The sequence below is a fragment of the Neisseria weixii genome, assembly GCF_042658245.1.
Taxonomy (GTDB): Bacteria; Pseudomonadota; Gammaproteobacteria; order Burkholderiales; family Neisseriaceae; genus Neisseria; species Neisseria weixii.
This window is the reverse complement of sequence record NZ_JBHSPY010000016.1, coordinates 1-43,440: the sequence shown is the minus strand read 5'-3', so window position 1 is coordinate 43,440 and position 43,440 is coordinate 1. Positions and strand designations below refer to the sequence as shown.

The 43,440-nt window shown below is 49.2% G+C and carries 38 protein-coding genes and 2 pseudogenes; 22 read left to right on the top strand and 18 right to left on the bottom strand.

What is annotated here, in order from left to right; translation table 11 throughout:
- Positions 1 to 96: 96 nt before the first annotated feature.
- The 5 genes and pseudogenes from ACFPVS_RS08705 to ACFPVS_RS13745 form a co-directional block, all read left to right on the top strand.
- Positions 97 to 944, top strand: a pseudogene (locus tag ACFPVS_RS08705) (sulfate ABC transporter substrate-binding protein); the annotation flags it as partial.
- A 208-nt stretch (positions 945 to 1,152) separates the two neighbouring features.
- Positions 1,153 to 2,208, top strand: a complete 1,056-nt coding sequence (locus ACFPVS_RS08700) for a sulfate ABC transporter substrate-binding protein (protein ID WP_096295317.1) — start codon at positions 1,153 to 1,155, stop codon at positions 2,206 to 2,208.
- A gap of 109 nt (positions 2,209 to 2,317) precedes the next feature.
- Complete coding sequence (gene dinB, locus ACFPVS_RS08695) at positions 2,318 to 3,376, top strand: DNA polymerase IV (protein WP_096295318.1); 1,059 nt, start codon at positions 2,318 to 2,320, stop codon at positions 3,374 to 3,376.
- Positions 3,377 to 3,499: 123 nt separating this feature from the next.
- Positions 3,500 to 4,234, top strand: coding sequence for a phosphoadenylyl-sulfate reductase (locus tag ACFPVS_RS08690; RefSeq protein ID WP_096295319.1), 735 nt, complete (start codon positions 3,500 to 3,502; stop codon positions 4,232 to 4,234).
- 704 nt (positions 4,235 to 4,938) lie between these two features.
- Positions 4,939 to 5,187, top strand: a pseudogene (locus tag ACFPVS_RS13745) (transposase family protein); the annotation flags it as partial.
- Between the two features lie 169 nt (positions 5,188 to 5,356).
- Here the strand turns inward: ACFPVS_RS13745 and ACFPVS_RS08685 are convergent.
- Positions 5,357 to 5,800, bottom strand: coding sequence for a DUF4124 domain-containing protein (locus tag ACFPVS_RS08685; RefSeq protein ID WP_096295320.1), 444 nt, complete (start codon positions 5,798 to 5,800; stop codon positions 5,357 to 5,359).
- A 226-nt stretch (positions 5,801 to 6,026) separates the two neighbouring features.
- On the opposite strand from ACFPVS_RS08685, the gene guaB reads away from it, so the two are divergent.
- The 8 genes from guaB to cydX all read left to right on the top strand — a co-directional run bounded on the left by guaB (position 6,027) and on the right by cydX (position 15,937).
- Positions 6,027 to 7,490: an IMP dehydrogenase gene (gene guaB, locus ACFPVS_RS08680; protein WP_096295321.1), complete on the top strand. Its 1,464-nt coding sequence runs from the start codon at positions 6,027 to 6,029 to the stop codon at positions 7,488 to 7,490.
- A 283-nt stretch (positions 7,491 to 7,773) separates the two neighbouring features.
- Positions 7,774 to 9,060, top strand: a complete 1,287-nt coding sequence (gene eno, locus ACFPVS_RS08675; protein WP_096296123.1) for a phosphopyruvate hydratase — start codon at positions 7,774 to 7,776, stop codon at positions 9,058 to 9,060.
- Between the two features lie 18 nt (positions 9,061 to 9,078).
- Positions 9,079 to 9,357 (top strand): cell division protein FtsB, encoded by a 279-nt coding sequence (ftsB, locus tag ACFPVS_RS08670; protein WP_096295322.1) that lies wholly within the window; start codon positions 9,079 to 9,081, stop codon positions 9,355 to 9,357.
- Positions 9,358 to 9,597: 240 nt separating this feature from the next.
- Entirely contained in the window at positions 9,598 to 11,295 is a 1,698-nt protein-coding gene (gene cydD / locus ACFPVS_RS08665) for a thiol reductant ABC exporter subunit CydD (protein ID WP_123804514.1), read from the top strand.
- Positions 11,282 to 12,937 carry an amino acid ABC transporter ATP-binding/permease protein gene (locus tag ACFPVS_RS08660; protein WP_096295324.1) on the top strand — a complete coding sequence of 552 codons (1,656 nt, stop codon included), beginning with the start codon at positions 11,282 to 11,284 and terminating at the stop codon, positions 12,935 to 12,937. The genes cydD and ACFPVS_RS08660 overlap by 14 nt, the downstream gene beginning before the upstream one ends.
- Positions 12,938 to 13,045: 108 nt before the next feature.
- The gene (locus ACFPVS_RS08655; protein ID WP_096295325.1) at positions 13,046 to 14,587 is read left to right on the top strand and encodes a cytochrome ubiquinol oxidase subunit I; all 1,542 of its coding nucleotides are present in this window, start codon (positions 13,046 to 13,048) and stop codon (positions 14,585 to 14,587) included.
- Positions 14,588 to 14,597: 10 nt separating this feature from the next.
- The gene (gene cydB / locus ACFPVS_RS08650) at positions 14,598 to 15,755 is read left to right on the top strand and encodes a cytochrome d ubiquinol oxidase subunit II (RefSeq protein WP_096295326.1); all 1,158 of its coding nucleotides are present in this window, start codon (positions 14,598 to 14,600) and stop codon (positions 15,753 to 15,755) included.
- Positions 15,756 to 15,811: 56 nt separating this feature from the next.
- A complete protein-coding gene (cydX, locus tag ACFPVS_RS08645; RefSeq protein ID WP_096295327.1) occupies positions 15,812 to 15,937 on the top strand; it encodes a cytochrome bd-I oxidase subunit CydX in 126 nt (41 codons plus the stop codon).
- Positions 15,938 to 16,260: 323 nt separating this feature from the next.
- On the opposite strand, the gene argB is transcribed toward cydX, so the two are convergent.
- Positions 16,261 to 17,154 carry an acetylglutamate kinase gene (argB, locus tag ACFPVS_RS08640; protein WP_096295328.1) on the bottom strand — a complete coding sequence of 298 codons (894 nt, stop codon included), beginning with the start codon at positions 17,152 to 17,154 and terminating at the stop codon, positions 16,261 to 16,263.
- Positions 17,155 to 17,306: 152 nt separating this feature from the next.
- On the opposite strand from argB, the gene ACFPVS_RS08635 reads away from it, so the two are divergent.
- The 5 genes from ACFPVS_RS08635 (at position 17,307) to ACFPVS_RS08615 (ending at position 21,955) form a co-directional block, all read left to right on the top strand.
- Positions 17,307 to 18,437 (top strand): M14 family metallopeptidase, encoded by a 1,131-nt coding sequence (locus tag ACFPVS_RS08635; protein ID WP_096295329.1) that lies wholly within the window; start codon positions 17,307 to 17,309, stop codon positions 18,435 to 18,437.
- Between the two features lie 226 nt (positions 18,438 to 18,663).
- A complete protein-coding gene (gene lgt / locus ACFPVS_RS08630) occupies positions 18,664 to 19,527 on the top strand; it encodes a prolipoprotein diacylglyceryl transferase (protein ID WP_096295330.1) in 864 nt (287 codons plus the stop codon).
- Positions 19,528 to 19,575: 48 nt separating this feature from the next.
- Complete coding sequence (locus ACFPVS_RS08625; RefSeq protein ID WP_096295331.1) at positions 19,576 to 20,244, top strand: alpha/beta hydrolase; 669 nt, start codon at positions 19,576 to 19,578, stop codon at positions 20,242 to 20,244.
- Positions 20,245 to 20,355: 111 nt separating this feature from the next.
- Entirely contained in the window at positions 20,356 to 21,321 is a 966-nt protein-coding gene (ttcA, locus tag ACFPVS_RS08620) for a tRNA 2-thiocytidine(32) synthetase TtcA (RefSeq protein ID WP_123804529.1), read from the top strand.
- A gap of 145 nt (positions 21,322 to 21,466) precedes the next feature.
- On the top strand, positions 21,467 to 21,955 hold the full coding sequence (locus tag ACFPVS_RS08615; RefSeq protein WP_123804519.1) for a DUF456 domain-containing protein: 489 nt from the start codon (positions 21,467 to 21,469) through the stop codon (positions 21,953 to 21,955).
- Between the two features lie 65 nt (positions 21,956 to 22,020).
- Here the strand turns inward: ACFPVS_RS08615 and ACFPVS_RS08610 are convergent, their stop codons facing one another.
- The 6 genes from ACFPVS_RS08610 to ACFPVS_RS08585 form a co-directional block, all read right to left on the bottom strand.
- Positions 22,021 to 22,683: a YecA family protein gene (locus ACFPVS_RS08610; protein WP_123804520.1), complete on the bottom strand. Its 663-nt coding sequence runs from the start codon at positions 22,681 to 22,683 to the stop codon at positions 22,021 to 22,023.
- Positions 22,684 to 22,873: 190 nt separating this feature from the next.
- The gene (locus ACFPVS_RS08605; protein WP_096296124.1) at positions 22,874 to 23,659 is read right to left on the bottom strand and encodes a TrmH family RNA methyltransferase; all 786 of its coding nucleotides are present in this window, start codon (positions 23,657 to 23,659) and stop codon (positions 22,874 to 22,876) included.
- A gap of 85 nt (positions 23,660 to 23,744) precedes the next feature.
- On the bottom strand, positions 23,745 to 24,335 hold the full coding sequence (locus tag ACFPVS_RS08600) for a sigma-E factor negative regulatory protein (RefSeq protein WP_096295332.1): 591 nt from the start codon (positions 24,333 to 24,335) through the stop codon (positions 23,745 to 23,747).
- Between the two features lie 5 nt (positions 24,336 to 24,340).
- Positions 24,341 to 24,940: an RNA polymerase sigma factor RpoE gene (rpoE, locus tag ACFPVS_RS08595; protein ID WP_096295333.1), complete on the bottom strand. Its 600-nt coding sequence runs from the start codon at positions 24,938 to 24,940 to the stop codon at positions 24,341 to 24,343.
- 56 nt (positions 24,941 to 24,996) lie between these two features.
- Positions 24,997 to 26,325, bottom strand: coding sequence for a tRNA lysidine(34) synthetase TilS (gene tilS / locus ACFPVS_RS08590; RefSeq protein ID WP_096295334.1), 1,329 nt, complete (start codon positions 26,323 to 26,325; stop codon positions 24,997 to 24,999).
- 321 nt (positions 26,326 to 26,646) lie between these two features.
- Positions 26,647 to 27,606, bottom strand: coding sequence for an acetyl-CoA carboxylase carboxyltransferase subunit alpha (locus ACFPVS_RS08585; protein WP_096295336.1), 960 nt, complete (start codon positions 27,604 to 27,606; stop codon positions 26,647 to 26,649).
- A gap of 221 nt (positions 27,607 to 27,827) precedes the next feature.
- Between ACFPVS_RS08585 and ACFPVS_RS08580 the strand changes: the two genes are divergently transcribed.
- Positions 27,828 to 28,229 carry an RNA-binding S4 domain-containing protein gene (locus ACFPVS_RS08580; protein ID WP_096295337.1) on the top strand — a complete coding sequence of 134 codons (402 nt, stop codon included), beginning with the start codon at positions 27,828 to 27,830 and terminating at the stop codon, positions 28,227 to 28,229.
- Between the two features lie 98 nt (positions 28,230 to 28,327).
- Here the strand turns inward: ACFPVS_RS08580 and ACFPVS_RS08575 are convergent, their stop codons facing one another.
- The 4 genes from ACFPVS_RS08575 to ACFPVS_RS08560 all read right to left on the bottom strand — a co-directional run bounded on the left by ACFPVS_RS08575 (position 28,328) and on the right by ACFPVS_RS08560 (position 33,751).
- Positions 28,328 to 29,464, bottom strand: a complete 1,137-nt coding sequence (locus tag ACFPVS_RS08575) for a hypothetical protein (protein WP_096296125.1) — start codon at positions 29,462 to 29,464, stop codon at positions 28,328 to 28,330.
- Positions 29,465 to 29,844: 380 nt separating this feature from the next.
- Complete coding sequence (gene recD, locus ACFPVS_RS08570) at positions 29,845 to 31,584, bottom strand: exodeoxyribonuclease V subunit alpha (RefSeq protein ID WP_096295338.1); 1,740 nt, start codon at positions 31,582 to 31,584, stop codon at positions 29,845 to 29,847.
- A 243-nt stretch (positions 31,585 to 31,827) separates the two neighbouring features.
- Positions 31,828 to 32,508, bottom strand: a complete 681-nt coding sequence (gene lolD, locus ACFPVS_RS08565) for a lipoprotein-releasing ABC transporter ATP-binding protein LolD (RefSeq protein WP_123804523.1) — start codon at positions 32,506 to 32,508, stop codon at positions 31,828 to 31,830.
- Positions 32,501 to 33,751, bottom strand: a complete 1,251-nt coding sequence (locus ACFPVS_RS08560; protein ID WP_096295339.1) for a lipoprotein-releasing ABC transporter permease subunit — start codon at positions 33,749 to 33,751, stop codon at positions 32,501 to 32,503. Before ACFPVS_RS08560 ends, lolD begins: the two co-directional genes overlap by 8 nt.
- 219 nt (positions 33,752 to 33,970) lie before the next feature.
- Here ACFPVS_RS08560 and ACFPVS_RS08555 point away from each other — a divergent pair, with 219 nt between their 5' ends.
- Positions 33,971 to 34,258, top strand: a complete 288-nt coding sequence (locus tag ACFPVS_RS08555; RefSeq protein WP_123804525.1) for a hypothetical protein — start codon at positions 33,971 to 33,973, stop codon at positions 34,256 to 34,258.
- Between the two features lie 71 nt (positions 34,259 to 34,329).
- Here the strand turns inward: ACFPVS_RS08555 and recR are convergent, their stop codons facing one another.
- From recR to ACFPVS_RS08530, 5 genes are all read right to left on the bottom strand, one after another.
- Positions 34,330 to 34,935, bottom strand: coding sequence for a recombination mediator RecR (recR, locus tag ACFPVS_RS08550; protein ID WP_096295340.1), 606 nt, complete (start codon positions 34,933 to 34,935; stop codon positions 34,330 to 34,332).
- A gap of 79 nt (positions 34,936 to 35,014) precedes the next feature.
- Complete coding sequence (locus tag ACFPVS_RS08545; RefSeq protein WP_096295341.1) at positions 35,015 to 36,544, bottom strand: SurA N-terminal domain-containing protein; 1,530 nt, start codon at positions 36,542 to 36,544, stop codon at positions 35,015 to 35,017.
- Between the two features lie 108 nt (positions 36,545 to 36,652).
- Positions 36,653 to 37,237, bottom strand: coding sequence for a molybdopterin adenylyltransferase (gene mog / locus ACFPVS_RS08540; protein WP_123804530.1), 585 nt, complete (start codon positions 37,235 to 37,237; stop codon positions 36,653 to 36,655).
- A gap of 97 nt (positions 37,238 to 37,334) precedes the next feature.
- Positions 37,335 to 38,051: an S-methyl-5'-thioinosine phosphorylase gene (locus ACFPVS_RS08535; RefSeq protein ID WP_096295342.1), complete on the bottom strand. Its 717-nt coding sequence runs from the start codon at positions 38,049 to 38,051 to the stop codon at positions 37,335 to 37,337.
- A 265-nt stretch (positions 38,052 to 38,316) separates the two neighbouring features.
- Positions 38,317 to 39,387 (bottom strand): AI-2E family transporter, encoded by a 1,071-nt coding sequence (locus ACFPVS_RS08530; RefSeq protein WP_096295343.1) that lies wholly within the window; start codon positions 39,385 to 39,387, stop codon positions 38,317 to 38,319.
- 207 nt (positions 39,388 to 39,594) lie between these two features.
- Here ACFPVS_RS08530 and purM point away from each other — a divergent pair, with 207 nt between their 5' ends.
- Positions 39,595 to 40,629 carry a phosphoribosylformylglycinamidine cyclo-ligase gene (gene purM / locus ACFPVS_RS08525; protein WP_096295344.1) on the top strand — a complete coding sequence of 345 codons (1,035 nt, stop codon included), beginning with the start codon at positions 39,595 to 39,597 and terminating at the stop codon, positions 40,627 to 40,629.
- A 58-nt stretch (positions 40,630 to 40,687) separates the two neighbouring features.
- Here purM and ACFPVS_RS08520 read toward each other — a convergent pair whose 3' ends face one another.
- Positions 40,688 to 42,151, bottom strand: a complete 1,464-nt coding sequence (locus ACFPVS_RS08520) for a DUF3360 family protein (RefSeq protein WP_096295345.1) — start codon at positions 42,149 to 42,151, stop codon at positions 40,688 to 40,690.
- Between the two features lie 246 nt (positions 42,152 to 42,397).
- Between ACFPVS_RS08520 and ACFPVS_RS08515 the strand changes: the two genes are divergently transcribed.
- Positions 42,398 to 43,285, top strand: a complete 888-nt coding sequence (locus ACFPVS_RS08515) for a LysR family transcriptional regulator (RefSeq protein WP_096296126.1) — start codon at positions 42,398 to 42,400, stop codon at positions 43,283 to 43,285.
- Positions 43,286 to 43,440: the final 155 nt, after the last annotated feature.

The following is a 43,440-nucleotide window of genomic DNA, read 5'->3' as shown; positions in this document are numbered from 1 at the left end:
TTGTGCGATTAGTTCCTGAGCCTGTTGCAAAAAAGCGTGGTCCTTACAAGAAGAAAAGCGAATCACAAAAAATAAAATTTTAAAGTGAGACACTACCACGTTTCCTATGATGTATCACGCGATTTCTTCAAAGCGTATAATCCTTTGTTCATCGAACACTTCCGCAGAAGCCATCCGCACATCGACTTACATATCCAGCAATCTCATGGTAGCTCGAGCAAACAGGCTGTGTCGGTAGCCAATGGTTTGCCGATGTGGTGACCATGAACCAAACGTCCGACATCGATTTGTTGTAACAACGCGGTTTGGTTAAGTCTGATTGGGCGCAACGCTTGCCGGATAATGCCGTGCCGTTTACCAGCGTGACCGTATTTCTTGTGCGCAAAGGCAATCCACAACACATTTACGACTGGGCTGATTTGGTGCGTGATAACGTCCAAGTTGTGTTTGCCAATCCGAAAACCAGCGGTAACGGCCGCTATGCCTTCCTAGGCGCATACAGCTACGGCTTGAAAGCGAATAAAGGCAGCGAAACCAACGCGGAAAACTTCATGCGCAAACTGCTGAATAACGTGCCGATGTTTGAAAACGGCAGCCGTACCGCGACCACCAGTTTCACCCAACGCCAAATCGGCGATGTATTGATTACCTTGGAAAACGAAGCCAATATCGTCAGCCGCCACCTTGCGCCCGGCCAATTCGACATCGTTTACCCAAGCTATACCGTTGAAGCGCAAACACCCGTAGCCGTGGTAGGCAGTGTAGCCGAGAAAAAAGATTCCGAAACCGTTTCCAAAGAATATCTGGCATTTCTATGGAGCAAACCCGCGCAGGAATTGGCCGCCAAACTCTACTTCCGCCCGAGCGACAAATCTATTTTGTCCGCCAATCATGCCGATTTTCCCGATTTGGAAACCTTCCGTCCCAACGAAACCCTGGGTACATAGCCGCACATTATGCAGAAATTTTCTGCTGACGGTGGCATGTTTGACGAATTAACGACTACAGCAAAGTAAACCTTCAAGGCCGCCTGAAAGCCTTTCAGACGGCCTTGTTACTTATAACCAAAACTGATAACCACCAAATCAAACATTATTTCTCATGTTTAATCAGACGGTATAAAGTACGCCCATCAATTTAAGGAGCCGATACATGATCATCCGTAACCTGACCCTTGCCGCCTTAGCAGCTTCCGTGGCTTTAACCGCCTGCACCCCGAAAGAAGAAAAAGCTGCCGACGGCAATGCGGCCGCCCCTTCCGCCGATGGCAAAGGCATTACTTTGCTGAACGTGTCTTACGATGTGGCACGCGATTTCTATAAAGAATACAACCCGCTGTTTATCAAAGAATACCAAGCCAAACACAATGGCGCAGAAATCAATGTGCAGCAGTCGCACGGCGGCTCGAGCAAACAGGCTTTATCTGTGGCCAACGGTTTGGCGGCGGATGTGGTGACCATGAACCAAACATCCGATATCGAATTGCTGGAACAAAAAGGCTTGGTGAAAAACGGTTGGGCGAAACGCCTGCCGGATAATGCCGTGCCGTTTACCAGCACCACCGTTTTCTTGGTGCGCAAAGGCAATCCGAAGCAGATTAAAGACTGGAACGACTTAACCAAAGACGGCGTGCAAATTGTATTGGCCAATCCGAAAACCACCGGCAACGGCCGTTACGCCTTCTTGGGCGCATACGGCTATGGCTTGAAAGTGAACAACGGCGATGAAGCTAAAACCAACGAATTTGTCGCTGCTTTCCTGAAAAATGCGCCCGTATTTGAAAACGGCGGCCGCGCCGCCACTACCACCTTCAGCCAACGCAATATCGGCGACGTCTTGGTAACTTTTGAAAACGAAGCCAACCACGTCAGCAAAAAACTGACCCAAAACCAATTTGAAATCGTTTACCCGAGTTACACCATTTTGTCGGAAAGCCCGGTTGCGGTGGTGGATTCTGTGGTTGAGAAAAAAGGCACACAGGAAGCCGCCAAAGAATATTTGGAATACCTGTGGAGCGAACCGGCGCAAGAATTGGCGGCCAAACTCTACCTGCGCCCGCGTAATGCCGATGTCTTGGCCAAACACCAAGCCGATTTCCCGGCCATCGAGACCTTCACGCCAAACGAAAAATTCGGCGCGTGGGAAGACATCATGAAAAAATATTTTGCCGACGGCGGTTTGGTGGATCAACTGTCGCCTAAAAAATAAAGTTTGATGTGTTAAAAACAGGCCGTCTGAAAATGGATTTGCGTTTTCAGACGGCCTTTTGCCGCTTGTTTTCCGTTAAAATAATGTTTTCTGTTTTTTTAGAAGATAAATGTCCGACCGCAAAATCATCCATATCGATATGGACGCGTTCTACGCTTCGGTAGAATTGCGCGAACAGCCGCAGCTGAAAGGCAAGCCGGTGGTCGTGGCTTGGGATGGCGCGCGTTCGGTGATTTGCGCGGCTTCTTATGAAGCGCGGCAATTCGGCTTGCATTCTGCCATGTCGGTGGCGACGGCGAAACGGCTTTGCCCGCAGGCTGTTTATATTCCGCCGCATTTTGAACTGTATCGCCAAGTTTCTGGGCAGATTCACACCATTTTCAGACGGCATACTGATTTAATCGAACCGCTCTCGTTGGATGAAGCATATTTGGACGTGACGGCCAACAAACAAAATATCCGCTATGCCAGCGAAATTGCCGAAAAAATCCGCGCCGAAATCTTTGCCGAAACGGGGCTGACCGCTTCCGCAGGTATTGCGCCCAACAAATTCCTCGCCAAAATCGCCTCCGACTGGCGCAAGCCCAACGGTCAATTTGTGCTGCATCCGAAAAAAATCGACGCTTTTTTAGAAACGCTGCCGCTGGGCAAAATTCCCGGCGTGGGTAAAGTGACGCTGAAAAAAATGCAGGCATTGGGCATGCAGACGGCCGGTGATTTGCGCCGCTTCGAGCGGGGTGAACTGTTAAACTATTTTGGCCGCTACGGCTACCGGCTTTACGATTTGGCACGCGGGGTGGATGAACGGCCGGTGAAAGCGAGCCGCGAGCGTTTGCAGATTTCGACCGAAATTACGCTGCCGGAAGATTTATCGCTGGCGCAAACGATCGAACACTTACCGCATTTGGCCGAAGATTTATGGCAACAAATCCAGCGTAAAAATGTCGATGTCAAAGGCGTGACGCTCAAACTCAAAACCCATGATTTCCGTATCATCACCCGTTCGCTGACTTACTCTTCGGTGCTGCCCGACCGCCAAGCCTTATTGAAAGCCGCACACACCTTGGTTGAACGCGTGCCGCCACAAACGGAAGATGCTTTTCGTTTAATCGGCATCGGGGTCAGCCATTTATTACCGAAAAATCAGCAGCAATCGCTTTGGTTATAAAGAAATAGAAAAGCATTCTTTCCTTTCGGTTTACTACAGGCGGACAATGACAGCATGACAATAATGTTCAGACGGCCTGAAATCATGTGAAGGCCGTCTGAAACACAATAAGGAACACCTGCCATGACTTCATTTTTCCGCCCGAGCTTCTGGAAGATTCCGGAAGTAACCGCCGAAGAGCGCCAACGCCTGCCCCAACTAACCGCCACCTTAGAACAACGTTTGCAAGAAATTGCCGAACGCTTTCCACAGTCTGTATCCGCTTCCAGCTTAGCGGTTGAAGACATGGTGATTACCGATGCGATATGCCGTCTGAAACTGCCCATCCGCATCATTACGCTCAACACCGGCAAACTCAATCCCGAAACCGAAGCATTGATTGCCGCCACCAATGCGCGTTATCAAACCGAATTGGAAGTATTCCACCCGATTGAAGCCGAAGCACAAGCCTTTGAAGAGAAATTCGGCACCACCGCCATGTACGACAGCGTGGCATTACGCCGCCAATGCTGCCATATCCGAAAAATCGAACCGCTCAACCGCGCCTTGGGCAACGCGCCCGCATGGCTGACCGGCCAGCGCCGCAGCCAGTCGGACACGCGCAGTGAATTGAATTTTGAAGAGCATGATTCAGGCCGCAATATCGCTAAATTTAATCCGATTTTCGATTGGGAAGAATTGGACGTGTGGGCTTATGCGCAAGAATATGATGTGCCGCTGAATGATTTGTATCACCAAGGTTATCCGAGCATTGGCTGCGAACCATGCACCCGTCCGGTAAAAGAAGGTGAAAATATCCGCGCCGGGCGCTGGTGGTGGGAAAGCAAAGACAGTAAAGAATGTGGTTTGCACAAGTAATGCTTTGAATGACAAAAGAGCGAAACCCTCTTAAACCATACAACATAACCATAGTTATCAATTAAACTCCCTAAAATCAAAATCCTCCAAATCCCCCATAAGCCGGATTTAGAGGATTTTCTTCATGAGCAGCTTTCTTCAAACAAGCTGCCGAAACCATCATTACCAAACATATTGACCGGTTTGCATTGCTGATTATCTCAAACAGCAAAAAGGCCTTTATACCCGTCATAACGGCGGCCGTCCCGCCTATTCATTACTGCCCATGTTTAAAGCCGTTTTACCCGGCTAATGACACAGCCTGAGACCTTTGCAAAACTCCTTGAAAAGCCACTGCACAAAGAATCGACGTCATTCCCGCCTGCGCGGGAATCCATTTTTGAACATGGCAAACTGTTGAATAAAATAAGTTGCTGAAATTTTAAGATGGATTCCCGCCTGCGGGGGAATGACAGCTGTTTGGTTGTTTATTGATAGTTTATGAGGTTTTGCAAAGGTCTCGGCCTATCCGATCCCGAACACAGTCTCATTACCCGCATTGACTTTCATCTTCTGTGGTTTTGACGAGCTCCATATTCCCGACCACACTTGAACATGAGTGCAATTACTTTGAACCGTTGCCGCAAGACATGGCCGAAGGAACCAAGATTTACGCCGGCAAAGGTTATGGCGGCAAAGCCAATCGAATATTACTACAACGAAAAAGGCTTTCAGACGGCATTATGCGTAAGGCACACCGTGGTCGTCCGTTAACAGAAGAAGAGAGCGCAAAAAAATAAGCACATGTCAAAAACGCGCTATGTGGTGGAACAGAGTTTTGGTACGTTACACTGTCAATTCCGCTGTCACCATGCTGTTTATTTTGGCTTATTGACCGTTACAAAGTTATTTGAAGGTGATGGGTATCAAACCTGCTGAAAGCTGCCAACAGGCTTTGTGTGTCTGCCGCCTGAAAGAGTGGAAACAGGCCCCTAAGGAGGGAATTACAGGCAACCATGTGTCGTTTGGGATAATAAAAAAGCTTACTTTAGCTAAGTAAGCTTTCTTGATTTTGGTTAAGGTTTTGCAAAGCTCTCAGGCCGTCTGAAATTTCAAACGGCCTTTTTATTATGGATTACGCAATTAGTTGCAATATTTGCTGATGTCGGCATCGTAACGCTGCTTCAATGCCTCTCGGTTGTTGGCGCGCGCAGATTCGGCATAATCGCGGTTAAGGCGGGCGGCTTTGCAGTTGTCGTCTTTCATGGCCTGGTTGTCTTCGGCAATTTTTTGATTCTGCGCCTCAATCTGTTTATTGGCTTCGGTAATTCGTTGATTGAGCTGATTTTGCTGCTCAGCAATCGAGCCTTCGCTTGGTGCAGCGGCAGGGGCTTTTACCGGCTGATAAATCGTGTGCGTGCGCACATTCATGGTATTGCTGCGCGCCGGTTGCAGGCGGTGTGGCACATCGGAATAAGTGGTGGTGCCGTTGGTATTGCGCCATGTGTAGACGCTGTTGGCTGAAACGGCAGCGGCGGTAAGAGAGAAACAAACGGTCAGCAGGGTGTATGTTAGAGTCGTTTTCATAGGGTTTTCCGAGTAAAAAGAGTATTTGTGTTGTTTTCGATATTTTACTTGGTTTTTAAAGAGAATGTCATAAAAATCAGAGAAAAATTTAGTATGTATATGCTTCTTGTGCGGCGGGTTGTTGAAATTGTAAAAAATTAGCGCAAATGAGCAAGCGATTCTGTTAAGTCGATTCTTTACATGTTATAATGCCGTGCATCTTGCACAAACTGAAAGCCTGAGCATCATGCGTATCGTAGAAAAAGCCTATACTTTTGACGACGTTTTATTGGTTCCTGCACACTCAACCGTGCTGCCGCGCGACGTCAAACTTCAAACCAAACTCACCCGCGAAATCACGCTCAATATTCCTTTACTTTCCGCTGCGATGGATACCGTAACCGAAGCCAAGCTGGCTATTTCGATGGCGCAGGAAGGCGGTATCGGTATTATTCATAAAAACATGACGTCTGAGCTGCAAGCGCGTGCGGTGTCGAAAGTGAAGCGCCATGAAAGCGGCATTGTAAAAGATCCGGTTACTGTAGCGTCGGATGTATTGATTGGCGATTTGCTGAAGCAACGTGCCGAACGCAAACGCAAAATGTCAGGCTTGCCGGTGGTGGAAAACGGCAAAGTGGTCGGTATCGTGACCAACCGTGATTTGCGTTTTGAAGAGCGTTTGGATTTGCCGGTATCGGCCATTATGACTCCGCGCGAACGTTTGGTGACCGTATCTGAAGGCACAAGCATTGAAGACGCGCGTGAATTGATGCATCAGCATAAAGTCGAGCGTGTGTTGGTGCTGAACAAGCAAGACGAGCTCAAAGGCTTGATTACGGTTAAAGATATTCTGAAAAACACTGAATTTCCGAATGCCAACAAAGATTCCGAAGGCCGTCTGCGCGTCGGTGCGGCGGTGGGTACCGGCGGTGATACTGAAGCGCGTGTGAAAGCCTTGGTAGAAGCCGGTGCAGACGTGATTGTGGTCGATACTGCCCACGGTCACAGTCAGGGCGTGATTGAGCGTGTGCGCTGGGTGAAAGAAAACTATCCGCAAGTGCAGGTAATCGGCGGCAATATTGCCACTGCCCAAGCTGCTTTAGATTTGGTGGCCGCCGGTGCGGACGCGGTGAAAGTAGGTATCGGCCCCGGCTCAATTTGTACTACGCGTATTGTGGCCGGTGTCGGTGTGCCGCAATTAACTGCCGTTCACAATGTTGCCGAAGCCCTGAAAAGCACCGGCGTGCCGTTGATTGCCGACGGTGGCATCCGCTTCTCAGGCGATATTTCCAAAGCTTTAGCCGCAGGGGCGTACAGCGTGATGCTGGGCGGGATGTTTGCCGGTACCGAAGAAGCACCGGGCGAAATCGAACTTTACCAAGGTCGTTCGTATAAATCTTACCGTGGCATGGGTTCGCTGGGTGCGATGAGCCAAGGTTCAGCCGACCGCTATTTCCAAGACAAAACCGACAGCACCGACAAATACGTACCGGAAGGCATTGAAGGCCGTGTACCTTACAAAGGCCCGATTGTGAACATCATTCATCAATTGATGGGTGGTTTGCGCTCGAGTATGGGCTATTTGGGTTGCGCCAGCATTAATGAAATGCACGAAAAAGCCGAATTTGTGGAAATCACTTCCGCCGGCATGAGCGAATCACACGTTCACGATGTGCAAATTACCAAAGAAGCGCCGAATTATCATCGTTAATTTATTAATCTGAATCAAGGCCGTTTGAAAAGTTTGCTTTATAATGCTTTTCAGACGGCCTTTTGCACAATATCTGCCTTTTCCGGCTATCAGGCCGTCTGAAAAACTGTTAAACTACAGCGGTTTGATTGAGTCGGTTTCATAAAATGATTAAACCGATGTGAAAAGATTGATGAAAAGCTGCTGCTCGATTCATACGGCCTTTTATGGTGCCGTATGAAAACACCGGCAGCTTTTCAAAAGCCGATTTTTCCCTTCCCTTTATTTGATTTGGAGAATGTTCATGAGCGCAATTGTTGATATTTTTGCCCGCGAAATTTTGGACTCACGCGGTAATCCTACCGTTGAGTGTGATGTGTTGTTGGAATCAGGCGTAATGGGGCGTGCCGCTGTACCAAGCGGTGCGTCAACCGGCCAAAAAGAAGCGCTGGAATTGCGCGACGGCGATAAAAGCCGCTACTTGGGCAAAGGTGTGTTGACTGCAGTTGAACATGTCAATAATGAAATCGCCCAAGCCCTGATTGGTGTGGATGCCAACGAGCAATCTTACATCGACCAAATCATGTTGGAATTAGACGGCACCGACAACAAAGGCCGTTTGGGTGCGAATGCGACTTTGGCTGTGTCTATGGCGGCTGCCCGTGCGGCGGCCGAAGATTCAGGCTTGCCGCTGTACCGCTACTTGGGCGGCGCCGGTCCGATGGCTTTGCCTGTGCCGATGATGAACGTCATCAACGGTGGCGAACACGCTAACAACAGCTTGAATATCCAAGAATTCATGATTATGCCGGTGGGTGCGAAATCATTCCGTGAAGCCCTGCGTTGCGGTGCGGAAATTTTCCACGCACTGAAAAAATTGTGCGACAGCAAAGGCTTCCCGACTACCGTAGGTGACGAAGGCGGTTTCGCGCCTAACCTGAACAGCCATGAAGAAGCATTGCAATTGATGGTGGAAGCCACCGAAGCCGCAGGTTACAAGGCCGGTGACGATGTATTGTTTGCCTTGGATTGCGCATCAAGCGAATTCTACAAAGACGGCCAGTACCACTTGGAAGCTGAAGGCAAAGCCTACAGCAGCGAAGAATTTGCCAACTACTTGGCTGACTTGGTAGCCAAATACCCAATCATCTCTATCGAAGACGGTATGGATGAAAACGACTGGGACGGCTGGAAACTGCTGACCGAGAAATTAGGCGGCAAAGTACAATTGGTCGGCGACGATTTGTTCGTGACCAACCCGAAAATCTTGGCCGAAGGCATTGAAAAAGGTGTCGCTAATGCATTGTTGGTGAAAGTGAACCAAATCGGCACCTTGAGCGAAACCTTGCAAGCCGTTGATTTGGCGAAACGCAACCGTTATGCCAGCGTGATGAGCCACCGCTCGGGTGAAACCGAGGACAGCACCATCGCCGACTTGGCCGTGGCGACCAACTGCATGCAAATCAAAACCGGTTCATTGAGCCGCTCTGACCGCATGGCGAAATACAACCAATTGCTGCGTATCGAGGAAGAATTGGCCGAAGCCGCTTACTACCCGGGCAAAGCCGCCTTCTACCAATTGGGTAAATAAGAATAGGAAATATGTTGCATGAAGTGGGTGACCATCGTTTTATCCATCGCACTGGTGTGGTTTCAGTATAGCCTGTGGTTCGGCAAGGGCAGCTGGGGGCACTCGGATGAGTTGAAGGAACAGCTTGCGGTGCAGGAAGAAAAAAACCAAACGCTCATTTTGCGCAATAATTTTTTAGCGGCGGAAGTGGATGATTTGGCCAACGGCCAAGAAGCCATTTCCGAGATTGCCCGCGTGGAATTAGGCTATGTGCAAGACGGTGAAACTTATTACCGTTTTATCGAACGCAGCCGTTAAGAAATTCATTTCTTAAATTAAAGGCCGTCTGTATATTCAGACGGCCTTTATCTTTTTGCATAATTCATTTATAAAACAAATAAATATTTTCTATTAATATCATATCGTTTTCTCAATGCTTTTACAGTTTACTTGGTTTGATATAAATCAAATAAGGCATATAATGCCGTAAGCCTTTTGGCTTATCCTTAGCTAAACTTTAGTGATAGATGGCCGTTTGTTTTCATCTCAGGAATTTCTATGCCGCGAATGCGTTCCGACAATCTGCTGCGTAGTCTGCTTTTACCTTACCGCCGCCGCTTGTGGCTGCCGTTGGTTTTGGCGTGTGTATCGGTCGCATTGTTGATTGTGCAAAGCGCATTGTTGGCGCACTTGTTTGCCGATTGGCTGAATGCCGTGACAGCCAGTGCGGCGGTTAATCGCGACGTATTGATGCATATTTTGCCGTGGCTGTCGGTCTGTTTGCTGCTGCGGCCGCTATTGAATTTAGCTAAAGAGCGGCTGCTGCAAAACATCAGCTTGGAAGCACGCAACAGCGTGCGGGCAAAGCTATTAGATACCTTGGCAAATCTAGGCCCTGCACGGCATCGCTATGGCAACGACGGCGCATTGAGCACGCTGCTTTTAGAACAGGTCGATGCGCTTGATGGCTACATCAGCCGCTTTTATGTGCAAAGTCTGGTGGCGGTCATTACGCCGCTGGCCATTGTGGCGGCGGTGTTTTTTCACAGTAAACTGGCAGCCGTACTTTTGCTGCTGACCGCGCCGCTGGTACCGCTGTTTATGATTTTGGTCGGCAGCATGGCTGCCGATAAAAACCGCGAACAGCTAGACGTATTGGCGAAATTAGGCGGGCGTTTTTTAGATTTGGTACGCGGCATGCCGACGCTCAGGCGGTTGAGTGCGACGGATTGGGCGCAAAAGCAGGTGGCGCAATCGACTTCGCGTTACCAGCGCAAAACCATGGGTGTGCTGGCCTTGGCATTTCTATCGGGCGCAGTATTGGAATTGTTTGCTTCGCTGGCGATTGCGCTGGTGGCGGTATATCTCGGCTTGGGGCTGATCGGTGTGTTACCGTGGGCGCAGGGTGTGGTGCCGGTGCCGTATGAAAGCGCGCTGTTTATTTTATTGTTGGCACCGGAATTTTATCTGCCATTGCGCCAACTGGGCAGCGATTACCATGCCAAAGCGCAGGCGCAAGCTGCCGCGGAAGCCTTGCAACCTTTATTGGCACAGGCGAAGCCAAACGATTTTTCAGACGGCCTATTGAATGAGATCACTGCCCATCATGCGCCGGAAATTTTGTTAAACAACGTCAGTATTACCGATGGAGAACGGCAACGCTTGGCCGAGTTTTCACTGCACATTCCGTCTTCAGCACGTATCGGTATAGGTGGCGAAAGCGGTATCGGTAAATCGAGTCTGCTGCAAGCTTTACTTGGTTTTGCTGACTATCAGGGTGAAATTCTGATAAATGGTGAAAACCATAGGGAACATATTTCCCCACTAAGGCAGCAAACCGCTTATCTGGCACAATCGGCCACGCTGATGCGCGGCAGTATCCGCCATAACTTGCGCTTGGCCAAAGCTGATGCCGATGAACACGAGATGCAGTATGTTTTAAGGCAGGTCGGCTTGTGGGAAGTGGTTGACCGATTGCCGCAAGGCTTGGATACGCTTTTGGGCGAGCGCGGACGCGGTTTGTCGGGCGGGCAGCGGCAGCGGCTTTCTCTGGCCCAATTATTGCTGCACGATTGCGGTTTGTGGCTATTGGACGAGCCTTGCGCCCATTTGGATGCACAAACCGCTGCGGAGATTCACACATTGTTAGACACACTTAGCCGCGGTAAAACAGTGCTATTGGTGAGCCATGATTGGCAGGAAATCGACTGGTTGGATAAAACGGTGATTTTGGGGGTGCGGCATGGAAAAGCATAAACTCCGTCTGCGTGAACTGTGGCGGCCGCAAGCTGAAAAATGGCTGGCAGCATGGGCTTTGGGCGCAGTAACCCTATTGGCTGCGGTGGCTTTGCTAGCGGTATCCGGCTGGTTCATCAGTGCGGCAGCGGCGGCGGGTTTGGCCGCGATGGCCACGGCTTATACGTTTGACTATTTCCGCCCCGGCGCCATTATCCGCGCTTTGGCGATTATCCGCACGGCCGGCCGCTACGGCGAGCGTTTGGCTTCGCACAATGCGGTGTTGTCGCTCTTGCGGGATTTGCGTATCCGCCTGTTTGCAAACCTGACGCAAGCTTGGAATAAAACGAACGTTTCGTCACAAATCATGCACCGGCTGACGGGCGACGTTGATTTGCTCGATAATCTGCCGCTGCGTTTTTTTATGCCGTGGCTGTGGGCTTTGTTGCTTCAGACAGCCTTTTTATTGTGGCTGGTTTTGGTGTCACCGGGTTTGTCGGTTTCAGTTGCTTTACCTTTATTGCTGGCCGGAATCGTGTTACCTGCCTGGGCTGCCGTTCACGGCAAACAATTGGCGCGGGATGATGCCGACCAGGCCGAAATCCGCCGCACTTTGCTGCTCGGCCCTTTACAAATGCTGACATCCCTGCTGCTGTGGCGGCGTTGGTCAGATTGCCGCCGTGAGTTTGTCGCCGCCGATGAAGCATACGGCCAATTGAAGCGCCGCCAGCAAGCTTGGGCTTCATTGTATGGTTGGTTACAGCAGTGTTTATTGGCGGCGGTAATCGGCCTGATGATTTGGCAGGCCTTGCCTTTATTACAAACGCAGGATTTGGGCGTGCCCGTATTGTTGGCGATGGTGTTGGCGGTGTTCGGGTTGAATGAAGTGTTGTCGCCTTTAACGGCGCAATTTATGGCTTATGGTTTTGCCGCTGCCGCCCGCGACCGTTTGAATGAATTAACCGGGCCGTCTGAAACGGTTTTGAACACGCCCGGCCATGATCTTCAGACGGCCTTGAATGATATTGACCATATTAATGTCGAGAATATTTACGCCCGATACACAGGCGCACTGAATGGTGCGGAGAATGTTTCCTTTACGCTGGTAAAAGGCGAAGCGCTGATTATCCGCGGTAAATCCGGTTGCGGTAAATCGACATTATTGGACGTGTTGGCCGGAGAGCTGCCGGCGCAATCAGGCCGTCTGAACATGAGTGGGCAGTCATACGATTTTGCGACGGTGAATTATTTGGCACAGCAAATCGATATTTTCGACATGAGCTTAGCCGATAACCTGCGCTTGGGCGACGACACCATTCATGATGACGACTTGTGGCGCGTGTTGGATCAAGTGGCGCTAGCCGATTGGGCAAGGGCGCAGCCGCAGGGTTTGCAAACGTCTTTGAACGAATACGGCGCGGCAGTATCAGGTGGGCAGGCCAGACGAGTTGCCTTGGCGCGCTTACTGTTGCGGCCGAAGCCTGTTTTGCTGTTGGACGAGCCGTTTGCCGGATTAGATGAAACCGCGCGCGGGCAGATTTGGCAGATGTTGCGTGAAGCCCAAGCTGATGGCTTTTTGATTGCCGCCAGCCATCATTTGCCCAAGGATTCGGGTTATTACATTTTAGATATAAACAGCGAATCATTGTTCAGACGGCTTTAAATATGATAAGGCCGTCTGAAACCAAAACGAGAAAAACAGATAAATAATGAATACGTTACCTACACATTTTCTTATGATTAACACCGCATACTTAAAGGAGTATTTCGTATGGATGTGATTGAGCTCTCGCGACTCCAGTTTGCCGTTACGGTGCTGTATCACTTTCTCTTCGTGCCGCTCACGCTGGGCTTATCGTGGATTTTGGTGATTATGGAAGCCGTTTATGTGATGACGGGCAAGGTGATTTACCGTGACATGACCCAGTTTTGGGGCAAGTTGTTCGGTATTAACTTTGCCCTAGGCGTGACCACCGGCATTACCATGGAATTTCAGTTCGGCACCAACTGGTCGTATTATTCGCATTATGTCGGCGATATTTTCGGCGCGCCGCTGGCTTTGGAAGGCTTAACGGCTTTCTTTATGGAAGCAACTTTGGTCGGGCTGTTTTTCTTCGGCTGGAATCGCATGACCCGCCGCCAGCATTTGCTGGTGACCATGTTTATGGCGCTGGGCACCAATCTTTCTGCTTTGTGGATTCTGGTGGCCAATGGTTGGATGCAAAATCCCGTCGGCGCGGTGTTCAATCTGGAAACCATGCGTATGGAGATGACCAGCTTTGCCGATGTGTTTTTCAATCCGGAAGCACAAAACAAATTCGTGCACACCGTATCGGCAGGTTATGTCACCGGATCGATGTTTGTGCTGTCGGTATCGGGCTGGTATCTGCTGCGTAAGAAAGACATTGAGTTTGCCAAGAAAAGCTTCCGCATCGCGGCGGCCTTCGGTATGGCGTCAATTTTGTCGGTTATCGTATTGGGCGACGAATCGGGCTACAGCATCGGCCATGCCCAGAAAACCAAAATGGCGGCGTTGGAAGCTATGTGGGAAACCGAGCCTGCACCGGCTTCGTTTAACCTGATTGCCATTCCTAACGAAAAAGAGATGAAAAACGATTTTGCCGTGCACATTCCTTATGTGATGGGCATCATTGGCACGCGTTCGCCGGATAAGGAAATTCCGGGTATTAAAGACATCGTGGCAGAAAACCGCCAACGCATCGAATCGGGGCAGCAAGCCGTGACCGCTTTGGACATGCTGCGCCAAAACCGCGATGATGCCGCCGCTCGTGATGTGTTTGAGCGGCACCAAGACAATCTCGGCTTCGGTTTGCTGTTGAAACAATACACCGACGATGTGGCCGCCGCCACGCCGGAAATGAAAGACCGTGCGGCGCGTGAGACCATTCCGAAAGTGGCGCCGCTGTTTTGGAGCTTCCGCGTGATGGTGTTCAGCGGTGTGGTAATGCTGCTGGTGTTCGGCTTAAGTTTCTGGCATTCGGTGAAAAACACCTTCGCCCACAAAAAATGGCTGTTGCGCCTGGCGGTGGTTTCGTTGCCGCTGCCGTGGATTGCGATTGAAGCAGGCTGGCTGCTGGCCGAATACGGCCGCCAACCGTGGACGATTTACGGCGTATTACCGACGCATTTGTCCGCTTCTTCATTATCGGTGACATCATTGTATGGTTCGCTGGCGGGCTTTATCGCGTTTTACACCGTATTGCTGGTGGTAGAAGTGTATTTGATGCGCAAATACATCAGCCAAGGGCCGGGTTCGCTCGGCACAGGCCGCTACGACAACGAAGCGCATTAGGAGACAGAGAATGGATATTGTCAATTTCTTTGATTACGCCAGCCTGAAATTTGTTTGGTGGCTGCTAATTGGTTTTCTGATTGCCGGTTTTGCCGTGATGGACGGACACGACATGGGCATCTGCACGTTGCTGCCGTTTGTGGCCAAAACCGACGAAGAACGCCGCGTGGTGATCAACACCATCGGCGCCACATGGGAAGGCAACCAAACTTGGCTGATTACCGGTGCCGGCGCGATTTTTGCCGCATGGCCGATTATTTACGCCACTGCGTTTTCCGGTTTCTACTGGGCGATGCTGGCGGTATTGTGGGCGATGTTTTTCCGGCCGGTCGGCTTCAAATACCGCAGCTTGGTAAAAAAACCGACATGGCGCAAAACGTGGGACTGGGGCTTGTTTGTCGGCTCGTTTGTTCCGGCTTTGTTGTTCGGCGTGGCTTTGGGCAACGTGATTCAGGGCGTGCCGTTTCACTTTGACGACACCATGCGCTCGTTTTACACCGGCTCGTTTTGGGCATTGCTGAACCCGTTTGCCTTATTGTGCGGCTTGGTGTCGGTAGCGATGCTGGTGTTACACGGCGCGATTTTCCTGATGAACAAAACCGAAGGCGTAGTCTATCAGCGCACGCGCAAAGTATTGCTGCCTGCTTTAATCGCCACGCTGGTGTTGTTCAGTATCGGGGGCTGGTGGGTGGCTACGGGCTTAGACGGCTATGTCGTCACTGCCGGCACGCTCAGCCCGGATACGCTGCCCAACCCTTTGGGCAAAGAAGTAACCCGGCAAACCGGCGCTTGGCTCAACAACTATCAGCAATATCCGCTGACTATGCTGGTGCCGCTGATTACCTACGCCGGATTCATCATCGGCACATTATTGGCGCGCATGGATAAAATGGGCGCGGCGTTTTTCTTCTCGGCCTTGGGCGTAATTGGTGTGATTGGCACATTCGGTGTGTCCCTGTTTCCATTTATCATGCCGAGCAGCAGCGATTTTCGTTCGAGTTTGACCGTGTGGGATGCCACTTCCAGTCATCTGACCTTGGTGGTGATGCTGTTTTCTACTGCGATTATGATGCCGATTATCTTGGCCTACACCTCGTGGGCGTATAAGGTAATGAGCGGTAAAGTTACGGTGGAAGACATCCGGGAAAACGATCACGGCGCGTATTAACACGATTCAGACGGCCTATTGGTTTGAGGCCGTCTGAAAAAAGAAAGGAACCGACAATGTGGTATTTTGCATGGATTTTAGGTTTGGGTTTTGCCGTGTTGCTCGCCATCATGAATGCGATGTGGGGCGAATTTGAGCAAGACCGCGACAAGCTCTTTGCCAAAGAAGATGAGGCCGTCTGAAAACGGATTCGTCGACATAAATTAAAATAACAAAATGCCGCCTGAAACAGAATATTGCTTCAGACGGCATTTTCTTTGTCTCTTAATAATAAGGCCGAACCCCTTACCCCCTTAAACCCGATACAAAATAACCACAGTTTGAATTTCCCAAACACCCTAAAATCCTCTAAATCCCATAAGCCGAATTTAGAGGATTTTAGGGAGGTTGGGAAGTATTAGGCTACTTAGTAACTGTAGTTACTTTATATGAGTTTTAAGGAAGGTTTTGCAAAGCTCCCAAGCTGTCTGAAATATTTCAGACGGCCTTGATTTTATTAATTTCCTTACACTTTGTCTGCACCCAAAATCATTGAGCCGATACCGGAATCGGTAAAGATTTCCAGCAATAACGCGTTTGGCACACGGCCATCGATGATGTGGGTGGCTTTCACGCCGTTGACCGCAGCTTCTACCGCCGAGCTGATTTTCGGCAGCATACCGCCGTAAAGCGTACCGTCGGCAATCAATTCGTCAATGCGGCTCGGGGTCAGGTTAGTTAAAAGGTTGCCTTCTTTATCAAGCACGCCGGTGATGTTGGTCATCATCAACAATTTTTCAGCGTTGAGTTCTTCCGCTAATTTACCCGCCACCAAATCGGCATTGATGTTGAACGCTTCACCGCGTTTGCCCACGCCAATCGGGGCAACCACAGGGACTTGGCCGTTGTCGATCAAGCCTTGAATCAGTGTGGTGTCGATGCTTTCCACTTCACCGACTTGGCCGATGTCCACGCCCGGGTTTTCAGGGGTGTTGATGAGCAGTTTTTTGGCTTTGATAAAATGGCCGTCGCGACCGGTCACACCGACGGCTTTTCCGCCGTGGGTATTGATCATCGACACGATTTCTTTGTTGACATGGCCGCCCAACACCATTTCGACGATGTCCATGGTTTCGCCGTCGGTCACGCGCATGCCTTGCACGAACACACCTTCTTTGCCGACGCGCTCAAGCATGTCGTTAATCTGCGGCCCGCCACCGTGAACAATCACAGGATTGATACCGACCAATTTCAGCAACACGATGTCGCGGGCAAAGCCTTCTTTCAAAGCCGGCTCGGTCATGGCGTTGCCGCCGTATTTAATCACAATGGTCGAGCCGGAAAAGCGGCGGATATACGGCAGGGCTTCGGATAAAATCGCGGCTTTGTCGGCTGCCGAAATATGTTTCACATCACTCATGAATCTACTCTTTAATTGTTAACAATTTTAGTTTTGGAATATTAATACCAAAGGCCGTCTGAAACAAGCCGAAACGTAAAAGGATTTATGATTTGTCTGAAATGTTTTAGAATAACGAGCTATTAAACTTCTATTCCACACAGGAATCCCCCATGATGAAAATCAGCACCCAATTTGATGCCGGCTCGGTGATTGTGAACGATTTGAGCCACCCGGGCAATATCCGCCTGTCGCTGCGCCCCGACAATGCCGCCGATTTTGCGCAATGGTTTTATTTCCGTCTGCAAGGTGCGGCCTATCAAAATTGTGTGATGCATTTCGACAATGCGGCTCAAGCGGCTTATCCCGACGGCTGGGAAGAATACCAAGCCTGTGCGTCTTATGACCGCCAAAATTGGTTCCGCGTGCCGACTGATTACCAAAACGGTGTGCTGACCATCAACCACACGCCTTTGTCGAACAGCGTTTATTACGCCTATTTCGAGCCTTATTCGCACGAGCAGCATTTGAACCTGCTGGGCGATGCGCAAGGCAGCGGCTTGTGTCAAATCGATGATTTGGGCAGCACCGTGCAAGACCGCGACATCAATTTGCTCACCATCGGCAACCAAGTGGAAAGCGATTTGAAAGTCTGGATTATTGCGCGCCAGCACCCGGGTGAAACCATGGCGGAATGGTTTGTCGAAGGCTTCTTAGGCCGCCTCCTCGACCCGCAAGACCCGACCGCCCGCGCCCTGCTCGACCGCGCCACGTTTTACATTGTGCCGAACATGAACCCCGACGGCTCGGTGTTGGGCAACCTGCGCACCAATGCCGCCGGTGCCAATCTGAACCGCGAATGGCAAAACCCAAGCATGGAACGCAGCCCGGAAGTATACGTGGTGCGCGAAAAAATGCGCGAAACCGGTGTGGATTTGTTCCTTGATATTCACGGCGACGAGGGTTTGCCGTTTGTCTTTGTGGCGGGTACCGAAGGCGTGCCGAGCTATAACGAGCGCATTGCCGCTTTGGAAGCCCGGTTCAAACAAGCCCTGCTGGCGGCCAGCCCTGATTTCCAAGACGAAATCGGCTATCCGAAAGACGAAGCCGGCCAAGCCAATTTGAGCATGGCCACGTCATGGGTCGGCGAGCAATTCAAATGCTTGGCCTACACACTGGAAATGCCGTTTAAAGACAACAACAACCTGCCCGACGACGATTTCGGCTGGAACGGCCAACGCTCGCTGCGTTTGGGCGAAGCGATGGTGTCGGCGATTTGGAATGTATCGGGCGATTTGCGCTAAGTATTTTAATGATTAAAAGGCCGTCTGAAAGCGAGACATTTTTTCAGACGGCCTGAGACCTTTGCAAAACCCCGGATTTGAGTACAGTTCGGAGTGAGAGCAGCGCAAAAAGCGCAGACATATCAAAAAGATAGGCAAGCTTTCGAGCAGCGCATAATGAAGAAATGTGTCAAAGATGGAGATTTTGCAAAGGTCTCAGCCTTTATCTGCCATTTAAGGATTCCCCATGATTATTCACCCCCAGTTTGACCCTGTACTCATCAGCATAGGCCCGTTGGCCATCCGCTGGTATGCCTTAAGCTATATTGTCGGCTTTGTGCTGTTCATCTGGCTGGGCCGCCGCCGCATCGCGCAAGGCAACACCTTGTTTACCAAAGAAATGCTGGATGATTTTCTCACTTGGGGTATTTTGGGTGTGATTCTCGGCGGCCGCTTGGGCTATATTTTGTTTTACAAATTGTCCGACTATCTGGCCGACCCGATCAGCATGTTCAAAGTGTGGGAAGGCGGGATGTCGTTCCACGGCGGCTTCTTGGGCGTGGTCGTGGCGATGTGGCTCTTCAGCCGCAAACACAACATCAGCGTGTGGAAAACCATGGATTTTGTGGCGCCACTGGTTCCGCTGGGCTTGGCTTCCGGCCGCATCGGCAACTTCATCAACGGCGAGCTGTGGGGACGCATCACCGACCCGATCGCTTTCTGGGCGATGGGCTTCCCGCAAGCCCGTTACGAAGACTTGGAAGCCGCGGCGCACAATCCGCAATGGGCAGAATGGCTCAACCAATTCGGCATGTTGCCGCGCCATCCTTCGCAGCTTTACCAATTCGCGCTGGAAGGCATTTGCCTGTTTATCTTGGTGTGGGTGTTTTCCAAAAAGCCGCGCCCTACCGGACAAGTGGCGTCTTTGTTTTTAGGCGGTTACGGCTTCTTCCGTTTCATTGCCGAATTTGCCCGCCAGCCAGACGATTATTTGGGCTTGCTGACGTTGGGCTTGTCGATGGGACAATGGCTGAGCGTGCCGATGATTGTGTTGGGTGCGGTTGGCTTTGTGTATTTCGGCAAGAAAAACGCTGTGAATTCTATAAATTAATGAGAGGCCGTCTGAAACATTCAGACGGCATTTTATTCAAGGCATTTCATGAACAAACAACTTCTTAATCCCAACAATAAAACAGTTTCTGTTTATTTAAGCAACCGGGCAGATACACCGCTATTCCTAACCTTTTTAAGCCCGGAAGAATCCGACGGTTTAGCCGCCTTGATTGAAAACAAAGCCACTTTGGTTTCAATCGACGAACCCAATTGGGAACATGCCTTCACGCCGTGGCAGGCACCTGCTGCGTTTAAAAAAGTACCTGACTTCAGCGGTGGCGCAGACGAATATTTGCGCTGGCTGATTGATACGGTTTTGCCTGAAGTCACGAAATCATTCTCCTTGCAACCGCAATGGACAGCCTTAACCGGCTACTCCTTAGGCGGCTTGTTTGCTGCCTATTCCGCTTATTACGCTACACCATTCAGCCGCATTGCTTCGGTTTCCGGCTCGTTGTGGCTTGATGGCTGGACGGAATTTGTGACCCAGCGCAACTTGTACACACTGCCGAAAAAAGCCTATTTCTCAGTCGGCGACAAAGAAAAAAATACCAAAAATCCGCGCATGAGCATTGTGGAAGATGCCATACGTGCTACGCAGGCCAGCTGGCAGCAGCAAGGTATCGAAACCACTTTTGAACTCAACAACGGCGGCCATTTCGAGCAAGTGCCACAGCGTATGGCCAAAGCGGTTGCGTATTTGTTGAATGAATAGGCACGGATTATTCAGACGGCATCAGACCTTGCATATGAATCAATAAAACATGGCAGCGCAGTTTCAGGTAAAATACGCGCTTGAATGTCTCCATTATTTCCCCACAAAATCATGTCCAAAAAAACCAAACAAGAATTAGAAAACAACAAACTCAACAAACGCTTACGCCACGCAGTCGGCGCAGCAATTAACGACTTCAATATGATTGAGCCGGGCGACAAAATTATGGTCTGCTTGTCGGGCGGCAAAGACAGCTATGCGCTGTTGGATATTTTGCGCCAACTGCAAGCCAGTGCGCCGATTGAATTTGATTTGGTGGCGGTCAATCTCGACCAAAAGCAACCCGGCTTTCCCGAACATGTGCTGCCCGAGTATCTGCAAAGCATTGGTGTCGATTATAAAATTGTCGAAGAAGACACTTATTCCACCGTAAAGCGCGTATTGGAAGAAGGCAAGACCACTTGCTCGCTGTGCAGCCGCTTGCGCCGCGGCATTCTGTATCGCACGGCAAAAGAATTGGGTTGTACCAAAATTGCGCTCGGCCACCATCGCGACGATATTTTGGCCACCATGTTCCTGAATATGTTTTACGGCGGCAAACTCAAAGCCATGCCGCCTAAATTGGTCAGCGACAACGGCGAGCATATCGTCATTCGTCCTTTGGCGTATGTAAAGGAAAAAGACCTGATTAAATACGCCGAATTGAAGCAGTTCCCGATTATTCCGTGTAATTTATGCGGCTCGCAGCCGAATCTGCAACGCCAAGTCATCGGCGATATGCTGCGCGATTGGGACAAACGCTTTCCCGGCCGCATTGAATCGATGTTTGCCGCGCTGCAAAACGTGGTGCCGTCGCATTTGGCCGACCCTGAATTATTCGACTTTGCCGGTTTGGAACGTGGTCAAAGCCTGAAACACGGCGGCGATTTGGCATTTGACAGCGAAACCGTACCCGAACGTTTTGTTTCAGACGGCCCCGATGATGAAGACGGCAGCGAAGTCAAAATCGCTGTGGAAAAACCCAGCCGCAAAGTGATTAATATCTTGGCCGGCAAACCGAAAAACTGCGGCGCTTGAGAGGCCGTCTGAAAAGCCAAATTCAAAATCCGGGCGGTATTTGCCCGGATTTTGATATTTTTGCAAAGCATTAACCCGCAATGCAAGGCTTTGCCCTACAATAGGCCGTCTGAACACAATACACACTTATCCTTAAGGAACACGCATGACTGCTGCTTTAATCACCCTATCTTTAATCCTGATTCTCGTCGGCCTGCTCGGCACGATTTACCCCGCCATTCCGGGCTTGGGTTTAATGTTCGGCGGCGCGTGGCTGCTGGCGCATGTCAACGATTATCAAATTTTCGGTACCATCACTTTGGTATTTTTAGGCATTATCACCGTCATCGGTACGGCGATGGATTATGTGGCGGGGATGCTGGGGGCGAAATATACCGGTGCCAGTAAATTAGCCATTTGGGGGGCATTTATCGGCGGTGTGGCCGGTGCATTCTTAGGGTTGCCGGGCTTATTGTTCGGCCCATTATTGGGTGCAGGCATTGGCGAATTTCTAACCCGAAAAGACATGTGGCAGGCGGGTAAAGTCAGTATCGGCAGCTTTATCGGTTTCATCATCGGCACAGCCGCCAAAGTCGGCTGCGCATTGGCGGTTATCCTGACCTTGCTTACCGTATGGATTGTCAGCCTTTTTTGAGGTATTTTTCATGAGCCAAAGGCCGTCTGAAATATTTCAGACGGCCTTTGCTATTCAAAAATCAATCAGTTTTTACCGCAACAGGCTTTGTATTTTTGACCGCTGCCGCAAGAGCAAGGATCGTTGCGGCCGATTTTGCCGCTTTCGCGGCGCACGGTTTGCGGTTTGTTGATAACGGCTTGCCAGTAGCTGTAGATATCCAGCAGCACATGCGGCAGATCAGACTCCAGCTCGGTCAATTCTTTATCAGTCAAATGCAGAATCACTTCGCCGTTTTCTTCTTCATCATAAATGCCGCCCAAGGCCATAACCGGGTAGAACAAATCTTCGAATTCTTCTTGGTTGACCGCTTCAAACCAATCGGTCGGCACCACGTCTAATGCATAAAGATAGGCATTACACCAAGTGTAAAAATCGGGATTGCCCGCCTCATCTTCATACAACCACAAATCGGGCAGTTTTTTATCTGCCAATTGGCTGCGCATGTCCATCGCCAAAGCCAATACCAAACGCTCGACTTCGGTGCGCTCTTTGGCCTCAAACAATGATTCGTCGCCCAACACTTCCGGCAGCCAGTCATTCGGATTTAATGCATCAGGGCCGCTTAACAAGGCCATCATAAAGCCCTGTACTTCGTCGCAGCGCATCGTGTTGTGTTCTAAGGATTTGGCATCGAGCAACCCAATCAGGCGGTTGCGTGAGGCTTCGTCAAAAGTGCTTGCTTGCATGGATTGGTTCCTTCCCAATATTTTCAGACGGCCTGAAAACTTTGCACAATCGCCATCTGTGGTGAATTTCTTCGTTATGTGCTATTCGAAAGCTTGTCTATCTTTATGATATGTCTGAGCTTTCTGCGCTACTCTAACTTTAAACTGCACTCAAATCCGGCGTTTTGCAAAGGTATCGGCCTTAAAACCGTTAAGTAATCATTCTTTGGCGCATCTGCTCAAACAGGCAAACGGTGGCCGCCATAGCAACATTCAGTGATTCAGTTTGCCCCAGCATGGGAATTTTGACGCTGGCGCTCACTTTTTCCAACACTTCCGCACTCACGCCGCTGCCTTCGTTGCCGAACACCCAAGCAGCCGGTTGGCGCAGATTCATGTCGTAAAGATTAAAATTGTTGTGCTCACTCAAGGCGGTTGCCCACACCGTATCTTGATATTCGGCCAGCCATTGCATCATCGGCACACGGCTGTGGATGTTCAGTAAAAAATGTGCGCCCATTGCGGCACGCAATACTTTCGGCGACCATACGTCTGCGCTGCCCTGGCTGAGTATCAAATGCGGTATAGTACAAGCAGCGGCGCTGCGGATGATGGTGCCGACATTGCCGGGATCTTGTACACATTCCAACACCACGCAATCGCCTTGTTTCGGCCATGTTTGTTGGTGCGGAATATCAATCAAGGTCATCACATCATCGGAATCGGTCAGGCCGGTGATTTTGGATAAGGCTTCATTGCTGACCCATGTTATCAAATTGACCGGAACCGCTTCGACTAAGCGGCGGGTTTCGTGATGATTGGCTTTGGACTCAGGCAGATAAACCTGCACGGGTTTACCGTCTGCTTCAAGATAGCTTTGCAGCAGATGCACGCCTTCCAATACAGTTTGTCCGCATTGCCGGCGCGTTTTGGATTGGAAAAGCAGCTTGGCCAAATGCTTGAGTTGCTCGTTTTGAGTAGAAGTAATCAATTTCATGCCGTGCATTATAGCTGCTTTCAGACGGCATGGTGTGGCCGTCTGAAAATAAAAAAGCCTTTACATGACGTAAAGGCTTTTTGAGTTATTGCACAATTTCTTTTGGCGGGGTGTTGATGACTGCTTGGCTTTCAACACGAACTGCCGTATTTTGCTGCTTCTGTATTGATAACTGCTCCGCAGCATTCGGCACGACCACATCCGAAGCAGCTTTATTTTCAGCAACGGCGCGTACAGGCACAATATTTTGATCAACCTGCTGTTGCTGCTTCTCAACCGCTACAGGCGTCATTTGCTGCGTATCCGCTTGCGGCCAGAATTGCCACACCGATACTGCCACAGCTGCCAAGCTGGCGGCTGCGGCAAAGCCTTTAAATGCGTGATTGCTTGCTTTTGACTGTTTGCTTGTCAGATTTGAAGCATTGGCCGCATAATTGGCCTGGTGCTCGCGGCTGATTTCAGCCAAAGCGGCTGTAAACACTTCGCTTTGCATGAAATCAGCATTGCGCCCCACTGCTTGCTGTTTCATACAATCGCTGATGAGATGATATTCATACCATTTCTGGCCGGCTTCATCATCGGCTAACAATTTATCCAACATTTCGTCAGATAAATCTTCGTTGTCCATTGCAATGGAAACATATTCATATTTATCTTTATTGTTTATTGTTGTCATTTTCCTTACCACCTTTGGTTTTCAGTGGTATCCAATAACGGCCTTAAGTCTTTTGCAATGACTTCGCGCGCCCTGAAAATCCGTGAACGCACAGTCCCTATCGGACACCTCATTATCTGAGCAATTTCCTCGTAAGACAGCCCTTCCATTTCGCGTAATGAAATGGCTTTCCGTAAATCATCGGGCAGCTTCGAAATGGCTTCCTCGACGGTTTGTAAAATTTCGCGATTCATCATCTCAGCTTCCGGCGTGTGGTAATCCGCAATCTGATCTGCTAAATCAAAAATGTCACCTTCTTCGTTTGCGGCTTCTGCACTAATGAACGGCCGCTTTCCTGAAGTGGCTAAAAAATTCTTTGCTGCGTTGATGCTGATGCGGTACAACCATGTATAAAACGCGCTTTCGCCACGAAAATTCGGTAAGGCGCGATAGGCCCGAATCATGGCTTCCTGCGCTACATCGTTTACTTCATGCTCATCTTTAACGAAACGTGAAATCAATCTGATTAATCGGCGTTGATATTTGCTCATCAACATCTCAAACGCCTTTTGTTCGCCTTTTTGTGCGCGCTCTACCAGCATTTGATCGATCTGGCGATCATTCATTATTTAACCTTTTATGTAACTACATTATAAGTCATAAAATAGCAAAGCGTGCTGTGTTACCTTATGACATTTTTAGTGGAATTTAGTTCCGTAATATATTTCGTTAATGGATCATAAATAGGTAAAAAACCATCAAAATCCCGAAAATCCTGATTTGCCTTAAGATTAGCAACTGCCAAGCATATACCGTCGGCATTTGCGATAATCGGCCAGATTTGTCTCACTGACGGCAAAATATGGCATTCTTGCAACATTTTCTTGGTTGATTTTTGTCCGAACTCTAATTTTATGACATCACTACTAGTTACTTTTCGGACTATTCCCACATCCATTAATACTTGTTCGCTCAAACCAAACCGATGCGGTTTTAAGGTAAATCCGTTTTCCAACAAAACATCTTTCAGACGGCCTTGAATTCCTTTATGACCCAGCCACGGATAATTTTCCGTATGAATGGTTCTGACATACAAAATATCTCGATACAATTCTATGCTTATATCGTCAAACTGCCATTGTGCAGATTCGGCTTCCAGCAAAATTCTGGCCATATCAGATAAAGTTTTATGCGACGGTAAGCGAATTTTGTAAATCTGAAAAAAATAATGCAACACACGACGACGTCGCAATTCACTCAAACCACGCCACCAATCGACCTGAAACAGGCCGTCTGAAAGCATACGGTGATAATCATCTTGGGTGACTTCGTCCAACAAAGCCAAATCGTCTTGCAGACTGCGCACGTTGGCCAAAATTTGCTGATGAATATTCGGCACTCGCTGTTTCCATTGCGGCAATGCTTTATGGCGGATCCAATTGCGCAAATAGCTTGTGTCTTGATTGCTTTCGTCTGCAACATAAGCCAAATCATGCTCAAACGCATAGTGTTCTAAAGCGGCTCTTGGCGTATCTAAAAGCGGCCGCCAAATTTTGATGCTTTGATTCAAATCACGCCATTTTGGCATCGCTGCGAGCGAACGTGTCCCACCGCCACGAGCAACACCGAGCATAAAGGTTTCGACTTGATCGTCTTGATGATGCGCCAACGCCAAAATATTACATAGACCGTCTGAAAATATACGGTAGCGCCCTGCTCTTGCTGCCGCTTCAATGCCTTTTCCTTTTGCATTAATGGCGGCTTTAGCGACTCTTAAATCAACATTCAATTGCACACATAATGTTTCGCAAAAATCGGCCCACTCATCAGCAAACGGGCTTAAACCGTGATGGACGTGTACGGCACGGAGCTTAAAATTTTTCTGTTCACGTAAACGAGCCAATAAATGTAGCAAGACCACCGAATCCAATCCGCCGCTCAAGCCGACCTCAATGCTCAATTCATTGCTTGGCTGTGGTAATTCTGCTGCCAATAAAGCGAATAAATCCATTTTCAACTCCGTTCTTTTTAGACAGCCGATATAGGAAATCGTCGGGTTGTTTACATTTTTCACGCAAAACAACTTTTATTTTTTGCCTGAATGATTGTTTTAGGATTTTCTACAAATGAGACCTTTGCCCAAGCCGTAGATTTGAATAAGTTCGAAGTTGGAGCAGCACAGAAAGCGCAGGGATTATCTGAATCATCAAGCTTTCGGGCAGCGCACAATGAAGAAATGCACCAAAGATACGGAGTTTTTGAAGGTCTCAGCCTAAAATGCAAAAACAAGCAGGCACCAGCCTGCTTGTTTTAAGACAATTGCAGTATTAAATTATTTCTCGGTAAATTTACCGTATGCCATGATACGGTCAAAACGACGGGACAATAAATCTGCCATCGGAATGCTTTGTGCATCACGCAATTGTTCTTCCAAAACATGTTTTACACTCAACATCACCGCTTCCATATTGCGGTGTGCGCCACCCAAAGGCTCGTCAATGATGCGATCGATCAAGTTTAATTCTTCCAGACGCTTGGCGGTAATGCCCAAGGCTTGTGCGGCATCGGCGGCTTTTTCGGCGGTTTTCCAAAGAATCGATGCACAACCTTCCGGAGAAATTACCGAATAAGTTGAGTATTGCAACATATTCACATAGTCACCCACGGCAATTGCCAAAGCGCCGCCCGATCCCCCTTCGCCGATAATGGTGCAGATTACCGGCACCCGCAAGCGGGTCAATTCGTATAAATTGCGACCGATGGCTTCCGATTGTCCACGCTCTTCCGCACCAATACCCGGATAAGCACCCGGGGTATCGACGAAAGTCATCACCGGCAAACCGAATTTTTCAGCAGTCTGCATCAAGCGCAAGGCTTTGCGGTAACCTTCCGGACGCGGCATACCAAAATTGCGGCGGATTTTTTCTTTGGTGTCACGACCTTTTTGATGACCGATGACCACCACGCTCTGACCGTTGAAACGCGCCAAACCACCTACGATGGCATAATCGTCGGCAAAATGACGGTCGCCGTGCAATTCTTCAAAGTCAGTGAAAATCGCGTTGATGTAGTCTAAGGTATAAGGACGCTGCGGGTGACGTGAAACCTGTGAAATTTGGGCAGGTGTCAGTTTGCTGAAAATAGATTTGGTTAAATCATTGCTTTTCTTTTGCAGGCGGAAAATTTCGTCTGAAATATCGACAGCCGACTCACCTTGAACGAAGCGCAGCTCGTCGATTTTGTTGGTCAGCTCAGCAATAGGCTGTTCGAAATCTAAAAAAACAGGTTTCATACGATGACGCTCTCAATGGATAAGATTCTGCTGCAATCATACGCTAATCAGGCAATTTTAGCAGCAGTTTGCACAAAAAATATGCAGCATTTTGATAAAAATCAGGGCTTTTCCATGATTTTCAGACGGTCTGATTGATTTTTAGTATAGATACACTAATACATCAAGTGGCGTATCTTATGATAAACTCGCAAGCAATTCAAATCTTTTCTGACACGCTTATGAAAAACGAACAAGACAATCACACCATGCGCTTAGATAAATGGCTGTGGGCCGCGCGCTTTTTCAAAACCCGTGCGCTGGCACAAAAGCATATCGAGCTTGGCCGCATTCACGTCAACGGGGCAAAGGTGAAAAACAGCAAATACATCGTTGTCGGAGACGCCATTGATATGAGCTTGAATTCGCTGCCCTACAAATTCAAAGTATTGGCGCTCAACCACCAACGCCGTCCTGCACCGGAAGCAAGATTGCTTTACCAAGAAGATGCCCAAACCGCCACCGAACGCGAAAACCAAAAGCTGCTTAATGAAGCCAGCCGCATTACCGCTGCTTATCCCGACGGCCGACCGACTAAACGCGACCGCCGACAATTGGATAAAGTCAAACGCGATACTTGGTAAAGCCATATTAGCAAGGCCGTCTGAAATTTCAGACGGCCTTGCTAATATTCTGAAAGCCGACATACAAATACACTCTGTTTGTCAGCTTTCAAAGCCAATTAAAATTTGTATTCTACTTGGCCGCGAACCACGTTCACGTCTTGTTTATCGCCGCCAACTGTAGCGGTAACTTGTTTACCGTGCAAGTAGAAGCCTTTTACTTTCCAGTTTTTCCAAGGAATGTAAGTTGCACCCAATTGAACACCTTGAACGTTTTTGCTGTAGTCTTCAACTGAAGATACACCCGACAATGAACCCACACGGCGGTAGTTCAAAAACACGTCATAAGAATTGCGCACGTCCCAATCCGCCAATTTATAGCGAACTTCGGTAAATACGCCGTCGTTTTTGATTTTTTGGCCGACATCGTTATAGGCTTTGATGTTGGATTTGCTGACCGCAGCCATCCAGCGCCAATCGTCGTTGAATTTGATGTCGGTACCCAATTCGCCGAATACGGCATTTTTGGCATCGTGACGGTCGCCGATATCAACATCCTTCATGTAGCTGACGGTTGCGCCTACATTGATATTTTCATTTATAGGGTAAGTGCTTTGAATCGAAGCAAAATGTTTGCGACGGCCACCTACGCCCCAGATATTGTCGTTAAAGTAGCCGGTGCGACGACCTGCCGTCACTTTAGTCGGCAATACTTTGTTGTCAAAGAATAATTCAGCACCGGTCACTTCAGTATCCCAAACCCGACCGTATGAAGAGAATGCGCCAAACTTACCCACACGGGCTTTGATGCTGTTGTCACCAAAATTGTAAACCGTACCTTCGGCATACAGTTTGTTTACCGGCACATCATGGTCACCACGGAATTTACCGGTTTCCAAATCGATGTTCGGCTCGATTTGCGCTACGGCTTTCCAATCTTTATACAGATTTGCACGCACCCAAAATTCGGCGTTAAATTCGCTGTGGGTGTTTTCAGGTGTCGGATTTACGCCGCTGTTATTGGCTCTAGTGTCTTCGCTGTCGACACGAACACGGAAAGCGCCGTTTACTGTCAGCAAATCATTGAAAATGCTGATTTTATCATCGTCTTTACGGATAATACTGCCGGAATTGACGTAATCGCCGGTGGTCGACAGCGCAGCGGCATCGCGTTCACTATCAGCAGGATTGGCCACAGCAAAAGACGCAGCAGCTAAAGCAGCACAAACAACAGCAAAGTTTTTTTGAATTTTCATGCAAATCTCCAGTTTATCGAGTAAACAACCGTTTGTAATTTTCATTGCCGAAACCGAGTTTGAAGCCGGTTGACAACAAATTTATGGATAAGGTGGTTGAACCGACTACAAACCACATCGGTGTTATTCAGTTACAAGCTTAAAATTTTGTGGCGTTATATCATGCAACATATTAAATTATGTAACTAATGTGATAACAATCCTATGTAGTTTGCTGTATTACGTCAAGAAAATTTTACATGAAACAAACAAAAAAACAACTAATTTGATAAATATCAACTTTATTTTAGGCCGTCTGAAAGCTGTTTAACCTAAAAATTTATGCAAAACTACTATAAATTTCAAAAAAAGAAATACAATGTAGTTTTATTTAATTTATTTTAAAACAGTGCATTAATCATTTCATCTAACGCTGTTTGACGTTTTTTTTGGTTTTTTACTGCCCATTCAAATATTTTTTTGTCGCCCCAAAACACAAAACGCTCTCGCGCACGAGTGATACCTGTGTACAACAGCGCATTATTCAGGCTGCTTAACACATCATCGCTTTCATTTGCCATACCAATACTTGGTGGCAACAGCCACACCTCCCGATATTCCGAACCTTGGCTTTTGTGCACGGTCATGGCAAACGCCGTTTCAAAAGCGGGCAAGCGACTGATGGGGATTTTTCTGAAACCTTCCGCAAATGGAAAATAAGCGGCCAAACCATTAGCCGATTCGCTATCCTGCATAATCAGGCCGATGTCGCCATTAAATACATCCAGTGCATAATCATTGCGCATGACCATAATCATTTGTCCGGCAAACCACGGTATATTACCCAATATGCGCTGCTGCCGCTGCAAATGGCGGAAATAAGCCTGATTAAAATTTTCCGCATCTTGGCGCCATGCCGTTAACACCACCACATCCGCCACATGACCGAATGCCAGCGCCACGTTGCCACTATCTACAGCCTGCCAGTATTTTTCATGCTTGTGATACAGCAATTCGGCTTGATGTTTCATATCGGCATGCAATACCTGCAATTCATCAGGAAAGCGTGCAAACTGCGCCCACGCTGTTTCGCTATCTCCGGAAACCACCGCCCGAGCCAAACAACCAATGCCGCTATCTGCACCAAAGCGGTGGCTGACATGCAAATGGGCGATGTTTTGCGACAACGCCGACGGATTTTCGGCAACTTTAAATGCATGCTGAGGCAGATATTCGCTCAAACGGCGATGAGTATCTTCATCCAGAACGGTTTTTCGTGACAAGGCAGCCAATACCGCACCAACGCCAACCGATGGTAACTGAAATTCATCACCCAAGAAGATAACGCGGCAACCGTTCGGGATAGCTTTGAGCAATTGCAGCAACAGTGATAAATCCAACATCGATGCTTCATCCACTACCAATACGTCTAAAGGCAAAGGCTGCTGCGCATGAAAAGCCGGCCGCATTTGCGGCGGACGAAGTTTCAACAGGCGGTGTACGGTTTGGCCTTCTAAAAGCAATAAATGATGCTTGATGTGCTCGGGCAAATCGAAGCCGTCTAAGGCACGATGCAGCGAACGTGTCATATGCGCGGCTGCTTTGCCTGTAGGTGCGGCCAAGGCGATGCGCGGCAAAGTGGTGGCATTGTCGCAAATCAAGCCCAATAATTTGGCGACCGTGGTCGTTTTACCGGTACCGGGGCCGCCGGTAATCAGCATAAAAGCTTGCAACAAAGCCAAACCCGCAGCATCACGCTGTCCTTCGCTGCCTTTTTCGGCAAACCAGTTCCGCAGATTTTGCGAAGCCTGCAACCAATCGACATCATCGGTGGCTGCTGTCGCCAGCCGCTTGATCTCGACAGCCAAGTCGTGCTCCAACTGCCAAAGCCTGCCTAAAAACAAACGCCGCCCGTTCAGCACCAGCGGCGTTTCGCCATCTGACCCGACCACCAAAGCAGCACGTTTCAAGGTTGCCGCTTCTTTATCGCTAACCCAAATAAACGAATGCCCGCTTTGCAGTGCGCTAAACAAGGCTTCAACATAAGGTGTCACCACGGCCGCTTCTTCGGGCGCGTAGTGTTGCAAAAACTGTGTCGCAGCCAAGGCCGCCGCTTGGTTTAAATCGATGGAAGCATTCATTTTGTTTTCTCACGAAATAGACTGAGACCTTTGCAAAACCCTAGATTTGAGTATAGTTCAACGTTGTAGCAGCGCAGAAAGCGAAGACATATCATAAAGATAGGCAAGCTTTCGAGCAGCGCACAACGAAGAAATGTGCTCAAAGATAGGGATTTTACAAAGGTCTCAGAGGCCGTCTGAAAGTTTTACGTAATACTTTTCAGACGGCCTATTATACCGTTTTACATTTATTTGCCATAAGGGTTATTTGTTTTGCAAACGCCCGTCCTGCATGGTCATCACGCACTCGAAACGCACAGCCAATTCATCATCATGTGTTACCACAATCAGGCTGGTACCCAATTCGTTTTTCAAATCTAACATCATGTCGAGTACATTTTGCGCATTTTTTCGGTCGAGATTGCCGGTCGGTTCATCAGCCAGCAAACATTTCGGCTGAGTAACCAGCGCGCGGGCAATGGCGGCACGTTGGCGTTCTCCTCCCGACAATTCGCTCGGGCGGTGCAGCATACGTTGTTTCAAACCGACTTTTTCCAGCATCCCCGCTGCTTGTGCTTCAGCCTCAGCTTTCGATTTCTTGCCGATCAGCAAAGGCATCATCACGTTTTCCAAAGCAGAAAATTCAGGCAGAAGATGATGGAATTGATACACGAATCCCAAATATTGATTGCGCAATAAGCCCAACTGCTTTTGGCTCATTTGCCCTAAATCCTGCCCCATCAGCATCACACGGCCTTCAGACGGCATATCCAAGCCGCCCAAAATATGCAGCAGCGTTGATTTACCGCTGCCCGACGAACCGATAATGCTGACGCTCTGACCTTGCATCACTTCCAAATTCAAGCCGTTCAATACTTGCACGTTCAGCGCGCCGTCGTTGTAGCTTTTGCCGACATTTTCACATTTCAACACAATATTATTCATAGCGCAAAGCCTCCGCAGGTTGGGTTTTTGCCGCGCGCCAGCTTGGGTACAGCGTGGCGATAAAGGCCAAAGCCAAAGAAATACACGCAATCACGGCCACGTCTTTCATGTTGACATCGCTTGGCAGGTAATCGATGAAATAAATCTGCGAATTAATCAAATGCACGCCAAACAGTTTTTCAAAGAATGCCACGATTTTACCGACATTCCAGCCCAGCAACACGCCGCACACTACGCCGATTAAGGTGCCGAAAAATCCGGCAAACGCACCCTGCACCATAAAAATCTTCATCACACCGGCAGGCGACAAACCCAAGGTGCGTAAAATCGCAATATCGGCCTGCTTCTCGGTCACCGCCATCACCAATGACGACACCAAATTAAATGCTGCTACGGCAATAATCAACATTAAGATGATGAACATCATGCGTTTTTCTAATTCAACCGCTTCAAAATAGCTGCGGTTGCTGAAAGTCCAATCGCGCACCCAAACGTCTTGCTGCTCGGCTGCAGGAATCAGGTTAGCGATAAAATCAGGCGCGTTTTGCGGATCCGCCAGTTTCAGGCGTAAGCCGCCGACACCGTCGCCCAAGCGATACAAAACTTGCGCGTCTTGAATATGCGTCATCGCCAGTGAGTTATCCAATTCATATACACCGGTTTTGACGATGCCGACCACGTTAAACTGCTTCAAACGCGGCACCACGCCTGCCGGCGTAACATTGCCCTCAGGTGTAATGACCGTCACTTTTCCGCCCGGCTCCGCACCCAAAGCCTGAGCCAGACCTTCGCCCAAAATAATGTCGAAGCTGCCCGGTTTCAAATCGTCAAAGCTGCCCACCGGCATGTCTTTGCCGTAATCGACCACATTTTTTTCTTCAGACGGCAAAATACCGCGAATCTGCACACCGCGCACTTCGCCCGAGTTGGCCAACAAGGCTTGGTCGGACACATAAGGCGCGCTGGCCAACACTTCTTTTTTGTCTTTAATATAACGGCGCAAATCCTGCCACTCGGCACCATTGCCATTATCGAAATAACCGATTTCAGCATGCGGCGCAACGTTTAATAGCTGCCCACGGATTTCTTTCTGAAAGCCGTTCATTACCGACAGCACCACAATCAGCGCAGTCACGCCCAATGCAATGCCGGCAATCGAAATCATGGTGATGAACGACATGAATCCGTTGCGCTTTTTCGCCCGCAGATAGCGCAGGCCGATCCAAGATTCTAAAGAAGTCATTTATTTCAAGCTGCCTTCGTTTCAAAGTAAAAGCGGTATTGTACCGTAAAACGTGTAGGCCGTCTGAAACGCCTACGGCATAAAAAAACAACTGTAAAGACTGACCTTGTAAACCACAATTTCGGTAAAATCCGCCGGAAAATTTGCATTTGTGGTGAATCAGTTTTATTCTAGGTTCAACGGGGCCTGTCTGGCGCCATGAATAAGGACAAATATCCGATGAAAACCACAAAACTCTTGGCTTCATCCGTAGTCGCTGCTGCTTTAGCGTTCAGCGTGAATGCGTATGCGGCTAAAGAAGTTAAAATTGCTTCCAACAACACACCTTACTCTGATACACACGTGCAGCAATTAGCCGCCACTGCCTTAGGCATGGGCGTGAAAGAACCGGTCAGCCTCACCCGCTCGGGGGGCAATGTTGTCGTATCCGGCAGCGGCAGCACCAAATGTACCTTTAAAGTAGGCGAAGGCGATTCCCCTAAAATTCAGGGTGTGAACTGCAAATAATCTGCTCCCAATATGCAAAAGGCCGTCTGAAATATCCAGACGGCCTTTTGCATATTGGGAACATTCTTCTTTTATTCTTTTACCACACGCCGCTCATACACTGCCTGCGCCAAAGTACCCGCATCGACGTATTCCAATTCCCCGCCCAACGGGATGCCGCGCGACAAACGGCTGATTTTATAAGGCAGGTTTTTGAATAATTCCGACAATACATAGGCCGTGGCATCGCCTTCCGCGGTGAAGTTGGTGGCAATGATGATTTCATCGATTTCGCTCTGCTGCAAGCGCTCGACCAGCTTATCCAACGCAATTGCCGAAATATCCATGTTTTGCGCGGGGCTAATCTGCCCCATCAGCACGAAATACAAACCATCATGGCAATGCGCGGCTTCCATATTCGACACATCCGCCGGCATATGCACAATCATCAGGCGGCTTTTATCGCGGTTTCCATCGGCACAAATGTCACAAATCTCGTTTTCGGTAAATGTGTTGCACAAGCGGCAATGGTGTACCTGCTTGAGGGCATGTTGCAGGGCATCGACCAATTCCTGCGCTTCCTCACGCTTGTGCTGTAGCAATTGATGCGCCATGCGCTGCGCGGATTTGGGGCCGACATTGGGCAGCACTTTCAAGGCATTAATCAGTCGGCCGAATGCATCGGGTTGTTTACTCATATTGTTCAGACGGCCTCGCCGCTTTCCATGAATCTTAATAAACCAAACGGCCGGAATACCGGCCGTCTGAGTCCATCCGTTATTCTGTCGGATTCACTTTTTGAGCGCCTTGCTCTTGTTTGATTTTTTTGTTCAGATATTGCAACAATTGGTCAAACACATTGGCTGTTTGCTGCTGCACCACAGCTTGCTTGGCTGCCGGCAGTTGTTCGTTGACATTTTCAGGCGGCTTAATGGCCTGAACTTCCAAAATCACCGGCGCCGGCAAACCTTCCAGCTTCACATAAGCCGGTTTACCCTCAGCAGGACGCGCTTTCAACAATTCCGCATAAGCTTCAGGCGGCATGGATTGTCGTGCTTGTTGCGCATTCAAATCAGAAACCGGTGACCATTCTACCGTCGTTTTCTGACCTGATTTCAAGTCAGCCAAGGCTTCATCGGCTTTTTTCTCCGCCAGTTTACGCGCTTCAGCCAATAAATAAGCCGAACGCACTTCTTCTTTCACCTCTTCAAACGGTGCGGTTTTCTCTTCACGCACTTCTTTGGCGCGCACCACCCACACCACATCCGGCGCAACGGTAATCGGCTCGGAATTGTGTTTTTTCTGCAAAACATCCTCGCTGAAAATTGCCGCAATCAGCCCATCCGGCATACCTGCAGCTTTACCGTTGGCTTGAGTCAGCCATTCGTCAGGCGCTTCAACTTTCAAATTCAGCTTTTTGGCGACTTCGGTCAAGCCGTTCGGATTATTGAATGCTTCTTCAGCCAGTTGTTCTTTAAGTTTGTTGAATTCGCCTGAAACCTTTTTCAGCTTCAATTCGTTTTCAATGCGGGCTTTTTCCTGCTCGAAAACCGGCTTGTTGTCGACTGGTGCCGCCGCGGCTTGCTCATCAAAGGCTTTCCGCACTTCCTCTTCGCTGACGCTTTGCTTGGCCGCCAATTCATTGACATCCAAAGCCACATATTCGATTTTGGCCGCCTGTGGAATCACATAATCTTTTTTATTGGCCTCGTAAAAACCTTGCACCGCTTTATCGTCAGCCTTGATTTGACCGGCAAACGCTTCCGGACTGAACGTTGCCGAACGCACTGTGCGCGTAGCTTGGGTCAGATTCACCAATTGCGCCGCTTGCGCATCGCTGACGATGGTGCCGTTTTGCACCAAGTTCAACAGATTCTGCAACTCAAACTGCTCGCGGATTTCATCCACAAACTGGTCTTCGCTCATGCGGCGCTGCTCAAGATACTGCGTCAGCATAGCTTGGCTGAATTTACCGCTGGAATCGTGAAAGCTCGGGTCATCCACAATGATTTGTTTGATTTGTTCCTGCGATACCGCAATGCCCATCATTTTCGCACCTTGTGTCAGGTAAGCGCGTTGCAGCAAAGATTGGAACACCGCATCGCGCGATTCGTTACCGCCGGCCGCCTGTGCATTTTGCACGGCCACATTCAAATCTTGATCACTGACCTTCTGGTCGCCGACTTTAACAATATAATCCGAACCCGGCGCGGCGACGGTACTGACACCGAAACCGACAAAGGTCAACGCAATCAAGCCCAATAAAATCTGGGCGGGCAATTTATATTTTTCAACGGAATGGAACATAACTACTCGATAAAGATAGGTGGATGGCAAACACACATTGTAACGTTTTTTTCGTGAATCCGCACTAATTCATGCTTTTCAGACGGCCTTTTGAGAGACTTATCCGATTTATTTCTTTTTCGGGCGGAACGCTTTGCTCACGGCTTCATCAGTTTCGATAAATACGCCGCCGATTAAATCAACGCAATACGGAATCGCGCTGAATAAACCGTGCACTTTAATCCCGCCATGTTCATCACGCACGCCGCCGAGTGTTTCAGCGATGGCTTTGGGACGTCCGGGCAGATTGACGATTAAGGTTTTACCGCGAATGCCGGCGGTTTGGCGCGATAAAATGGCAGTCGGCACATAAAACAAGCTGATTTGACGCATTTGTTCACCGAAACCCGGCATTTCTTTTTCGACCACATTTAACGTGGCTTCAGGTGTGACGTCACGCGGTGCAGGGCCGGTGCCCCCGGTGGTAAACACGACATCGCATTGCTGCTTGTCAGCCATGGTTTTCAAGGCGTTTTCTATTTCGCTTTGTTCATCAGGAATCAGGGCTTCGACAAAATGTATCGGATTTTTTACCGCACTTTGCAGCCAATCTTTCAATGCGGGAATGCCTTCGTCGGCATACACGCCGCTGCTGGCGCGGTCACTGGCGGACACCAAGCCGATGGTGACGGTGGCTAAAGTAGATTCGGTCATTGTGTTGCTTTCTTTTATTTGAAACAGGCCGTCTGAAACATTCGGACGGCCTGCGGATAAAACCAATGATAAATGTTTCAGACGGCCTGCAATGGATTTACAAATCAACCAACAAACGGCGGATTTTTTCAATAGACTGGTGAGAATCAATCACGCAGCCGTTTTGGCTTGCGCCTTCGCCAATACAGCTCATGCCGATGATGCCGCAGAAATGTACGTAATTCATGTCTAATTCACGCGCTAAAATGGCTTCGGGCATGCCGGTCATCCCCAACACATCGACACCGTCTTGGCGATAGCGGTTGATTTCGGCACGGGTCGGCCAGCGTGGTCCTTGCAAACAGCCATACACGGCTTTGCGGTAAACAGGCGTGTGATGAGCTTGCGCGTGGGCAATCAATTTTGCTTGCAGGCCTTGGGTGTAAGGCGAGGTGAAATCGGTGTGAACAACCGGTTTTTCCTGCCCTTCGAAAAAGGTGGTGTCACGTCCGCAGGTATAGTCAATCAAATCATGCGGCATCACCAAGCCGCCACTTTCCAAGACTTGATTAATACTGATCACAGAAGCCACGGAAATGATGTCTTGCGCGCCAATAGAATGCAATGCCCAAATATTGGCACGGTAGTTGATTTCATGCGGGGCGATGGTGTGGCCGAAACCGTGACGCGCTAAAAACACAATATCTTGGCTGCCGAGTTTGCCAAACAGTAAAGGGCTGCTGGCCAAACCATAAGGCGTGCGCACAATCCGGCGATCGGTAATACTCAATTGGGGCAGCTTGGTAAAGCCACTTCCGCCGATTACTGCCAACATAATTGTTCTCCTTTGAATATCAAGCGGATTTAGCTTAGCGGTTATCACTAAAAAATGCAACAAAAGGCCGTGACCTTTGCAAGCTCCCTATCTTTGACACATTTTTATGCGCTACCCGAAAGTTTGCCTATCTTTGCGATGTGCCTGTGCTTTCCGTGTTGCTGCCATTTCAAACTGCACTCAAAGCCGGGGAGCAAGGTTTCAGGCCGTCTGAAAAACGACTTTCAGACGGCCTGATTAACACGTTTATTTATGTTTGTAAAAATTATTTATGTTTGTAAAAATGGCTGTCAAAATAATTAATCATGCCTTCACGCACCAACACCAGCGTAACCGCAGCCAACGGCAAGCCGATTAACATGCCGACAAACCCCATCAACTGACCAAACGCCATCAATGAGAAAATCACCCAGAATGGCGACAAACCTATGCGGTCGCCAACGATTTTCGGGGTAATGAAGAAACTTTCTAAAAATTGGCCCACGGCAAACACACCCCACACCATCAGTAAGCCATGCCACGAATCAAACTGCAACACCGCAGCAATTGTCGCCAACAGCAAGCCGGTAAACGCGCCCAAATAAGGCACAAACACCAAAATACCCGCAATCATACCGATGGCAAAGCCTGAGTCCAAACCGACCAGCATCAATCCTATGCCATACACCAAACCCATAATAAGCATCACCATCAACTGGCCGCGCAAAAACTCGCCGAGCACGCGGTCCATATTATTGGTGATGCGCGTGTAGCTTCCGATAAACCGGCGCGGCACCAAGGCGCTAATGCCGTAAGACCAGCGTTTCCAGTCGAGCAGGAAGTAATACAGCAAAAACGGCAGCAGCATTAAATTGGTCAAACCGATCACCACATTACTGCTCTGCCTCATCAAGGTCGGCATCACCGATTTGAGCGTGTTGCTCAATTCACCTGTGTTCGACTGCACCCAAGCAATCAGCGATTCGGCATCAATATCTATAAACTCGCCACCGACGCGGTCTGCCCACGGCAACAGTGTGTTTTGCAGAAAATCGACAATTTGCGGCAAACGCCCGATTAAATTGTTAAACTGACCGATTAACATCGGCACAATAATCAGCAGTAAAGCCAGTAACACCGCCAAAGCAAAAACCATCACAATCATGGACGCGATACCGCGCTTGAAACGCTTGCGCTGCAACCATTCCACCATCGGATTGAGTACATAGGCCAACACCGCCGCCACAATAAACGGCGTCAAAATATTGCCCAGCGCATAAAGCAGCCACACCAACAAGACCAAAACCACGGTCATGATAATCCACGGCTTATGGCCGCGTGGTTTCTTTTGATACATGGATTAAACCGTTCATAAACATTCAGACGTCTTGAAGTATAACAGAGGCCGTCTGAATGCAGAATAAAGATGTATGCTTTTCAGACGGCCTACAGATTGTTTACAAAATCCGCAAAAATTTGCCGACATAATCACGCCAAATTGCGCAAAATAAGGTAAAATAGCGCGCACTTATTTGTCCCATCCCTTATACGAGGAATTACCCGCATGAGCACTTCATTAAGCTACCGTGATGCCGGTGTCGATATCGACGCAGGCGACCAACTGGTTGAAAACATCAAACCCTTTGCCAAACGAACCATGCGCCCTGAAGTGCTGGGTGATTTGGGCGGTTTCGGCGCCTTGGTCGAAATCAGCAAAAAATACCAAAATCCGGTTTTAGTAAGCGGCACCGACGGCGTCGGCACCAAGCTGAAACTGGCTTTTGATTGGGACAAACACGACACGGTGGGCATCGATTTAGTGGCCATGAGCGTCAACGATATTTTGGTGCAAGGCGCCGAGCCGCTGTTTTTCCTGGATTACTTTGCGTGCGGCAAACTCAATGTGGCGCGTGCCACCGATGTAATCAAAGGCATTGCCCAAGGCTGTGAAGAATCCGGCTGCGCTCTGATTGGCGGCGAAACCGCCGAAATGCCGGGCATGTATCCGGAAGGCGAATACGACTTGGCCGGTTTTGCCGTTGGCGTGGTAGAAAAAGACCGCGTGATCAACGGCCGATCGATTGTGGCCGGCGATGTGGTGGTGGGCTTGGCATCTAATGGCGCGCATTCCAACGGCTATTCATTGGTGCGCAAAATCATCGAGCGTGATAATCCTGATTTGGATGCCGAATTCGACAACGGCAAAACCCTGCGCGAAGCCATCATCGCCCCAACCCGTCTGTATGTAAAACCGATTTTGGCTGCCTTGCAACAATTCACCATCAAAGGCATGGCACACATCACCGGCGGCGGCATCACTGAAAACGTACCGCGCGTTTTACCTGAAAACACCGTTGCCCAAATCGATGCCAAATCATGGGAATTACCGAAATTGTTCCAATGGTTGCAACAAGCCGGCAATGTCGAGCAGCAGGAAATGTACCGTACCTTCAACTGCGGCATCGGCATGGTGGTGATTATCGCCAAGGAAGATGCCGAAGCAGTAGCCGCATTCTTGCGCGAACAAGGTGAAACCGTTTACCGCCTGGGCGAAATCCGCGAGCGAAACGGCGACGAACACCAAACCCAAGTCGCTTAATTATAATAATCAAATGCCGTCTGAAGAATTTTCAGACGGCATTTTTGATGAAGCGGATTTACATTCTAAATTGCGGCAGCAAGGCCGGAATGCCCGGCAACATGCCTACAGCCGCCATCGCCAAACACAACGCGGTAAAGCCAATCACCGGCACCAGCACACGGCCGGCAAAGCCCAATTCGACACTGCGTTTCTTGTCGCCGATTAAACCCAAATTGCCCAGCAGCATGGTCAGCGACCAACCGAACACCGGATTCACCAGCGCCGAAGAAAACACCACAATCGCAGCCGATTGCGTGGTCTTACCCTTACGCGTCATTTCCATGCCCGCTTCCAGCAGCGGTACATACACGCCCACCACCAAAGCCACGCTCAACACCGGCTGCCAAATCGCCAAGTCCATCGGGTAGCCCCATAGAGCGGTGATGATACACAGAAACGCGGTCAAAACCGCACCGGCCGGAATCGGACGCTTGGCAATCGAAGCGGGAACGATATACGTACCCCACGATGAGGTAAAGTTCGCGCCGCCCAACACCGAGCCGACTGCTTGACGCATCGAGCAGCCCACCATCGTATCATCGATGTTCATATGCATTTTTTCGGTTTTTTCAGGATAGCTCAATTTTTGGAACACTTGGTGGCCCAGAAAATCCGGCGACCACATCGCCACCGCCAACACAGCAAACGGGAACACCACCAAGAAGCTGTTCATGTCCGGCAGCCCCAGCATCCAGCCGCTGTTTTCACCCCACCAGTAAGCAGGACTCATCGGCGGCAAACCCGGTTCGGTTTCAAAGGCAAACGGCGCGCCTAAAATAAACGCGGCCACACCGGCCAATACGCAGCCCACAGGCACCGCCAGCCAGCGTTTGCGCCAATGCTCCAGCAAGGCATACATCAGAATCGTGCCCATAATCACGATAAAGGCAATATGCGGTTTGCCGAAGGTACCCGCCCAATCAAAGAGCTTTTTCACCTGCCCCGTGGTGCCGATAAAGCCGAGATACAAGAGCAAGCCGCCGCACACACCGTTACTCGTGAGCTTGGCCATCAGCGAGCCGCCTTTGAACAATGCCATGAGCAAGCCCAATATTGCAATCGAAATACCGAAAGCCAACGGATGGCCGCCTGCCGCCACCACAATCGGAATCAGCGGAATCAGGGGGCCGTGGGTTCCGGGTAAGTTGGCACCGGGCAGCAAAAAACCCGACAAAATCAAAATAAACGCCGCCGCAATCAGCAATTCATAGCGCACATTTTCCAAAATAAAATCTTCCGGCAAGCCCAAAGGGCCTGCGAAAGCCGCGGCCACTGCGCCCACCATCACCACTTTACCGATGGTTCCCGCAATAGTGGGAATCATGTCTTCCCATTCAAAACGGTAATCGCGAAACGGCAGATTCGGCCGCCAGCGCTTAGGCTGCATGATTTGCAATTCATGGTTCAAATACGCTTCGCGCGATTCGAAGGCCGAGCTGGGTTGATGCAGCTCGGCATAGCTTTTTTCTTGCGTATCCATTATTCACTTCCTGTTTTTATATAATTTCGTGTGTCACGGTTTGCCGTATTTTATCCTTCTCCACAACAAACCTCTGCCTATTAAAAGGCCGTCTGAGCAAGGAAACAAATCTTATTTTCTGATAGCTGCTATCCGATTTATTGATGATGTTTACCGAAATCATTGATTTGATAGCCTGTTTTGACTTTCAGAAAAAGAAAAATTATGTTAAAAATCGATTATAAGAAAACAAAATCAACTCGAAAAATGGACATCAACCAATTAAAATCCTTTGTAACTGTCGCGCATCAAGGCAACCTGACCCAAGCGGCCGAGCGTCTTTTTCTCTCGCAACCTGCCGTTTCCGCCCAAATCAAAGCCATTGAAAGCGATTTGGGTACCCCGCTTTTCAACCGCACCAGCAACGGCATGACACTCACCCGCGCCGGTGAAGTATTCCTTCCCGAAGCAGAAGCCCTGCTGCAGCATAAACACAAGCTCGAACAATTTGCCAAAACACTGGCGCAAGACTTCACCGAAGAAACCCAGCTGGGCATTATCCACCCGATTGATTCCACCAAGCTTGCCAACCTGACCGCCCTCATCAACCAAAACACGCCTAATACCCGCCTGCACATTCAATACGGCATGAGTGGAGAAATTCTCTCACGCATTCAAAATAAAACACTGCACGGTGGTTTTTTCTTGGGCAACATCAACCAGCGCGGCATTTGCAGCCTGTTTTTGCAAAACCTGTCTTATTCGTTGATTTGTCCGAAAGGCGAAGAAGCCACCATCCGCGCCAATCCGAAAAGTTTGGAAAATTACACATGGATCGAAATGTCGGGCGTGTCCGGCAGCAGCAAGCATCTGCAACAATTCTGGCGTGCCAACCGTCTGTCGCCCAAACGCCAAATCTTGTGTGATTACCCGCAAGCCATTTTGGATTTGGTGATTAATGGTATAGGAGTAGCGATGGTGCCGAGCAATAAAGCCGATGCTGCCATTCGCGACGGCCGTCCGGTATCGGTATTGGAAGAATACCGCCAAACCATGCCTATGCATTTTATTTATACCAGCGAATACGAAGACAATCCCGATTTGCAGCTTTTGAAACAAAGCGTGGAAGAGATTTGGCAAATCAAACCAAATTAAAACTAGGCTGAGACCTTTGCAAAAAAAACCCAAAACTCCCCTAAATTCCCCCTAAAGGATTCAGAGGCGTTTTTTTATGAGCAGCTTCTTCCAGCAACAAGCCCGAATCATGACGGGCAAACATACCGGCAGCTGCCCGTTGCTCAAAATTAACC

Coding starts and splice junctions, on each gene's coding strand:
- ACFPVS_RS08605 (WP_096296124.1), bottom strand. CDS start 23,659: ATGAAATTGATTACTTCTACTCAAAACGAGCAACTCAAGCATTTGGCC.
- lgt (WP_096295330.1), top strand. CDS start 18,664: ATGATTATTCACCCCCAGTTTGACCCTGTACTCATCAGCATAGGCCCG.
- ACFPVS_RS08545 (WP_096295341.1), bottom strand. CDS start 36,544: ATGTTCCATTCCGTTGAAAAATATAAATTGCCCGCCCAGATTTTATTG.
- cydB (WP_096295326.1), top strand. CDS start 14,598: ATGGATATTGTCAATTTCTTTGATTACGCCAGCCTGAAATTTGTTTGG.
- dinB (WP_096295318.1), top strand. CDS start 2,318: ATGTCCGACCGCAAAATCATCCATATCGATATGGACGCGTTCTACGCT.
- recD (WP_096295338.1), bottom strand. CDS start 31,584: ATGAATGCTTCCATCGATTTAAACCAAGCGGCGGCCTTGGCTGCGACA.
- ACFPVS_RS08635 (WP_096295329.1), top strand. CDS start 17,307: ATGATGAAAATCAGCACCCAATTTGATGCCGGCTCGGTGATTGTGAAC.
- ACFPVS_RS08520 (WP_096295345.1), bottom strand. CDS start 42,151: ATGGATACGCAAGAAAAAAGCTATGCCGAGCTGCATCAACCCAGCTCG.
- ACFPVS_RS08560 (WP_096295339.1), bottom strand. CDS start 33,751: ATGACTTCTTTAGAATCTTGGATCGGCCTGCGCTATCTGCGGGCGAAA.
- eno (WP_096296123.1), top strand. CDS start 7,774: ATGAGCGCAATTGTTGATATTTTTGCCCGCGAAATTTTGGACTCACGC.
- ACFPVS_RS08610 (WP_123804520.1), bottom strand. CDS start 22,683: ATGCAAGCAAGCACTTTTGACGAAGCCTCACGCAACCGCCTGATTGGG.
- purM (WP_096295344.1), top strand. CDS start 39,595: ATGAGCACTTCATTAAGCTACCGTGATGCCGGTGTCGATATCGACGCA.
- ACFPVS_RS08685 (WP_096295320.1), bottom strand. CDS start 5,800: ATGAAAACGACTCTAACATACACCCTGCTGACCGTTTGTTTCTCTCTT.
- ACFPVS_RS08690 (WP_096295319.1), top strand. CDS start 3,500: ATGACTTCATTTTTCCGCCCGAGCTTCTGGAAGATTCCGGAAGTAACC.
- ACFPVS_RS08575 (WP_096296125.1), bottom strand. CDS start 29,464: ATGAAAATTCAAAAAAACTTTGCTGTTGTTTGTGCTGCTTTAGCTGCT.
- ACFPVS_RS08600 (WP_096295332.1), bottom strand. CDS start 24,335: ATGACAACAATAAACAATAAAGATAAATATGAATATGTTTCCATTGCA.
- ttcA (WP_123804529.1), top strand. CDS start 20,356: ATGTCCAAAAAAACCAAACAAGAATTAGAAAACAACAAACTCAACAAA.
- ACFPVS_RS08615 (WP_123804519.1), top strand. CDS start 21,467: ATGACTGCTGCTTTAATCACCCTATCTTTAATCCTGATTCTCGTCGGC.
- cydX (WP_096295327.1), top strand. CDS start 15,812: ATGTGGTATTTTGCATGGATTTTAGGTTTGGGTTTTGCCGTGTTGCTC.
- guaB (WP_096295321.1), top strand. CDS start 6,027: ATGCGTATCGTAGAAAAAGCCTATACTTTTGACGACGTTTTATTGGTT.
- argB (WP_096295328.1), bottom strand. CDS start 17,154: ATGAGTGATGTGAAACATATTTCGGCAGCCGACAAAGCCGCGATTTTA.
- cydD (WP_123804514.1), top strand. CDS start 9,598: ATGCCGCGAATGCGTTCCGACAATCTGCTGCGTAGTCTGCTTTTACCT.
- rpoE (WP_096295333.1), bottom strand. CDS start 24,940: ATGAATGATCGCCAGATCGATCAAATGCTGGTAGAGCGCGCACAAAAA.
- mog (WP_123804530.1), bottom strand. CDS start 37,237: ATGACCGAATCTACTTTAGCCACCGTCACCATCGGCTTGGTGTCCGCC.
- ACFPVS_RS08585 (WP_096295336.1), bottom strand. CDS start 27,606: ATGAAACCTGTTTTTTTAGATTTCGAACAGCCTATTGCTGAGCTGACC.
- ftsB (WP_096295322.1), top strand. CDS start 9,079: ATGAAGTGGGTGACCATCGTTTTATCCATCGCACTGGTGTGGTTTCAG.
- ACFPVS_RS08535 (WP_096295342.1), bottom strand. CDS start 38,051: ATGTTGGCAGTAATCGGCGGAAGTGGCTTTACCAAGCTGCCCCAATTG.
- ACFPVS_RS08555 (WP_123804525.1), top strand. CDS start 33,971: ATGAAAACCACAAAACTCTTGGCTTCATCCGTAGTCGCTGCTGCTTTA.
- ACFPVS_RS08655 (WP_096295325.1), top strand. CDS start 13,046: ATGGATGTGATTGAGCTCTCGCGACTCCAGTTTGCCGTTACGGTGCTG.
- ACFPVS_RS08625 (WP_096295331.1), top strand. CDS start 19,576: ATGAACAAACAACTTCTTAATCCCAACAATAAAACAGTTTCTGTTTAT.
- ACFPVS_RS08530 (WP_096295343.1), bottom strand. CDS start 39,387: ATGTATCAAAAGAAACCACGCGGCCATAAGCCGTGGATTATCATGACC.
- tilS (WP_096295334.1), bottom strand. CDS start 26,325: ATGGATTTATTCGCTTTATTGGCAGCAGAATTACCACAGCCAAGCAAT.
- ACFPVS_RS08515 (WP_096296126.1), top strand. CDS start 42,398: ATGGACATCAACCAATTAAAATCCTTTGTAACTGTCGCGCATCAAGGC.
- lolD (WP_123804523.1), bottom strand. CDS start 32,508: ATGAATAATATTGTGTTGAAATGTGAAAATGTCGGCAAAAGCTACAAC.
- ACFPVS_RS08700 (WP_096295317.1), top strand. CDS start 1,153: ATGATCATCCGTAACCTGACCCTTGCCGCCTTAGCAGCTTCCGTGGCT.
- ACFPVS_RS08580 (WP_096295337.1), top strand. CDS start 27,828: ATGAAAAACGAACAAGACAATCACACCATGCGCTTAGATAAATGGCTG.
- recR (WP_096295340.1), bottom strand. CDS start 34,935: ATGAGTAAACAACCCGATGCATTCGGCCGACTGATTAATGCCTTGAAA.
- ACFPVS_RS08660 (WP_096295324.1), top strand. CDS start 11,282: ATGGAAAAGCATAAACTCCGTCTGCGTGAACTGTGGCGGCCGCAAGCT.